The 55,892-nt window shown below is 68.6% G+C and carries 50 protein-coding genes (1 of these 50 only partly in view); 26 read left to right on the forward strand and 24 right to left on the reverse strand.

Translation table 11 applies throughout. The features are described 5' to 3' along the window. Positions 1-60 precede the first annotated feature (60 nt). The 10 genes from DFR41_RS08735 to DFR41_RS08780 all read left to right on the forward strand — a co-directional run bounded on the left by DFR41_RS08735 (position 61) and on the right by DFR41_RS08780 (position 11,140). Positions 61-591, forward strand: coding sequence for a DNA-deoxyinosine glycosylase (locus DFR41_RS08735; protein WP_114802437.1), 531 nt, complete (start codon positions 61-63; stop codon positions 589-591). Continuing rightward, positions 588-1,352 carry a class I SAM-dependent methyltransferase gene (locus tag DFR41_RS08740; protein ID WP_114802438.1) on the forward strand — a complete coding sequence of 255 codons (765 nt, stop codon included), beginning with the start codon at positions 588-590 and terminating at the stop codon, positions 1,350-1,352. Before DFR41_RS08735 ends, DFR41_RS08740 begins: the two co-directional genes overlap by 4 nt. Further along, the gene (gene tfpB, locus DFR41_RS08745) at positions 1,349-3,190 is read left to right on the forward strand and encodes a type IV pilus assembly ATPase TfpB (protein WP_114802439.1); all 1,842 of its coding nucleotides are present in this window, start codon (positions 1,349-1,351) and stop codon (positions 3,188-3,190) included. Before DFR41_RS08740 ends, tfpB begins: the two co-directional genes overlap by 4 nt. A gap of 115 nt (positions 3,191-3,305) precedes the next feature. Then, positions 3,306-3,794 (forward strand): tripartite tricarboxylate transporter TctB family protein, encoded by a 489-nt coding sequence (locus tag DFR41_RS08750; protein ID WP_114802440.1) that lies wholly within the window; start codon positions 3,306-3,308, stop codon positions 3,792-3,794. Positions 3,795-3,807: 13 nt separating this feature from the next. After that, on the forward strand, positions 3,808-5,319 hold the full coding sequence (locus DFR41_RS08755) for a tripartite tricarboxylate transporter permease (protein WP_114802441.1): 1,512 nt from the start codon (positions 3,808-3,810) through the stop codon (positions 5,317-5,319). A gap of 224 nt (positions 5,320-5,543) precedes the next feature. Next, on the forward strand, positions 5,544-6,509 hold the full coding sequence (locus tag DFR41_RS08760) for a Bug family tripartite tricarboxylate transporter substrate binding protein (protein WP_017761841.1): 966 nt from the start codon (positions 5,544-5,546) through the stop codon (positions 6,507-6,509). A 41-nt stretch (positions 6,510-6,550) separates the two neighbouring features. After that, positions 6,551-8,167: a gamma-glutamyltransferase family protein gene (locus DFR41_RS08765; protein WP_114802442.1), complete on the forward strand. Its 1,617-nt coding sequence runs from the start codon at positions 6,551-6,553 to the stop codon at positions 8,165-8,167. 1 nt (position 8,168) lies between these two features. Continuing rightward, complete coding sequence (locus DFR41_RS08770) at positions 8,169-9,092, forward strand: DMT family transporter (RefSeq protein WP_043113652.1); 924 nt, start codon at positions 8,169-8,171, stop codon at positions 9,090-9,092. Positions 9,093-9,263: 171 nt separating this feature from the next. Beyond that, on the forward strand, positions 9,264-10,061 hold the full coding sequence (locus DFR41_RS08775) for an SDR family oxidoreductase (RefSeq protein ID WP_114802443.1): 798 nt from the start codon (positions 9,264-9,266) through the stop codon (positions 10,059-10,061). 83 nt (positions 10,062-10,144) lie between these two features. Then, positions 10,145-11,140 carry a quinone oxidoreductase family protein gene (locus tag DFR41_RS08780; protein WP_114802444.1) on the forward strand — a complete coding sequence of 332 codons (996 nt, stop codon included), beginning with the start codon at positions 10,145-10,147 and terminating at the stop codon, positions 11,138-11,140. A 30-nt stretch (positions 11,141-11,170) separates the two neighbouring features. Here DFR41_RS08780 and DFR41_RS08785 read toward each other — a convergent pair whose 3' ends face one another. Further along, complete coding sequence (locus tag DFR41_RS08785) at positions 11,171-12,088, reverse strand: LysR family transcriptional regulator (protein ID WP_114802445.1); 918 nt, start codon at positions 12,086-12,088, stop codon at positions 11,171-11,173. Positions 12,089-12,157: 69 nt separating this feature from the next. Between DFR41_RS08785 and DFR41_RS08790 the strand changes: the two genes are divergently transcribed. Both DFR41_RS08790 and DFR41_RS08795 read left to right on the forward strand, forming a co-directional pair. Continuing rightward, positions 12,158-13,171 carry a bile acid:sodium symporter family protein gene (locus DFR41_RS08790; RefSeq protein ID WP_017759665.1) on the forward strand — a complete coding sequence of 338 codons (1,014 nt, stop codon included), beginning with the start codon at positions 12,158-12,160 and terminating at the stop codon, positions 13,169-13,171. 127 nt (positions 13,172-13,298) lie between these two features. Further along, positions 13,299-13,856, forward strand: coding sequence for a DUF924 family protein (locus DFR41_RS08795; RefSeq protein WP_017759664.1), 558 nt, complete (start codon positions 13,299-13,301; stop codon positions 13,854-13,856). Between the two features lie 88 nt (positions 13,857-13,944). On the opposite strand, the gene DFR41_RS08800 is transcribed toward DFR41_RS08795, so the two are convergent. The 11 genes from DFR41_RS08800 to DFR41_RS08855 form a co-directional block, all read right to left on the reverse strand. Continuing rightward, a complete protein-coding gene (locus DFR41_RS08800; RefSeq protein ID WP_017759663.1) occupies positions 13,945-14,613 on the reverse strand; it encodes an NAD(P)H-dependent oxidoreductase in 669 nt (222 codons plus the stop codon). 1,317 nt (positions 14,614-15,930) lie between these two features. After that, positions 15,931-17,598 (reverse strand): Na/Pi cotransporter family protein, encoded by a 1,668-nt coding sequence (locus DFR41_RS08810; protein ID WP_017759662.1) that lies wholly within the window; start codon positions 17,596-17,598, stop codon positions 15,931-15,933. A gap of 171 nt (positions 17,599-17,769) precedes the next feature. Continuing rightward, the gene (locus DFR41_RS08815; RefSeq protein WP_114802446.1) at positions 17,770-18,600 is read right to left on the reverse strand and encodes a phosphodiesterase; all 831 of its coding nucleotides are present in this window, start codon (positions 18,598-18,600) and stop codon (positions 17,770-17,772) included. Then, on the reverse strand, positions 18,600-19,658 hold the full coding sequence (locus tag DFR41_RS08820) for an ABC transporter ATP-binding protein (protein ID WP_114802447.1): 1,059 nt from the start codon (positions 19,656-19,658) through the stop codon (positions 18,600-18,602). The genes DFR41_RS08815 and DFR41_RS08820 overlap by 1 nt, the downstream gene beginning before the upstream one ends. After that, on the reverse strand, positions 19,648-20,370 hold the full coding sequence (locus tag DFR41_RS08825) for an ABC transporter permease (RefSeq protein ID WP_425326695.1): 723 nt from the start codon (positions 20,368-20,370) through the stop codon (positions 19,648-19,650). Before DFR41_RS08825 ends, DFR41_RS08820 begins: the two co-directional genes overlap by 11 nt. Before the next feature lie 80 nt (positions 20,371-20,450). After that, complete coding sequence (locus tag DFR41_RS08830) at positions 20,451-21,254, reverse strand: ABC transporter permease (protein ID WP_017758400.1); 804 nt, start codon at positions 21,252-21,254, stop codon at positions 20,451-20,453. A gap of 4 nt (positions 21,255-21,258) precedes the next feature. After that, complete coding sequence (locus tag DFR41_RS08835) at positions 21,259-22,269, reverse strand: ABC transporter substrate-binding protein (protein ID WP_114802449.1); 1,011 nt, start codon at positions 22,267-22,269, stop codon at positions 21,259-21,261. A gap of 47 nt (positions 22,270-22,316) precedes the next feature. Then, on the reverse strand, positions 22,317-23,375 hold the full coding sequence (locus DFR41_RS08840) for a LacI family DNA-binding transcriptional regulator (protein WP_114802450.1): 1,059 nt from the start codon (positions 23,373-23,375) through the stop codon (positions 22,317-22,319). Between the two features lie 420 nt (positions 23,376-23,795). Beyond that, positions 23,796-24,305: a signal peptidase II gene (gene lspA / locus DFR41_RS08845; protein ID WP_114802544.1), complete on the reverse strand. Its 510-nt coding sequence runs from the start codon at positions 24,303-24,305 to the stop codon at positions 23,796-23,798. A gap of 2 nt (positions 24,306-24,307) precedes the next feature. Then, positions 24,308-27,199, reverse strand: coding sequence for an isoleucine--tRNA ligase (gene ileS / locus DFR41_RS08850; RefSeq protein ID WP_114802451.1), 2,892 nt, complete (start codon positions 27,197-27,199; stop codon positions 24,308-24,310). Between the two features lie 126 nt (positions 27,200-27,325). Continuing rightward, a complete protein-coding gene (locus tag DFR41_RS08855) occupies positions 27,326-28,423 on the reverse strand; it encodes a bifunctional riboflavin kinase/FAD synthetase (RefSeq protein ID WP_114802452.1) in 1,098 nt (365 codons plus the stop codon). A 198-nt stretch (positions 28,424-28,621) separates the two neighbouring features. Here DFR41_RS08855 and DFR41_RS08860 point away from each other — a divergent pair, with 198 nt between their 5' ends. Next, entirely contained in the window at positions 28,622-29,179 is a 558-nt protein-coding gene (locus tag DFR41_RS08860; RefSeq protein ID WP_043118462.1) for an HNH endonuclease, read from the forward strand. Between the two features lie 21 nt (positions 29,180-29,200). On the opposite strand, the gene DFR41_RS08865 is transcribed toward DFR41_RS08860, so the two are convergent. The 4 genes from DFR41_RS08865 to DFR41_RS08880 form a co-directional block, all read right to left on the reverse strand. Continuing rightward, positions 29,201-29,989 (reverse strand): enoyl-CoA hydratase, encoded by a 789-nt coding sequence (locus DFR41_RS08865; RefSeq protein WP_114802453.1) that lies wholly within the window; start codon positions 29,987-29,989, stop codon positions 29,201-29,203. A gap of 81 nt (positions 29,990-30,070) precedes the next feature. After that, positions 30,071-31,453 (reverse strand): alpha/beta fold hydrolase, encoded by a 1,383-nt coding sequence (locus DFR41_RS08870; RefSeq protein WP_114802454.1) that lies wholly within the window; start codon positions 31,451-31,453, stop codon positions 30,071-30,073. A gap of 123 nt (positions 31,454-31,576) precedes the next feature. Continuing rightward, positions 31,577-32,692: an acyl-CoA dehydrogenase family protein gene (locus tag DFR41_RS08875; protein WP_114802455.1), complete on the reverse strand. Its 1,116-nt coding sequence runs from the start codon at positions 32,690-32,692 to the stop codon at positions 31,577-31,579. A 12-nt stretch (positions 32,693-32,704) separates the two neighbouring features. Then, complete coding sequence (locus DFR41_RS08880) at positions 32,705-33,886, reverse strand: acyl-CoA dehydrogenase family protein (protein WP_114802456.1); 1,182 nt, start codon at positions 33,884-33,886, stop codon at positions 32,705-32,707. 202 nt (positions 33,887-34,088) lie between these two features. On the opposite strand from DFR41_RS08880, the gene purN reads away from it, so the two are divergent. The 3 genes from purN to DFR41_RS08895 all read left to right on the forward strand — a co-directional run bounded on the left by purN (position 34,089) and on the right by DFR41_RS08895 (position 37,329). Then, positions 34,089-34,673 carry a phosphoribosylglycinamide formyltransferase gene (gene purN, locus DFR41_RS08885; RefSeq protein WP_114802457.1) on the forward strand — a complete coding sequence of 195 codons (585 nt, stop codon included), beginning with the start codon at positions 34,089-34,091 and terminating at the stop codon, positions 34,671-34,673. A 36-nt stretch (positions 34,674-34,709) separates the two neighbouring features. Continuing rightward, on the forward strand, positions 34,710-35,984 hold the full coding sequence (locus tag DFR41_RS08890; RefSeq protein WP_114802458.1) for an RsmB/NOP family class I SAM-dependent RNA methyltransferase: 1,275 nt from the start codon (positions 34,710-34,712) through the stop codon (positions 35,982-35,984). Positions 35,985-36,117: 133 nt separating this feature from the next. Continuing rightward, positions 36,118-37,329 (forward strand): DesA family fatty acid desaturase, encoded by a 1,212-nt coding sequence (locus DFR41_RS08895; RefSeq protein ID WP_017757248.1) that lies wholly within the window; start codon positions 36,118-36,120, stop codon positions 37,327-37,329. A gap of 215 nt (positions 37,330-37,544) precedes the next feature. Here the strand turns inward: DFR41_RS08895 and rpmG are convergent, their stop codons facing one another. From rpmG to trxB, 3 genes are all read right to left on the reverse strand, one after another. Beyond that, positions 37,545-37,718, reverse strand: coding sequence for a 50S ribosomal protein L33 (rpmG, locus tag DFR41_RS08900; RefSeq protein ID WP_017757249.1), 174 nt, complete (start codon positions 37,716-37,718; stop codon positions 37,545-37,547). 17 nt (positions 37,719-37,735) lie between these two features. Further along, positions 37,736-37,969: a 50S ribosomal protein L28 gene (gene rpmB / locus DFR41_RS08905; protein WP_043118471.1), complete on the reverse strand. Its 234-nt coding sequence runs from the start codon at positions 37,967-37,969 to the stop codon at positions 37,736-37,738. A 296-nt stretch (positions 37,970-38,265) separates the two neighbouring features. Then, complete coding sequence (gene trxB / locus DFR41_RS08910) at positions 38,266-39,228, reverse strand: thioredoxin-disulfide reductase (RefSeq protein WP_114802459.1); 963 nt, start codon at positions 39,226-39,228, stop codon at positions 38,266-38,268. 166 nt (positions 39,229-39,394) lie between these two features. Between trxB and DFR41_RS08915 the strand changes: the two genes are divergently transcribed. From DFR41_RS08915 to DFR41_RS08950, 8 genes are all read left to right on the forward strand, one after another. Beyond that, on the forward strand, positions 39,395-40,069 hold the full coding sequence (locus DFR41_RS08915) for a Crp/Fnr family transcriptional regulator (protein ID WP_017757252.1): 675 nt from the start codon (positions 39,395-39,397) through the stop codon (positions 40,067-40,069). 127 nt (positions 40,070-40,196) lie between these two features. Continuing rightward, entirely contained in the window at positions 40,197-42,587 is a 2,391-nt protein-coding gene (locus tag DFR41_RS08920; protein ID WP_114802460.1) for a DNA translocase FtsK, read from the forward strand. A gap of 10 nt (positions 42,588-42,597) precedes the next feature. Continuing rightward, on the forward strand, positions 42,598-43,230 hold the full coding sequence (lolA, locus tag DFR41_RS08925) for an outer membrane lipoprotein periplasmic chaperone LolA (RefSeq protein WP_043118475.1): 633 nt from the start codon (positions 42,598-42,600) through the stop codon (positions 43,228-43,230). A gap of 29 nt (positions 43,231-43,259) precedes the next feature. After that, the gene (locus DFR41_RS08930) at positions 43,260-44,567 is read left to right on the forward strand and encodes a replication-associated recombination protein A (protein WP_114802461.1); all 1,308 of its coding nucleotides are present in this window, start codon (positions 43,260-43,262) and stop codon (positions 44,565-44,567) included. A gap of 233 nt (positions 44,568-44,800) precedes the next feature. Continuing rightward, positions 44,801-45,730, forward strand: a complete 930-nt coding sequence (locus DFR41_RS08935; RefSeq protein WP_043118477.1) for a branched-chain amino acid ABC transporter permease — start codon at positions 44,801-44,803, stop codon at positions 45,728-45,730. Positions 45,731-45,746: 16 nt separating this feature from the next. Then, positions 45,747-46,937 (forward strand): branched-chain amino acid ABC transporter permease, encoded by a 1,191-nt coding sequence (locus DFR41_RS08940; RefSeq protein WP_114802462.1) that lies wholly within the window; start codon positions 45,747-45,749, stop codon positions 46,935-46,937. A gap of 21 nt (positions 46,938-46,958) precedes the next feature. Beyond that, a complete protein-coding gene (locus DFR41_RS08945; protein ID WP_017757258.1) occupies positions 46,959-47,729 on the forward strand; it encodes an ABC transporter ATP-binding protein in 771 nt (256 codons plus the stop codon). Between the two features lie 10 nt (positions 47,730-47,739). After that, the gene (locus tag DFR41_RS08950) at positions 47,740-48,456 is read left to right on the forward strand and encodes an ABC transporter ATP-binding protein (protein ID WP_017757259.1); all 717 of its coding nucleotides are present in this window, start codon (positions 47,740-47,742) and stop codon (positions 48,454-48,456) included. Between the two features lie 106 nt (positions 48,457-48,562). Here DFR41_RS08950 and DFR41_RS08955 read toward each other — a convergent pair whose 3' ends face one another. Together DFR41_RS08955 and DFR41_RS08960 are read right to left on the reverse strand one after the other, a co-directional pair. Next, positions 48,563-49,543 carry a Bug family tripartite tricarboxylate transporter substrate binding protein gene (locus DFR41_RS08955; protein ID WP_114802463.1) on the reverse strand — a complete coding sequence of 327 codons (981 nt, stop codon included), beginning with the start codon at positions 49,541-49,543 and terminating at the stop codon, positions 48,563-48,565. 79 nt (positions 49,544-49,622) lie between these two features. After that, positions 49,623-50,672, reverse strand: coding sequence for a CDP-6-deoxy-delta-3,4-glucoseen reductase (locus tag DFR41_RS08960; protein WP_017757261.1), 1,050 nt, complete (start codon positions 50,670-50,672; stop codon positions 49,623-49,625). Positions 50,673-50,757: 85 nt separating this feature from the next. Here DFR41_RS08960 and DFR41_RS08965 point away from each other — a divergent pair, with 85 nt between their 5' ends. Further along, on the forward strand, positions 50,758-51,699 hold the full coding sequence (locus DFR41_RS08965; RefSeq protein WP_114802464.1) for an SDR family oxidoreductase: 942 nt from the start codon (positions 50,758-50,760) through the stop codon (positions 51,697-51,699). Between the two features lie 57 nt (positions 51,700-51,756). Here the strand turns inward: DFR41_RS08965 and DFR41_RS08970 are convergent, their stop codons facing one another. Continuing rightward, a complete protein-coding gene (locus DFR41_RS08970) occupies positions 51,757-52,230 on the reverse strand; it encodes an Lrp/AsnC family transcriptional regulator (protein ID WP_017758822.1) in 474 nt (157 codons plus the stop codon). A gap of 113 nt (positions 52,231-52,343) precedes the next feature. On the opposite strand from DFR41_RS08970, the gene DFR41_RS08975 reads away from it, so the two are divergent. Then, a complete protein-coding gene (locus DFR41_RS08975) occupies positions 52,344-52,964 on the forward strand; it encodes a LysE family translocator (RefSeq protein ID WP_114802465.1) in 621 nt (206 codons plus the stop codon). A 58-nt stretch (positions 52,965-53,022) separates the two neighbouring features. On the opposite strand, the gene DFR41_RS08980 is transcribed toward DFR41_RS08975, so the two are convergent. Then, positions 53,023-54,741 (reverse strand): SulP family inorganic anion transporter, encoded by a 1,719-nt coding sequence (locus DFR41_RS08980; protein ID WP_114802466.1) that lies wholly within the window; start codon positions 54,739-54,741, stop codon positions 53,023-53,025. 107 nt (positions 54,742-54,848) lie between these two features. Continuing rightward, positions 54,849-55,892, reverse strand: the 3' portion of a protein-coding gene (locus DFR41_RS08985; protein ID WP_114802467.1) for a patatin-like phospholipase family protein. The gene runs 48 nt beyond the window's last position; 1,044 of the gene's 1,092 nt are visible here — the last part of the coding sequence; the start codon falls outside the window, past its right edge — the gene reads right to left on this strand; it ends in the stop codon at positions 54,849-54,851.

Genomic DNA, 55,892 nt, shown 5'->3' on the forward strand with positions numbered 1-55,892 from the left:
CGGCGGGCTCTTTCGCATGGCGGCCCTGGAAGCCGCAGCCGACCGCGCGATGATGGCGCCATGCCGGTGTCGTCTTCTTCGTCCCAACCCGAGTCGCCGCTCCTGGAAGGGCTTGCGCCCGTGGTCGCCGCCCACACCCGGCTGCTGATCCTGGGCAGCTTCCCGAGCCGCATCTCGCTCGAGAGGCGGCAGTATTATGCGAACCCCCGCAACCAGCTCTGGACACTCTTGCAAGCCCTCTGGCCCGAGCAGCCGCTTCCGCCTTCTCACGACTATGCCGGGCGCTGCCGGTGGATCCTCGACCGAGGCCTGGGGCTGTGGGACGTGTACGCACGCTGTTGGCGCACAGGCAGCCTGGATTCCGCCATCCGCGACGCCGAGCCGAACGACCTGCGCCAGCTCGATCTTCCCCGCCTAGAAGGCGTCGCCCACAACGGCGCCGCCAGCCATGCCCAGGCCATGCGGCTGGGCATGAGGGGCGTGGTCGTCCATCGCCTGCCCTCCACCAGCCCGGCCCATGCTGCCTGGAGCCTGGCACGCAAGACCGAGGCCTGGCGCGAGGTCTTCGCACGACACGGGCTTTGCGCATGAAGGCCCGCCGCAGCAAGCCACAGGAATTGCCCGAGGTCAACTTCTCGGACTGGGGCGACATCCGCTACCTGCATCTGGGCACGGAGTGGGTGCAGGGCTCCATGCGCATCGACGCGCCCTTCGAGATCGAGCTGGAGTACGTGCAGCGCATGATGGCCTGGCTGCTCTTCGTCGAGCCGTCCGAGGTGGCCAAGCGCCATGCCATGCAACTGGGGCTGGGCGCGGCCTCGCTGACCAAGTTCTGCCGCAAGCAGCTGCGCATGCGTACCACGGCCATCGAGCTGAATCCGGCCGTGGTGGCCGCCTGCCGCGGCTGGTTCAAGCTGCCGCAGGACGACGCCAAGCTCCAGGTCGTGATCGCCGATGCCGCCGAAGAGGTTCGCCAGCCTCAGTGGCAGGGCAGCGTGCATGCGCTGCAGGTCGACCTGTACGACCACGAGGCGGCCGCGCCGGTGCTCGACAGCGCCGAGTTCTATGCCGACTGTCGCGGCGTGCTGGCCGAGGATGGCTGCATGACGGTCAACCTCTTCGGCCGCTCTTCCAGCTACGACCGCAGCGTCGAGAAGATCGCCGGCGCCTTCGGCGCCGATGCGCTGTGGGCCTTCAAGCCCACGCGCGAGGGCAACACCATCGTGCTGGCCCAGCGGACGCCATCCCGCCCCAAGCGCGAACGGCTGGCCCAGCAGGCCGAGGCGGTCTCGGCGCGCTGGGGCCTGCCGGCGCCCAAGTGGCTGCGCGTGTTCAAACCCCTGCAGCCATGACGCGATCCGCACACGCCGGCATGCCGAACGTCCATCAAGGCCCGGTGGTGTTGCGCACCCTGGTGGAGTGGCTGGCGCAGGACGGCGTCATCAGCCGCGAAGAGGCCGACCGCACCATCGCCCGCTGCGCCCAGGCCGAGAGCCGCCAGCATCCGCTGGTGCGACTGGCCAACGTGGCCATCACCGGTGCCGCGGACGGGCGGCCGCTCGACCTGGAGCGGCTCACCGAGTGGCTGGCCGGCCGCGCGGGCCTGCCCTACCTGCGCATCGATCCGCTCAAGGTGGACGTGGGCAAGGTGGCCGACGTGATGAGCGCGGCCTATGCCGAGCGCCACAAGGTGCTGCCGGTGCAGGTCGGGCCCACCGAGGTCATCGTGGCGACGGCCGAGCCTTTCATCGCCGACTGGGTGGCCGAGGTCGAGCGCCAGTCGCGTCGGCAGGTGAGGCGCGTGGTCGCCAATCCGATCGAGATCCATCGCTACACGGCCGAGTTCTTCGCCCTCGCGCGCTCGGTGCGGGCCGCGCAGAAGGCCGGCGGGCAGGCGGCGGCCACGAGCTTCGAGCAGCTGGTCGAGTTGGGTCGCAGCAACCGCCAGCTCGACGCCAACGACCAGAGCGTGGTGCAGGTGGTGGACTGGCTGTGGCAGTACGCATTCGACCAGCGCGCCTCCGACATCCACCTGGAGCCGCGGCGCGAGCAGGGCGTGATCCGCTTCCGCATCGATGGGGTGCTGCATCCGGCCTACCAGATGCCGCTGACGGTGATGAGCGCCATGATCGCCCGCATCAAGCTGCTGGGCCGTATGGACGTGGTCGAGAAGCGCCGCCCGCTGGATGGCCGCATCAAGACCCGCCGCCTGCGTCCGGCGTTGCCCGGTGCAGAGGCCGCCGGCACCGGCACCGCGGCGCACGAGGAGGTGGAGATGCGCCTGTCGACGCTGCCCACCGCCTTCGGCGAGAAGATGGTGATGCGCATCTTCGACCCCGACACGGTGGTCAAGGACCTGGACGCTCTGGGCTTCTCGACCCATGACGCGGCGCGCTGGAAGTCGCTCGTCGCGCATCCGCACGGCATCATTCTCGTGACCGGGCCGACTGGCTCGGGCAAGACCACCACGCTGTATTCGACGCTGCGCCGCGTGGCCACCGAGGAGGTCAACGTCAGCACCATCGAGGACCCGATCGAGATGATCGAGCCCTCGTTCAACCAGACCCAGGTGCAGCACCAACTGGACTTTGGCTTCACCGAAGGGCTGCGCGCCCTCATGCGCCAGGACCCGGACATCATCATGGTGGGCGAGATCCGCGACCTGGACACCGCCGAGATGGCGGTGCAGGCCGCGCTCACCGGCCACCTGGTGTTCAGCACGCTGCACACCAACGATGCGCCCAGCGCCATCTCGCGCCTGATGGAGCTGGGCGTGCCGGCCTACCTGGTCAACGCCACGCTGCTGGGCGTGATGGCCCAGCGCCTGGTGCGCACGTTGTGCCCGCACTGCAAGCAGCCCGACGACACGGTCACGCGCGAGACGCTCGACGAACTCGCCGCGCCCTGGCGCGTGAGCGGCGGCACCGTGCGGGCCTACAAGCCCGTGGGCTGCATCGAATGCCGCATGACCGGCTATCGCGGCCGCACCGGCCTGTACGAGCTGATGACGGTGAGCGAGAGCTTCCGTGGCCTGCTGGGCCAGGCGCCCGACCTCGGCGCGCTGCGCCGGCAGGCGGTGGCCGACGGCATGCGGCCGCTGCGCCTGGCGGGCCTGCTGCGCGTGGCCGAGGGCCTCACGACCGTGGCCGAAGTGCTCGCGGCCACGCCGCCCCTGCAGGAAAAAAGCTGATCGCGACCGGGGCAACCCCGGGCTAACCCTGAACTCAGGTTAGGTGGAATCCACATCAAAGCTGACTGGTGGCTGACCAAAAATCCGCCCACTCATTTTTGTGTGGAGACCGTTCGTGAAGATCAAAAGTCAGAAGGACTTTTTCGCGGGCCTCATGTTCACGCTGGTCGGGGCCGGGTTCGCCTGGGGCGCCACGACCTACACCGTGGGCAGTGGGGCGCGCATGGGTCCGGGGTATTTCCCCCTCATGCTGGGCATCGTCCTGGCCGTCCTCGGCCTCGTCGTCATCTTCGGTTCGCTGACCGTGGAAACGGTGGACGGCGAGCCCATCGGCAAGATCGCCTGGAAGCCGCTGGTGTTCATCATTGCGGCCAACCTGGTGTTCGGCGTACTGCTGGGTGGCCTGCCCAGCATCGGCCTGCCGGCCATGGGGCTGATCATCGGCATCTACGCGCTGGTGATCATTGCCGCCCTGGCTGGCGCCGAGTTCTCGCTCAAGCTGGCGCTGATCCTCGGCACCATCCTGGCGGTGGGCAGCTATCTCGCATTCATCGTCGGCCTGAAGCTGCAGTTCCAGGTCTGGCCCACGTTCATCACCGGCTGATCGGCGCAACCCCATGGATCTGATTACCAACCTCTCGATCGGCTTCGGCGCGGCCTTCACGCTGCAGAACCTGATCTACGCCTTCGTCGGCTGCCTGCTGGGCACGCTGATCGGTGTGCTGCCCGGCATCGGCCCGGTGGCCACCATCGCCATGCTGCTGCCGGCGACCTACGCACTGCCGCCGGTGGCGGCGCTGATCATGCTGGCCGGCATCTATTACGGCTCGCAGTACGGCGGGTCGACCACCGCCATCCTGGTGAACCTGCCAGGGGAATCGGCCTCGGTGGTGACCGTGATCGACGGGCATGCCATGGCCAAGGCGGGGCGCGGAGGGCCAGCCCTCGCGGCCGCCGGCCTGGGCTCCTTCTTCGCCGGCTGCGTGGGCACGCTCATCCTGGCGGCCTTCGCGCCGCCGCTGACCGAGCTGGCCTTCAAGTTCGGCCCGGCCGAATACTTCAGCCTGATGGTGCTGGGCCTGATCGGCGCCGTGGTGCTGGCCTCCGGCTCGCTGCTCAAGGCCATCTGCATGATCGTGCTGGGTCTGCTGCTGGGCCTGGTGGGCACCGACGTGAATTCGGGCGTGGCCCGCTACAGCTTCGACATTCCGGAGCTGACCGACGGCATCGGTTTCATCGCCATCGCCATGGGCGTGTTCGGCTATGGCGAGATCATCTCCAACCTGGCCAAGCCCGAGGAAGACCGCGAGATCTTCACCGCCAAGCTGCAGGGCCTGTGGCCCACCAAGGAAGACTTCAAGCGCATGACGCCGGCCGTGCTGCGCGGCACCGCGCTGGGCTCGGCCCTGGGCATCCTGCCGGGCGGTGGCGCACTGCTGTCCTCCTTCGCGTCGTACACGCTGGAGAAGAAGCTCAAGCCGCGTCCGGGCGAAGTCCCGTTCGGCAAGGGCAACATCCGCGGCGTGGCCGGTCCCGAGTCGGCCAACAACGCCGGTGCGCAGACCTCCTTCATTCCGCTTCTGACGCTGGGCATTCCGCCCAACCCGGTGATGGCGCTGATGGTCGGTGCCATGACCATCCACAACATCCAGCCCGGCCCGCAGGTGATGACCAGCAACCCCGAGCTGTTCTGGGGCCTGATCGCCTCGATGTGGATCGGCAACCTGATGCTGATCATCCTGAACCTGCCGCTGATCGGCATGTGGATCAAGCTGCTGTCGATCCCCTACAAGTGGCTGTTCCCGGCGATCGTGCTGTTCTGCGCCATCGGCGTGTACTCGACCAACAACAACACCTTCGACGTCTGGATGGTGGCGATCTTCGGCATCGTGGGCTATGCCTTCATCAAGATGGGTTGCGAGCCGGCGCCGCTGCTGCTGGGCTTCATCCTGGGGCCGATGATGGAAGAGAACCTGCGCCGCGCGCTGCTGCTGTCGCGCGGCGAATGGAGCGTGCTGGTCACGCGGCCCATTTCGGCCGGCCTGCTGCTGATGGCGGTGCTGCTCCTGGTGATCGTGCTGCTGCCCTCGGTCAAGTCCAAGCGCGAGGAAGCCTTCGTCGAAGAATGACGTGGGCGGCGGCGTGCGGCCAGCGGCACGCCCCTTGCACCAACGAACGGCACCTTCGGGTGCCGTTTTTCTTTGGGCGGGCCAGTGCAGCGCGATTCATAGATGGGCTGCATGAATTCATCAACCAAATCCATTTCCTCATCAGTGCGGAAAGCGTTCCAATCGGCGCCGCGCGGTCGCCGGGCCGACCGCCACCCACCGTTCCCTCTTCTTCGTGCTTGACGATGCAACGCAGACATTTCCTGCAGGCCGCCTCGGCCTCGCTGCTTCCCGCCGGCGCCGCGCTGGCGCAGAGCTATCCGTCCAAGCCCATCCGGCTGATCGTGCCCTTTCCGGCGGGCGGCGCCACCGACCTGTTCGCCCGCACCCTGTCGCAGAAGATGGGCGAGAAGCTCGGCAATGCCCTGGTGGTGGACAACAAGCCCGGCGCGGGCGGCGCCATCGGCTCCGACCTGGCGGCCAAGGCCCCGGCCGACGGCTACACGCTGCTGCTGGCCACCACCAGCACGCATTCGGTGGGCCCATCCATCAACCCCAAGCTGCCCTACGACACGGTGCGCGACTTCACGCCCATCGCCCATGTCGGCAATGCGCCCAGCATCATGCTGGTGCCCAACAGCTCGCCCGCGCGCAGCGTGAAGGAATGGATCGAGCTGGCGCGCAAGAACCCCGGCAAGTTCAATTACGCCTCCAGCGGCAACGGCACCGTGGTGCAGCTGACGGCGGAGCTGTTCAAGTCGATGGCCGGCGTGTTCGTCACGCACATCCCCTACAAGGGCACGGCCCTGGCCATGCCCGACCTGATGAGCGGCAAGGTGGACCTGCTGTTCGATTCGCTGCCCACCGGTCTGCCCTTCGTGCGCGACGGGCGTCTGCGCGCGCTGGCCGTGACTTCACTCAAGCGCAGCCCACTGGTGCCCGATCTTCCGCCGGTGGCCGATACGCTGCCGGGCTTCGAATCGGTGACCTGGTTCGGTCTCTATGGTCCCAAGGGCCTGCCGGCCGACCTGGTGGCGCGCGTCAACACCGCCGCGGCGCAGGCCATCACCGATCCCGAGGTGCGCGAAAAGCTCGACAAGCTGGGCATCGAGCCCATGACCAGCACGCCGGCCCAGTTCTCGGCCATGGTGGCGCAGGACGCCGCCAAGTGGAAGAAGATCATCGTCGAGCGCAAGATCACCAACGACTGATCGCCTTCGACCCACAACAACCGTCTTTGCAGGAGATCACCATGAAGCGCTTCGACTACGGCAACCCCTATCCCTCCACCCGCATCCCGGTCTTCGCCCGCAACGTGGTGTCGACCTCCCATCCGCTGGCCGCGCAGGCCGGCCTGCGCATGCTGCACCAGGGCGGCAATGCGGTGGACGCGGCCATCGCCACCGCGGCTGTCATGACGCTGGTGGAGCCGGTGAGCAACGGCCTGGGCAGCGATACCTTCTGCATCCTGTGGGACGGCCAGCAACTGCATGGCCTGAACAGTTCCGGCTGCGCGCCTTCGGCCTGGACGCCCGAATATTTCCGCCGCAAGCATGGCGCCGATGGCACCACACCACCCATGCGCGGCATGGATTCGGTGACCGTGCCAGGTGCCGTGGGCGCCTGGGCGGCGCTGTCGGAGCGCTTCGGCAAGCTGCCCTTCGCCGACCTGATGGTGCCGGCCATCGAGGTCGCCGAGCGCGGCTACCTGATCCCGCCCGTGGTGCAGCAGAAGTGGGCCGCGGCCACGCCGATCCTGCACGACCAGCCCGGCTTCGCGCAGACCTTCATGCCCTGGGGCCGCGCGCCCGAGGTGGGCGAGTTGTTCCGCTTTCCGGCCGCGGCACGCGCGCTGCGCGCCATCGGCCAGACCCGTGGCGAGGCCTTCTACCGCGGCGAGATCGCCGAGGCGCTGGCCCGCTTCTCGGCGGCCAACGGCGGCAGCCTGACGACGGCCGATCTGGCCAACTGGAAGCCCGAGTGGGTCAAGCCGGTGAGCAAGGACTACCGCGGCTACACGCTGCACGAGATCCCGCCCAACGGCCAGGGCATCGCGGCGCTGATCGCGCTGGGCATCCTGTCTAACTTCGACATCGCCGACATGGCGATCGACTCGGCCCAGGCCCAGCATCTGCAGATCGAGGCCATGAAGCTGGCCTTCGCCGACGTCTACCGCTACGTGTCGGAGCCATCGTCGATGACGGTGACCCCCGAGCAAATGCTCGATGACGCCTACCTGGCGAGCCGTGCCAAACTGATCGACATGCACCGCGCACAGGACTTCCAGGCCGGCAATCCGGTCAAGGGCGGCACCATCTACCTCACCGCCGCCGACGAGAACGGCATGATGGTCAGCTTCATCCAGAGCAACTACATGGGCTTCGGCTCCGGCTGCGTGGAGCCGGAATTCGGCATCAGCCTGCAGAACCGCGGCCACGGCTTCAGCCTGAAGGACGGCAGCCCCAACCAGGTGGCGCCGGGCAAGCGGCCCTTCCACACCATCATCCCGGGCTTCCTCACGCAAGGCGGCCAGCCGGTGATGAGCTTCGGCGTGATGGGCGGCAATATGCAGCCGCAGGGCCACATGCAGACGCTGGTGCGCATGATCGACCATCACCAGAATCCGCAGGCCGCTTGCGATGCGCCGCGCTGGCGCTTCAACGCCGGGCTGAACATCAACGTGGAGTCGGCCATGCGCCCGGCCGTGGTCGACGGCCTGCGCGGCATGGGCCACGAGATCGATGTCATCAACGACTCGTACCAGGACTTCGGCGCCGGCCAGTTCATCTGGCGCATGGGCGATCCGAAGACCGAGGGCTACGTGATCGCGAGCGATCCGCGACGCGACGGCCTCGCCGCCGGTTGGTGAGATGAGCAGCGGCGCGGCGTCTTCCTCCGTTTCCCCCAAAGCCCGCGCCGGCATGGGCACCGGCCTGCTGCTGGCGGTGTTCGGTGCCATCGCCTTCAGTGGCAAGGCGATCATCGTCAAGCTGGCCTATCGCTACGGCGTGGACGCGGTGACGCTGATCATGCTGCGCATGCTGTTCGCGTTGCCGCTGTTCGCGGTGATGGCGTGGTGGGCGGGGCGGGGCAAACCGCCGCTCTCGCGCCGCGACTGGCTGGGCGTGTTCGGGCTGGGGCTCACGGGCTACTACCTGGCGAGCTTCCTCGACTTCGCCGGGCTGGCCTACATCTCGGCCAGCCTGGAGCGGCTGATCCTCTACCTCAACCCCACGCTGGTGATGGTGTTCGGCTGGGCGGTGTACCGCCGGAAGGTGCGCGGCAAACAGCTGTTGGGCGCGGCCATCAGCTATGCGGGCGTCATGTTGGTCTTCGGCCACGAACTGGGCCTGGGGCAGGGTGGTGCGACGGCCTGGGGGGCCTTCCTCGTCTTCCTGAGCGCCATCAGCTACGCGATCTACCTCGTGTGGAGCGGCGAGTTCGTCAAGCGGCTGGGCTCGCTGCGGCTGGTGGGTCTGGCCACGACGGTGGCCTGCCTGCTGTGCATCGGCCAGTACCTGGTGCTGCGGCCCGTCGGCACGGTGCTGGAGGTGGCGCCTCAGGTCGTGTGGCTTTCGGTGCTCAACGCCACGCTGTGCACGGCCGTGCCGGTGCTGGCGGTGATGATGGCCATCGAGCGCATCGGGCCGGCCGTGGCGGCCCAGACCGGCATGATCGGCCCCATGTCCACGCTGCTGATGGGTGTGGTGCTGCTGGGCGAGCCCTTCACCGTGTGGATCGCGGCCGGCACCGCGCTGGTTCTGGCGGGCATCTTCGTCTTCACCCGCCCCTGAGCGGGCAGGTCGTTGCGTGCGGGGCGCAGGCGCGTGCCGCGACGCCTGTCGGTCCCGCGGGCCGTACAGGCACTCCCCTCCGCCGAGCACGGATCGCCCGGCTCCGCTACCCTTGCGCCCCATGGCCGTCCGGCCGGTCCGGCGCGGCATTCAATTAGGAGTCTTCTTCACATGGATCTGGGAATCGCAGGCAAGACGGCGCTGGTGTGCGGCGCGAGCAAGGGTTTGGGCTTCGGCTGCGCGCAGGCGCTGCGGCGCGAGGGCGTCAACGTGGTGATCGTGGCGCGCGGTGCCGAGGCGCTGCAGGCCGCAGCCGCCAGGCTGGAGGCCGAGCGTCCGGCCAGTGGCGAGGCGCCCTTCGTCAAATGGGTGGCGGCCGACATCACCACCGCCGAGGGCCGTGCCCAGGCCTTCGCCGCCCATGCCGACTACGACATCGTCGTCACCAACGCCGGCGGCCCGCCGCCCGGCGACTTCCGCGACTGGGACCGCGAAGCGTGGATCAAGGCAGTGGACGCCAACATGCTCACGCCCATCGAGCTGATCAAGGCGACCGTGGACGGCATGGCCGCCCGCGGCTTCGGCCGCATCGTCAACATCACCTCCAGCTCGGTGAAGGCGCCCATCGACATCCTGGGCCTGTCCAACGGCGCGCGCAGCGGCCTGACGGGCTTCGTGGCCGGCGTGGCGCGCACCGGCCTCGCGGCCAAGGGTGTGACGATCAACAACCTGCTGCCCGGCAGCTTCGACACCGACCGGCTGCAGGGCACCGCCGCCGCCGCGGCCAAGAAGACCGGCCAGAGCGTGGACGCCATCCACGAGGCACGCAAGAAGACCATTCCCGCGCGCCGCTTCGGCACGCCCGAGGAATTCGGCGCCATCTGCGCCTTCCTCTGCAGCATGCATGCCGCCTATGTCACGGGCCAGAACTGGCTGGCCGATGGCGGCGCCTACCCCGGCACCTACTGACCCGCAGAGGCCGGCGCCTTCTTGCAGCCGAGCACGGCCTCGCACCGGCTTCGATCCCGCACGGCAATCCAGGAGATGAACCCATGAGCCAGAAGAGCAAAGCCATCCGCATCGACCGCCAGGGCGGTCCCGAGGAACTGAAGCTGGTGGAGGTCGAGGTCGGTGACCCCGGCGCCGGCGAGATCCGCGTCCGCCACCACGCCGTCGGCCTGAACTTCATCGACGTCTACCAGCGCAATGGCCTCTATCCCTTTCCTATGCCGCTGCAGCTGGGCATGGAGGCGGCCGGCGTGGTCGAGGCGGTGGGCGAGGGCGTGACGCACCTCGCCGTGGGCGACCGTGTGGCCTACGCCAGCCAGCCGCCCGGCGCTTACTGCGAGCGCCGCGTGATGCCGGCGCGCTGCGTGTGCCGGCTGCCCGACGCCATCTCCTTCGAGACCGGCGCGGCCATGATGCTCAAGGGCCTGACGGCGCAGTACCTGCTCAAGAAGACGCTGCCCGCCGAAGGCCTGCAGCCGGGCGACTTCGTGGTCTTCCACGCGGCGGCCGGCGGCGTCGGCCTGATCGCGTGCCAGTGGGCCAAGGCGCTGGGCCTGCAGCTGATCGGCACCGCCGGCAGTGACGCCAAGTGCGAGCTGGCGCTGGCCCATGGCGCGGCCCACTGCATCAACTACAGCCGCGAGAACTTCGCCGAGCGGGTCAAGCAGATCACCGGCGGCAAGGGCGTGAAGGTGGTCTACGACTCGGTGGGCAAGGACACCTTCGAGGGCTCGTTGAACAGCCTGCGGCCCTTTGGCCTGCTGGCGAGCTTCGGCAATGGTTCGGGCCCGGTGCCGCCGGTCAACATCGGCCAGCTGGGCGCCAAGGGCTCGCTCTACATCACGCGGCCGACGCTGTTCACCCACATCGCCACGCGCGAGAGCACGCAGGCCATGGCCGACGACCTGTTCGCCGTGGTGCAGAGCGGCGCGGTCAAGATCCCGGTGGATCAGCGCTACCGCCTGGAGGACGTGCAGCAGGCGCACCGCGACCTGGAGGCGCGCAAGACCACCGGCTGTACCGTGCTCACGCTGGACTGACCGCCGCTGCCTCGTCTTGCGCGGGGCACTTCAGGCGGAGGGAACGGCGCCCTGCGCTTCGCGCTCGCGCGCGGTGGCGCGCACCAGTTCCCACACGCGCAACGCCAGCGGCGAAGGCTGGCGGTTGCGCCGGTGGACCAGCACGATGGCCCGTTCGACCTTGGGCGTCAGCGGCCGCACCTGCAGGCCGTTCAGCCCGCCCGGCGGCAGGCCCAGGGCCGGCATCACGCTGATGCCCAGGCCGGCCACCACCATCTGGAAGACGGTGGTCGGGTGGCCGAGCTCCTGCGCCACCGGGCACTGCGCGCCGTGCCGCGCGAGCGCCTCGTCGATCAACCGCCGGCTGCCCGAGGCATGGTCCAGCAGCACCAGCGGCTCGCCGTCCAGTGCGGACCAGGGCACCGCCGGCTTTCGCGCCAGCCGGTGCCCCTGGGGCAGCACCAGCACGAAGGGGTCACGCATGATCGCCTCGGAGTGCAGGTCCTCGTCGGCCGAGGGCTCGATCACCACGCCGAAGTCGACCTCGCCGGCCCGCACGCTGGTGAGCACGTCCTGCTGGATGCGGTCGAGCAGCAGCAACTGGATGTCCGGCTCCTCGCGCACGCAGGCCGCGATGCAGGCCGGCATCAGGTAGGCCGATAGCGTCGGGCTGCTGGCCACACGGACCTTGCCGCGGCGCAGTCGGCCCAGGTCGCGCACCTCGGCCAGGGACTGGTCCAGCTCGTCCAGCACGCGCGCCAGCTTGAACGCGAGCGCCCGGCCCGCTTCGGTCAGGGCGACCTCGCGCGTCGTGCGGTCCAGCAGCTTCAGGCCCAGCTGCGACTCCAGCTCATGGATGGCGCGGCTGACGGCCGGCTGGGTCAGCCCCACTTCCTGCCCGGCGCGGCTGAAGTTGCGCAGCTGTGCGACGGCGAGGAAGACGCGGAGCTGGCGCAGGGACACATTCATGCGGCTGGATCATAAAACCATCAGATAAATCCATTTCCCTTTGATGGCGGCGAGGCGTCCAATCGCGGCATGAAATCGCTCGCCCGCTTCCTGCCCGACCGCTTCACGCTGATGCTGATCGGCACCGTGACCCTGGCCAGCCTGCTGCCCGCGCAGGGGCGCGTCGCTGCCGGCATGGAGACCCTCACCACGGCCGCCATCGCGGCGCTGTTCTTCCTGCACGGCGCGCGCCTGTCACGCGAGGCCGTGCTGGCCGGTGTGGGCCACTGGCGGCTGCACCTGCTGGTGCTGGCCAGCACCTTCGTGCTGTTCCCGCTGCTGGGGCTGGCGCTCAAGCCGCTGCTGCAGCCGCTGGTGACGCCCACGCTCTACACCGGCGTGCTGTACCTGTGCGTGCTGCCTTCGACGGTGCAGTCGTCCATCGCACTCACCGCGATGGCGCGCGGCAATGTGCCGGCGGCGGTCTGCAGTGCCTCGGCCTCGACGCTGCTCGGCGTGCTCCTGACGCCGGTGCTGGTCAACCTGCTGGTGGTGCCTGGCCACCATGCCGATGCCTCGCTGGATGCCATCGGGCGCATCCTGCTGCAGTTGATGGTGCCCTTCGTCGCGGGCCACCTGCTGCGCCCCTGGGTGGGCGGCTTCGTGCAGCGCAATGCCAAGATGCTGAAGTGGGTGGACCAGGGCTCGATCCTGCTGGTGGTCTACACGGCCTTCAGCGCCGCGGTGGTGAAGGGCCTGTGGCACCAGCTGCCGCTGTCGGCTCTGATCGCCGTGGCGGTGGTGAGCGCGCTGCTGCTCGCCCTGGCGCTGGGCGTGACCAACACCATTGCGAAGCGCCTGGGCTTCTCCATCGAGGACCGCATCGCCATCGTGTTCTGCGGCTCCAAGAAGAGCGTGGCCAGCGGCGTGCCCATGGCCAACGTGCTGTTTCCTGCCTCGGCGGTGGGGCCGATCGTGCTGCCGGTGATGCTCTACCACCAGATCCAGCTGATGGTGTGCGCGGTGCTGGCGCAGCGCTATGCACGGCGGGCCGAGCCAGCTTTGGCGGATGGCGCGGCGGCTGCGGCGCCGCGGACGGCCTGAGGGGTCGTTTCCTGTAGAGCCGTCGCTGCGAGTCGGGCCCTTTCGGGGGTTCGACGGCCTGGGCGGACCGTGGCTGGCATCATGCCGGCCATCTTTCCTGCCGCAGCCTGCATGGCCGCCACCGCCGATGAAGTCGACCTCCGCCTCCGTGCCGCCCGAAGCCGCTGCCCTCGTGGATTTCTGGCGTGCCTCGCAGCCGAACTGGTTCCGCAAGAGCGATGCCTTCGATGCGGCGCTGTTCGACCGCTACCTTCAGCCGCACTTGGCGGCGGCGCGCGGTGAACGGGATGACTGGGCTGCAACGCCGACGGGCGCCCTGGCGCTGCTGATCCTGCTGGACCAGTTCCCGCGCAATGCCTTCCGTGGCACGGCCCACATGTATGCGACCGATCCGCGCGCGCGGGCCGTTGCCAGCCGGGCGCTGGATCAAGGACATGAGATGGGGGTGGAGCCGCCGCTGCGGCTCTTCTTCTGCCTGCCCTTCGCGCATTCGGAAGAACTGGCCGACCAGCAGCGCTCGGTCGATCTTTATCGTCGCCTTGCGCCGGAAGCCTTGCGCCATGGCGAAGAGCATCGCGACATCGTCCAGCGCTTCGGGCGCTTCCCGCACCGCAACGCGATCCTCCTGCGGCAGAGCACGCCGGAGGAGGAGGCCTTCCTGGCCGAGGGCGGCTTCGCGGGTTGAGCGGCCGCCGTCTCCGTTGAACAGCCGAAAAGGCTGAACACAGGCCCCGCAGCGCTGCGTCGAAGCGCGCTGCGGGCCTTGTGCGCGATCAGCGCACTTCGGTGATGAACTGCTCGCGCGGGCGGCGCACCTTCTTCAGGTTCACGAGCCAGTCGCCGTCGGCCTGGCGGTAGCCCAGTGGCAGGATGGCGACGCTGCGCAGGCCGCGCGCACGCAGTTGCAGGATGTCGTCCAGCGCGGCCGGATCGAAGCCTTCCATCGGCGTGCTGTCGACCTGCTCGAAGGCGGCGGCGATGACGGCCGCGCCCAGACCGATGTAGGCCTGGCGGGCGGCGTGCTCGAAATTCTGTTCGGCGGGCCGGCCCGGGTAGGCGGCCAGCAGCTTCTGGCGATAAGCCTCCCAGCCTTCATTGCGGAAGCCGCGCTCTTCGTTCACCAGGTCGAACATGTGGTTGATGCGCTCGGCCGTGTAATGGTCCCAGGCGGCGAAGACCAGCAGGTGCGAGCCTTCGGTGACCTGGGCCTGGTTCCAGGCGATGGCCTGGATGCGCTGGCGCACTTCGGGGTTGGTCACCACGATCACTTCGAAGGGCTGCAGGCCGCTGGAGGTGGGCGCGAGGCGGATCGCTTCGAGGATGCGTTCGACCTTGTCGGCGGGCACGGACTGGGCCGGGTCCATCTTCTTGGTGGCGTAGCGCCACTGGAGCTTGTCCAGCAGGCCGGTGGCGTCTTGGTGGTGCTTCGTCAGGTCGTTCATCGGGCCTTCTCCCAGGCGTGGTTTCAGAGGGCGCTGATCATCGTGCGGGTGCGTGGATGTCAGCCTTGGGTCAGCTCAATATCCCGAGCGTGGCCGGTGGTCTGTGTGACGGCGAGCAGCGGTGCGGCGAATGGTGTAAGTGCGTCGGGGCTCGGCGGATCAGGCTCGGGGTGGCCGCGGACTTGGCGTGCTTGTGCCGGTTGGCTGAGGCGCTGCTGGGTGGGGTGTGGATCGACCGTTTGAGTTGGGCGGATTTGGTGGGATGCTTGGGGAGCCAGCCTGGTTGAGGGCAGGGCGGGCGCGCGAGGAACAGCCCGGCGTGGGCTCATGGCAGCGGAGTCGGCACTGCGTGCCGACTCCGCTGCGATGCTCGCGAACCCGGCCCGCGGCAGAACTCGCTGCGCTGCCTGCGGCAGCTCCGCTCAAACAACTGCCGCGAGTCAGATCACGAAGCGGGCCTGTCCTTCGGCAGGCCCGCGGCCGGGTCCGCTGCGCTTCTCGCCGCCCCGCAAATCGCCCGCGCCGGGCCATTCCTCGCGCGCGGACACCGGGCGCTCGATCGGCCGGTATGAAGGCTGTGGGCTCTCGGTTGCGGTTCGAGGTCATAGCCAGTCGGAGTGATGCCGTGCCACAACGATGCTGGAGCGTGCCTTGCTTTTTCAGGGCTGCGCAGGGCTTCGACAAGCTCAGCCCGAACGGTTGGGGGCGGTGACACGGACGCGTCTTAGCCTCTTCGCCTCGCGCCCTCGCGCCCTCGCGCCCTCGCGCCCTCGCGCCCTCGCGTTTTCGCGTCACTGCGTCACTGCGTCACTGCGTCACTGCGTCACTGCGGAAGTGCGGAAGTGCGGAAGTGCGGAAGTGCGGAAGTGCGGAAGTGCGGAAGTGCGGCACCGGCGTTCAATTCCGGTCCGGGCGGGGGCGGGCACCGTGGCGTGCGCCTGTGAGGCGCCGAGAAGCGCAGTGCACCCGGCCGCAGGCCTGCCGAAGGACAGGCCTGCTTCGTGATCTGACTCGCGGCGTTTGTTTGAGCGGAGCTGCCGTCAGGCAGCGCAGCGAGTTATGCCGCGGGCCGGGTGCGCGAGCATCGCAGGGAAGTCGGCGCGAAGCGCCGACCGCTTCACTGAAGCACGCCGCGGTGCCCGCCCCCGCCCGGACCGGCGCACCCGCTCCGCTCGAACCCGCGCACCCGCACCCGTACCCGCAACGACAAGACCAAGCGCGCGAGCATTCGACGAGACACGGCGCCCCATCCTGCGAAATACCGGCGTCATCCATGCCGGCAAGGATCGACGGCCCAACGCATCGGGCCCGAGACCCTCAGTGCGGGTCTTCCGCCCCGACCAGCGACGACCGCAGCCGGCTCGGCGCCAGCGCCCCCGCGGAATCGAGAATCGGGTACGCGATCGAGCAGATGTGCGAGTTGATGCGCTTCAGGTCGCTGATCAGGTCGATGTGCAGCGAGCTCGTCTCCATGCTCGGCGCGGTGCGGTCCATCAGCCGCGTGAGGTGCGTGTTGGCGTACGCCCGCTCCAGGTCTCGGAAGCGCACCTTCTCCTCCAGCAGCTTCTGCGCGTCGCGCACATTGCCGTTGAGGAACACGCTCATGCCCAGCCGCAGGTTGGCCACCAGCCGCTCGTGCATCTCCACGATCTCGGCCATGCCCGCCTCGGAGAAGTTGCGGTGGGGGCGGATCTTCTTGTCCTCGATGTCGGAGATCACCCGCTCGATGATGTCGCCGATCTGCTCCATGTTGATGGTGAAGCTGATGATGTCCGTCCAGCGCCGGCTCTCCTCCTCGCCCAGCGCCTCACGCGAGATCTTGGTGAGGTAATACTTGATGTCCGAATAGAGCCGGTCGACCTGGTCGTCCATCTTGCGCAGCTCCTCGGCCAGTCGCAGGTCGTTGCTGCGGATGACCGTGAGCACGCCGATCAGCATGCTCTCCACCACGTCGGCCTGGTGCAGCGCTTCGCGCGCGGCATTCGAGATGGCCAAGGTGGGCGTCGACAGCGCGGAAGGATCGAGATGCCGCGGCCGCGTGCCGGTCGCGGGCGTACGCGGCACCGGCACCAGCTTCATCGACAGCTTGGCCACCGCCGTCGTCAGACCGATGAAGGCCACGCTCGCGATCACGTTGAAGGCGAGATGGAACATCACCACCAGCTGCGCCGGCGAATCCACGAGCGAGGTCGGCGCTTGCCGCAGCACCAGCCCCACGAAGGGCGCCGCGATCACCACGCCCAGCAGCTTGAACAGGAAGTTGCCCACGGTCACCTGCCGCACCGCGGGCGGCGACTTGGCCGTCGTCAGCACGGCCAGCAGCCCGCTGCCGAGGTTGGCACCGAGCACCAGGCCCAGCGCCACGTCCAACGGCACCACCGCGCCCGTGGCCATCGCCGCCACCAGCAGCACCACGGCCAGGCTGGAGTAGGCGACCACGGCCAGCGCAGCGCCGACGGTGATCTCCAGCATCAGGTCGCTGGTGATCGAGGCGATCACGGCGCGCATGGCCTCGCTCTCGAACAGCGGGCCGGTGGCCTGCACCACGAGTTGCAATGCCAGCAGCATCAGCCCCAGGCCAATCAGGATGCGGCCGAAGCGACCCGCCGGGCTGGCCGGGCGCGTGATCGACAGCACCACGCCCGTGAAGATGAAGAGCGGCGACAGCCAGGAAAGATCGGTGGAGAACAGCACCGACATCAGCGCCGTGCCGATGTCCGCCCCGCGCATCACCGCCAATGCCGAAGGCAGTGTGATCAGGCCCTGCCCGACGAAGGACGAGGTCATCAGCGACGTGGCCGTGCTCGACTGCACCAGCGCCGTCACCCCGATGCCCGCCAGTGCCGCCGAGAAACGGTTGCCCAGGCTGCGCTGCAACAACCTGCGCAGGTCGCCCCCGAACACGCGCAGCACCCCCGTGCGCACGAGATGGGTGCCCCACACGAGCAGGGCGACGGCGGCGAGCAGGTTCAGCAGATGCTTCATGGAGGGGGTGCGGCTCCTTCGTGAGGGGGATGAATGAAAAACGGGGCAACCATTCTGCATGCCCCGTGCCAGCGCCGCCGTAGGCTGAGGACCAGTTCTCCACCACGGCTGCCCGCAGGCGCGCTCCAGGGGCACGACCCACGCGGTACGCAGTCCGTCATGGATGTCCCATCAGTCGATCAACGCGCCGTTGTCATGAAAGGGATACGGCCCCTCGAAAACGCCGCTGGCCGCAAGGTGCGTCACCAGCCGCTGACCGTCCCAGGCATGCACGCGGAAGCCCGGCGGCTCCAGGGTCCAGGCCGAGGGCGCGTCCGGCGCCAGGTCCAGGCAGACCTGGTGCGCCGGCGCCGGTGCGGTGCTGGCCACAGTCCCGCCGAAGCGCACGTCGATGGCGCGGTGCAGGTGGCCGCAGATGACGCGCTCCACGTTGGGGTGCTGCCGCACCAGCGCTTCCAGCTCGGCCGCGCCTTCGAGCAGGCCGATGTCGTCCATGTGGCCGATCAGCGTGCGAAAGGGCGGATGGTGCATGGCGATCACCACCGGCTGGCCGCGGCTCGCCTCCAGCTCGCGGGCCAGCCAATCGAGCCGGCGGCTGCACAGCGAGCCATGCGAGGCACCCGGTGTGACGGTGTCGAGCGCGATCAGCCGCAGCGGCCCGACGGCCACGTTGAACTGCACGAACTCGCCATCGCCCAGGTAGGTGTGCATGGGAAAGCTGCGGCGCAGCTGCACCCGCTCGTCATGGTTGCCCGGCAGCAGGTAGAGGGGCGTGGCGCCCAGCGGCGCCAGCAGTTCGGCCAGGTGCGCGTACTCGGCCTCGCGGCCGAAGTCGCTCAAGTCGCCGGTGATCACGATGGCATCGGGCGCCTGGCGCAGCCGCAGCACACTGGCGACGGCCTCGCGCAGGTAGGGCGCGGTGTCGATGCGGCCATAGGCCAGGCGGCCGGGTTCGCGGATGTGCAGGTCGGTGAGCTGCACGAGGAAGGTGGGTCGGGTCATCAGGCAATCTCCGTGGCGGGCATCAGGCGGTCGGCGGTGGTGCGGATGCCCACCTGCTGGTCCTGCTGCCAGGGGCAGTCGCGGCCAGCCTCGGCCAGCAGCGGCGGCTGGTCGCCGGTGTCCAGCCGCAACTGCACGCGCTCGCCCAGGAAGGTGCGTTGCACGACGCGGGCCACGCCCCAGCCGGCCTGCGGCGGGCCGAGTTCGATGTCCTCGGGGCGCACCAGCAGCGCGGGTTGCGCGGCCAGGCCATCGGGGCAGGTCAGCGCCAGGCCGCCCAGCATCACCACGCCCTGCTGGCGCGCGGGCTCGGCGCGGTCCAGCCGGTTCACCCGGCCCAGGAACTCGGCCACGAAGGGATGGGCCGGCGTGCGGTACAGGTCCTCGCCGTGACCCACCTGCACGATGCGGCCGCCGCGCATCACGGCCAGGCGGTCGGCGATGGCCAGCGCTTCCTGCTGGTCGTGCGTGACGTGCACGGCCGTGATGTGCAGCCGGCGCAGCAGTTCGGCCAGCTCGTCGCGCAGCGACTCCTTGAGCTTGGCGTCCAGCGCGGCCAGCGGCTCGTCGAGCAGCAGCACGCGCGGGCGCACCGCCACGGCGCGGGCCAGGGCCACGCGCTGGCGCTGGCCGCCTGAGAGTTCGGAGGGGCGCTTGTGTTCGAGGCCGGTCAGGCGCGTCAGCTCCACCAGTTCGCCCACCGTACGCTCGACCTCGGCCGCGGGCGTGCCACGAATGCGCAGTCCGTAGCCGATGTTGGCCGCCACGCTCATCTGCGGAAAGAGGGCATAGCTCTGGAACACCATGCCCACGTTGCGCCGCTCCACCGGACGGTCGCTCACGTCCTGGCCGCCGAAGAGGATGCGGCCGCCCGCGTCCATGCCCTCCAGGCCGGCGATCAGCCGCAGCAGCGTAGTCTTGCCGCAGCCCGAGGGGCCGAGCAGGGCCAGCACCTCGCCGGGCTCCACATGCAGGTCGGTGGGCTGCAGGCCGCGCGTGCCGTCGGCGTACGTCTTGGCGCAGCGCTCGATGTCGATGGCCGTTCGTTCAAGTTCCATGGTGTTTGCGAATGAAGTCCGCGGCGGCCTGCAGGGCCCAGAGCACGGGCAGGATGACGAGGAAGAAGACGAGGGTGTAGGCCGAGCCGATCTCGATGCGGGCCGAGGCGTAGCTGTCGGCCAGGCCCACGGGCAGCGTGCGGGTGAGCGGCGTGTGAAGCATCCAGGTGAGGTTGAACTCGCCCACCGACAGCGTGAACACCATCAGGCAGCCCGCCACGATGGCCGGGAACACGGCTGGCACCAGCACGCCCAGGAAGCGCTGCACGAAGCTTGCGCCCAGCGTGCGCGCGGCCTCGTCCAGCGCCACCAGTTCGCGCCGCTGGAAGGCCGAGGCCACGGTGCGCACCATGAACGGCAGGGTGAAGACGACATGGCCCACCAGGATGAAGGCATAGCTCTGGCGGAAGCCCTGTACCTGGCCGTAGGCCAGAATCAGCGCCAGCGCCGTGGCCAGGCCGGGCACGGCCACGGGCAGCGTCAGCAGTTCCTCGAAGAGCCGCGCCGCGCGCGTGCGGCTGCGTGCCAGCGCCCAGGCGCAGGGCACGCCCAGCAGTACGGTGCACAGCACACAGGTCGCGGCCAGCAGCAGCGAGCCGGTGACGGTGCTGCCGTAGCTGTCCCAGACTTCCAACAGCCAGCGCAGCGTGAAGCCGCTGCGCCAGCCGCGGCCGTAGTTGGTCACCAGGCCGGCCAGCACGGACAGCACCATGGGCGCCAGCGTGAAGAAGGCCACCAGGCCGGTGAGCGTCGCCAGCACAGGCGAGCGCGATGTCCCACTGCGTGCCGTGCTCATGCGCCGGCCTCCCCGCTGAAGCGCCGCGCAATGAAGAGCACGGCCCAGGTCACCAGCCCCAGCGCGATCGACAGCGAGGCCGCGAGCGCGAAGTTGGCGTAGTTGGTGAACTCGTCATAGATGGTGATCGGGATCACCTCGAATTTGCTCGCCAGCGTGAAGGCCGTGCCGAAGGCGCCCATGGCGGTGGCGAAGACGATGGCCCCGCAGGCCAGCGTGGTGGGCGCCAGCTCGGGCACCCACACGTCGCGGGCGATGGCGATGCGCGAGGCGCCGAGCGAGCGGGCCGCCTCTTCCAGCGCCGGGTCCATGGCCTCGGCCGCCGCCGTGTAGGCCGCGATGGCCCGCGGCAGCGAGAAGTACAGGTAGGCGAGGAACAGCCCCAGCAGTCCGTAGGCGAAGGTCAGCCGCTCGCCGCCCAGGCTGGACGAGATGTCGGCGACCAGCCCCTGCCTGCCACCGAGCAGGATCACGAAGAAGCCCACGATCACGCCCGGAAAGGACAGCGGCAGCGTCAGCACCGCCAGCAGCAGCCGGCGGCCGGCGAAGCGCTGGCGCGCCAGGTACAGGCCCACGGCCGCGCCCAGCACCAGCGTGGCCAGCGTGACCACCACCGACAAGGTCAGCGTCTGCAGCATGCTGGTGAGGTAGCGCGGCTGCGTCAGCACCGCGAAGTAGGCCGAAGCCCCTTCGCGCGCCGGCAGGGCCAGCAGCTGCAGCGCGGGCAGCAGCCAGAAGGCCAGGAAGAAGATGCCGGCCGGCAGTGCGCAGGCCAGCAGGATCAGCTGCGGTCGACGCATCGGCTCAGCGCGCTTCCTTCAGGTAGCGCTCGGAGAAGGCCTTCTGCACGGCAGCCATCTTGGCGTAGTCCACCGGCTTGGCGCGGGCGTACTCGCTGGCAGGCAGGAACTGCGCTTCCACGTCCTTGGGCATGGCGCTGGCGCGCACCGGCCGCAGGTAGGCCTTGGCCCAAACCGCCTGGCCCTCGTCGGAGAGCACGAAGTCCAGCGCCTTCTTGGCGTCGGCCGCATGCGGCGCCTTGGCCACCAGGCTCATCACGTAGGGGACCACCACCGTGCCTTCGCTGGGGATCACGAAGGCCACGTTGGCGCCGTCCTTGTACTTGGCGCGGTAGGCGTTGAAGTCGTAGTCCAGCAGGATGCCGATCTCGCCCGAGAGCACGCGGGCATAGGCGGTCTGCTTGGGCACGATGGGCTCGTTCTTCTGCAGGGCCTTGAAGTAGTCGATGGCGGGCTTGAAGTCGTCCATGCTGCCGCCGCGCGCCTGGTTCACGGCCACCGCGCCCACGTAGCCGACGAAGGCCGAGGCCGGGTCGAGGTAGCCCACCAGACCCTTGTATTCGGGCTTGAGCAGGTCGGCCCACGACTTCGGGATCGGCTTGCCCTTGAGGGCATCCACGTTGACCATGAAGCCCAGGGTGCCCGAATGGATGGTGAACCAGTTCCCCTGCGGGTCCTTGAGGCCGTCGGGGATGTCCTTCCAGTTGGCGGGCTGGTAGGGCTGCACCACGCCGTCCTTCTGCGCCTGGATGGCGAAGGTCACACCCAGGTAGGTCATGTCGGCCACCGGGCTGCCCTTTTCGGCCACCAGCTGCGCCAGGGCCTGGCCGGAGTTCTTGTTGTCCGGCGGCACCGTAACGCCGGTCTTGGCCTTGATGGCCTTGATCTGGCTGCCCCAGTCGGCCCATTCGGGCGGGCAGTTGTAGCAGATGGCGGTCTGCGCGAAGGCCGCGGTGGCGGCGAAGCCGGCAGCGGCGACCGCGAGGCGGGTGGCGGCGAGGAGCTTGGAGGTCATGGAAGCGTTCCTTTGGATGGGAGAGGGACGGACAGAGGCAGGCCGGTTCAGCGCGCGGGGCGGCGTCGGCTCTTGGTGGTTGTGGGTTGGGTGGGCTCGTCGGCGCGCATGTCCGGCGGTGGCGCGCACGATTCGCCGGTGCGCAGGCGGTGCGGCAGCAGCAGGCTGTCCGCGGGCACCGGCGCGCGCTGCTCGTCCAGCGCCGCCATCAGCAGCTGCGCGGCCCGGCGGCCAATGTCGGCGGCGGGCTGTTCGATGGTGCCCAGGCGCGGCGTGAGTTCGTCGCCCAGCGCGATGCCGTCGAAGCCCATCACCGACAGGTCCTGCGGCACGCGCAGGCCGGCCAGGTGCGCGGCACGCACGGCGCGGATGGCGAGCAGGTCGTTGGAGCAGAAGAGGGCGGTGGGCCGGCCGGGCGCGGCCAGACGTTCGCGCAGCGCGTCTACGGCCACTTCGACGAAGGGCACCTCGATCAGCGGCGGCGCATCGAGTCCGGCGGCGTCCATGCCGGCCAGGAAGCCGCGGTGCCGCTGCTGCGAGCGGTCGGACTGGGCGAGCGTGCCGCTGACCATGGCGATGCGCCGATGGCCCAGCGCCGCCAGATGCGCCACGGCCTCGGCCGAGGCCGCCTCGTTGTCCACCGCCACACAGCAATGCGCCGGATGCCGGTTGTAGGCCAGCACATAGGGCCGCTGGCGCGCCTGCAGCCGGGCCAGCGCGGCGGAGGTCTGCGGATTGGAGATGACCAGCACCATGCCCTCGACCTCGCGGGCGAGCAGCTGATCGACGGCGCGCTGCTCGGCGTCGAGGTCATAGCCGGTGGTCAGCGGCACGATGGCATGGCCGGCCTCGGCCGCCGCCTGGGCCAGGCCCTGGAGGCATTCGGCGAAGGTGGGGTTCAGCAGCGTGGGCAGCACGACGCCCAGCACCCGGCTGCGCTGGGTGCGCAGCGTGCGCGCGCTTGCGCTGGGCAGATAGCCCAGCTCACGCGCGACCGACTCCACCAGCGCGCGCGTGGCGGGCAGCACCTTGTCCGGCGCGTTGAACACGCGCGAGACGGTGGCGATGGAGACGCCGGCCTTGTCGGCAACGGCCTGAATGCTCATGCGAGAAAACCTTCAATGGAAAACATCATGTAAACGTTTTCATTTGAAGGTGCGCATGTGACACCGTCATGACGGGATCTGGAACCGGGATTACCCGGGGCTGGTGGTGCGCCGGGCGTCAGAGAAAGGCACGGCGCTCTGCGCGGCGTGCCCGCAGGCGCGAGATGCGCGTGCAGCTGGGCGTGCCTGCAGCGGGGTGTGCCGCACGCAGCCCTTGGCGCCGTTCGGGCTGGGCTTGTCGAAGCCCGGAGCTGCCAGGGCGGGCCTTCGACAGGCTCAGGCCGAACGGGTTGGGGTGGCCGGCAGCTAGGCGAAAAAAAACGCCAGACCGAAGTCCCGCGTCGTTGTGCCCCCGCTGTAGTGTCTTCGTGCAGGACGCGTTGAGCTCGCGAATCGGCGGCTTTGACGCCGCCGTCCGCGTCAGCGTTTGCGCCGCATGCGCCGGACTTCGTCCAGCACCAGGCAGATGGCGCCCAGCGTGATCGCGCTGTCGGCCAGGTTGAAGGCCGGGAAGTGCGAGCCGGCCCAGTGGAAGTCCAGGAAGTCCACCACATAGCCGTGCATCAGGCGGTCCACCACGTTGCCGATGGCGCCGCCCAGGATGCAGGCCATGGCGAAGCAGAACAGCTTCTGCCCCGCATGCGAGCGCAGCATCCAGATGATGAACACGGCGGCGGCGACACCGATGCCGGTGAAGAACCATCGCTGCCAGCCCGAGGCGCCGGCCAGGAAGGAGAAGGCCGCCCCGGTGTTGTGGGCCCGCACGATGTTGAAGAAGTCGGTGATGCGCGTGGCGTCGCCGAGCTGGTAGTGGCCCAGGATCAGCGTCTTGGTGTACTGGTCGGCGATGAAGATCAGCACCGCCAGCGCCAGCCAGCCCCAGATGCCCAGGCCCGGCCGGGTGGACTCGAATCCGCTGTGCGCCTTCATGGTCATGCCACGCTCCGCGCTTCGCCGGCGCCGTACAGGTTGCTGGTGCAGCGGCCGCACAGCGTGGGATGCGCGCTGTCGTGGCCCACGTCGTCGCGCCAGTGCCAGCAGCGCTCGCACTTGGTGGCGGTGCTGGGGGTGGCCACAACATTTATGCCTTCAGTGTCTTCACCCTCAGGACACGACAGAGCTTCATCAGGAACCAGCGTCGCTTTCGATGTGATCAGTACGAAACGCAGGTCGTCGCCGATGTCTGCCAACTGCTTATACGTAGAAGGCCCAACTCTCACCTCGACATCCGCTTGTAGTGATGAGCCGATCCGCCCTTCCGTGCGCAAAGCCTCCAGTGCCGTGAGCACATCCTTTCTGATGGCAAGCAAGTTGTGCCAGCGGCTCCACAGGTTCACTTGATCGTTGATCGCTGGAAACTCCCAATAGGTCTCCATGAAGATCGATTCCGACTGGCCCGCGAACTTCCACGCCTCCTCGGCCGTGAAGCTCAGGAAGGGCGCCATCCAGCGCAGCATGGCCTGGGTGATGTGCCACAGCGCCGTCTGCGCGCTGCGGCGCGCCAGCGAGCCGGGCTGCGTGGTGTAGAGCCGGTCCTTCAGCACGTCCAGGTAGAAGGCGCCCAGGTCTTCCGAACAGAAGACCTGCAGCTTGGCCACCACCGGATGGAATTCGTAGACCTTGTAGTGGCCCAGCACCTCGGCCTGGAACTGCGCTGCCCGCGACAGCGCCCAGCGGTCGATCTCGAACAGATCGGCCAGCGGCACCGCGTCCTTGGCCGGGTCGAAGTCGCTGGTGTTGGCCAGCAGGAAGCGCAGCGTGTTGCGGATGCGGCGGTAGGCGTCGACCACGCGGGCCAGGATCTTGTCGTCGCCCGCGATGTCGCCCGAATAGTCGGAGGCGGCCACCCACAGGCGGATGATCTCGGCGCCCAGCTTCTTGGTGATCTCCTGCGGATCGATGCCGTTGCCCAGCGACTTGCTCATCTTGCGGCCTTGACTGTCCACGGTGAAGCCATGGGTCAGCAGGCCGCGGTAGGGCGCGCGGCCTTCCAGCGCGCAGGCCAGCAGCAGCGAACTGTGGAACCAGCCGCGGTGCTGGTCATGGCCTTCGAGGTACAGGTCGGCCTCGGGGCCCTGGTCGTGGTGCACCGTGGGGTGCGTGCCGCGCAGCACATGGAAGAAGGTGGAGCCGGAGTCGAACCACACCTCCAGGATGTCGCTGCTCTTGGTGTAATGCGGCGCGTCCTCCGCACCCAGGATCTCTTCGGTGGTCACGCGGCTCCAGGCCTCGATGCCGCCGCGCTCCACGATCTCCGCCGCCTGGTCCAGGATCTCCATGGTGCGCGGATGCAGCTCGCCCGTGAGCTTGTGCAGGAAGAAGGGGATCGGCACGCCCCAGCTGCGCTGGCGCGAGATGCACCAGTCGGGCCGGTGCGCGATCATGTCGTGCAGCCGGGCCTTGCCGTTCTCGGGATAGAAGCTGGTGTCCTCGATGGCCTCCAGCGCGATCTGCCGCAGCGTCTTGGCCGGCTTGGCGCCGGGCAGGGTGAACACACCCTCTCCCTCGTCCATGCGGATGAACCACTGGGCGGCAGCGCGGTAGATCACCGGCGTCTTGTGGCGCCAGCAGTGCGGGTAGCTGTGGGTGATGGTCTCGGTGGCCATCAGCCGGCCGGCTTCGCGCAGCGCCTCGATGATGTGCGGCACCGCTTTCCAGATGTGCTGGCCGCCGAAGAGGGGGAAGTCCGCTTCGTACACGCCGTTGCCCTGCACCGGATTGAGGATGTCGTCGTAGGCCATGCCGTGCGCGATGCAGGACTGGAAGTCGTCCAGGCCGTAGGCGGGCGAGGAGTGGACAAGGCCCGTGCCGTCCGTAGCGGTGGCGTAGTCGGCCAGGTACACCGGCGAGACGCGGCGGTAGCCCTCGTGCACGTCGTACAGCGGATGCTCGAACTCCAGGCCGCCCAGCGCGCGGCCGGGGGCGATGGCGACGACCTTGCCGTCCAGGGCGTAGCGGTTCAAGCAGCTCTCGACCAGCGTGTCGGCCACGATCAGCAGGCCGCGGTCGGTGTCGACCAGCGCGTAGGTCAGCTCGGGATTGAGGTTGAGCGCCTGGTTGGCCGGGATGGTCCAGGCCGTGGTGGTCCAGATGACGGCGAAGGCATCCTTGTCGATGGCCGGCAGGCCGAAGGCGGCGGCCAGCTTTGCGCGGTCATGGGCCTTGAAGGCGACGTCCAGCGTCTGGCTCTTCTTGTCGGCGTACTCGATCTCGAACTCGGCCAGCGACGAGCCGCAGTCGAAGCACCAGTACACGGGCTTCAGGCCGCGGTAGACGAAGCCGCGCTCGATGACCTTCTTGAAGGCACGGATCTCGCCTGCTTCGTTGGCGAAGTCCATCGTCTTGTAGGGATGGTCCCATTCGCCCAGCACGCCCAGGCGCTGGAAGTCGCTCATCTGCTGCGCGATCTGCTCGGTGGCGTAGGCGCGGCTCTTGGCCTGCATCTCGTCGCGGCTGAGGTTGCGGCCGTGCTTCTTCTCGATGGCGTTCTCGATCGGCAGGCCGTGGCAGTCCCAGCCGGGCACGTAGAGCGCGTCATAGCCTTCGAGTTGGCGCGCCTTGGTGATCATGTCCTTGAGGATCTTGTTCACCGCGTGGCCCATGTGGATCTGGCCGTTGGCGTAGGGCGGGCCATCGTGCAGGATGAACTTGGGGCGTCCGGCGCGGGCCACGCGCAGGCGCTTGTACAGGCCCTCGTCGTTCCAGGCCTTGACCCAGCCCGGCTCGCGCTTGGGCAGGTCGCCGCGCATGGGGAAGGGCGTGTCGGGCAGGTTCAGGGTGGCGCGGTAGTCGGGGGTCGCGGAGGAATCGGCAGCGTCGGACATGGGGGCGGAGGGGGAAGGCTTCGACAGGCTCGGCCCGCTGGCGGCGTAGGCCCGCGCGGGAGGGGAGGAGGTCAGGCCGCTCGCCCCGAGCTTGTCGGTGGGGCGCCGGCACGGCGGGCGTGCCGGTTAAATTCGGTCGCGCGTGGTCTGGCGCCGCGTTTCCGCGTGGCTGCTGCCCGCCGCGCCGGCGCTGCCGGCGGCGAAATACGCGCGTGCGTCGGCCAGGTCCTGGGCGATGCCCGCGGTCAGGGCTTCCAGGCTGGTGTAGCGCAGCTCGTCGTGCAGTTTGTGCAACAGTTCCACGCGCACGATTTTACCGTAGGCCCCCTCCGGGCCCAGGCTGGCCGGCCATTCGAGGCAATGCGTCTCCAGCAGCACGCGGCCGCCGTTGACGTCGTTCGGGTCGAGTGACGGCCGTACGCCCAGGTTGGCCACGCCCGGCAGGGGCCGGCCGCCCAGACCATGCACCCGCACCACGAAGATGCCGCTGGCGGCGGGCTTCCAGTGCTTGAAGCGCAGGTTGAGGGTGCGGAAGCCGTCCGTGCCGCCCGGTGCGCTGGCGCCCAGCGCCCGGCCCAGCTTGCGGCCGTGCACCACGTGGCCCGAGATGGCATAGGGCCGGCCGAGCAGCGCGGCGGCGTCGTCCATGCGACCGGCGGTCAGCGCCTCGCGCACGGCCGAGCTGGAGACGCGCAGCGCCCGCGGCCCTTCGCCACTGCCGGGCGCAGCCGGGTAGGAGACCTCGTAGCTGTTCATCCGTGCGACGTCGAAGCCGCGCGCAGCGCCCGCCGCGTGCAGCATGGCGAAGTCGCCCGCGCGCTTGGCGCCGAACCGGAAGTCGTCGCCCACCAGCACATAGCGCGCGCCCAGGCCGCGCACCAGCACCTCGTCGATGAACTGCGCGGGCGACTGGCTGGCGAGTTGGGCATCGAAGGGCAGCACCACAGTCTGGGCCACGCCGCAAGCCTGCAGCTCGCTCAGCTTGTCGCGCAAGGTGGCGATGCGTGCGGGCGCCAGTTCCGGACGCTTGGCGACGCCAGCGAAGTAGTCGCGCGGGTGCGGCTCGAAGGTGAGCACGCAGCTCGGCAGCCCGCGGTGGCGGGCCTCGGTCTGCAGCAGACCCAACATGGCCTGGTGACCGCGGTGCACGCCATCGAAGTTGCCGATGGTCACGGCGCTGGCAGGCGCTACGCCCGGATGGCGGAATCCGCGGAAGATCTGCATGGTCCTGTTATGGTTTTGATAGCTGGCCGCGTGCGCTCGGGAATCCTCCGGGCGTGAACGGGCTGTCATGAATGCCGGTTATATTGTGTCGCTTTCCGGCACTGCCGGGCCGCCCTGGCGGTCTTGGCCGGCGGTGCGGACGGTTCTGCGTGGCGTACGTTCCCTGTGTTTTCTTCGTTCGACGAGGAGGCGTTTGTGGTGAAGGTATTGAAGCTGTCGGCCCAAGGGCTGCCCCAGTCGTGGATCTCGCTCGAGCAGGCGGTGATCCATTACGCGGCCGGCGAGGTTCGCTGGGAGGCCGGCGAACAGGTGGCCCTGTTCCGCGGCGGCCACAACGCGATGACGGGCGAGCAGTCGCAGATCGCCGTCAGCAGCATCATCGGCACCCGCGGCGTGCCGCGCATCAGCCCCTTCAGCCTGCGGCCGGGCCTTACCAACAGCAAGCTCTTCGCCCGGGACCGCAATGTCTGCGCCTACTGCGGCGATCATTTCCACGAGGACGACCTGACGCGCGAGCACATCGTGCCCTTTGCGCAGAACGGCGTGGACCACTGGATGAACGTGGTGACGGCCTGCCGGGCCTGCAACCACCGCAAGGGCAACCGCACGCCGGAGCAGGCGCACATGCCGCTGCTCTACACGCCCTACGTGCCCAGCCTGTGGGAGGACTTCATCCTGCGCAACCGTCGCATCCTGGCGGACCAGATGGAGTTCCTGTCTGCGCACCTGCCGTCGAGCTCGCGGTTGCACGGCTAGCGGCGCGGGTCGACAGAAGCTTCACGGGCGCCAGGACGGCGCCCGTTTTTCGATGAAGGCCTGCACGCCCTCCTGCGCGGTCGCATCGGCCATGTTGCAGGCCATGGTGCGCGCGGCGTCGTGCAGCGCGGCTTCCAGCCCCGTCTCCAGCTGGCGGTAGAAGAGGGCCTTGCCCATTTCCAGCGCAATGCGGGGCTTGGCGACGATGCTGGCCACGAGCGCCTCCACCTCGTCGTCCAGCGCCGGGTCCGGCACCACGCGGTTGACCAGGCCCTGGGCCAGGGCGGTCCGCGCATCGATGAAGTCGCCCGTCACCAGCAGCTCGAAAGCCTTCTTGCGCGGCAGATTGCGCGACAGCGTCACGCTGGGCGTTGCGCAGAACAGGCCGACATTGATGCCGCTGGTGGCGAAGCTGGCGCTGTCGGCGGCCACGGCCAGATCGCACAGCGCGACGAGCTGGCAGCCGGCGGCCGTCGCCAGGCCATGGACGCGCGCAATGACCGGCACCGGCAGGCGATGCAGCGCGAGCATCATGGCGCCGCAACGGTCGAACAGCGCCTGGTAAGCCGGCTGCGAGGGCGGTGTCTGCATCTCGCGCAGGTCGTGGCCGGCGCAGAACGCCCGGCCGTTGGCAGCGATGACGACGGCGCGCAGCTCGGCGTCCAGCGCCAGCCGCTCGCAGGCCGCATGCAGCGCATCGATCAGCGCGACGGACAGCGCGTTGAAGGCGGCCGGCCGGTTGAGGGTGAGCGTGACCACGCCGCGGGCGTCACGCGATTCCAGCAGGATGGGCTCGTCGGTGTTCGTCACGTTTCCGTCCTCCGTCGGTGGGGGTCGCCCGGGACCGGGCCGGGCCTTCAATGAGGGTTCTGCCAGGCCGTCGGCGGGTGGTCAGTAGGTCAGCTCCAGCAGGCTCAGGTGCCCCTCGGCCACCGGCCAGCTTCGCCCGACGATTCGCTCGTCATTGAATTCGCCTTCCACCGCGCGTGCCGGCCCGGCTGCGAGGCGCAGCCGCGAACTCGCCACGCCCGCGCCGCGCGGCGGAACGCCGGGCAGCTGCGTCTGGCCATCGAAGCGCATGCGGTCGCGCTGGGCGTCGAAATAGCCGCGTGGCCGGCTGAACACGACCACCGCACCTGCCTGCCGGTCAGCTGCAGCCAAACGCTCGGGCCGCAGGTGGATCACGTCGCTGGAGCGCGGGAAGGGGCTGCGGTAGATGTGCGTGGTGGCGTAGCCGGGCGCCACGATCTCGAATTCGTAGCTGGCGCCAGTGCGTGCCGGGAACGGCCCCCAGCGGCCGTCTGTGCCCACCGTCTTGCGCCAGGCCGGCGCGCCGCGGCGCTCGCCGCTGGCCGGATCGGTCTCATAGACGCTGACCTGCGCGCCGGCCAGCGGCAGGTTGTTGACGAAATCGCCGCTGGCCGGGTCGGCCGGATTCAGGCCCAGGCCGGTGACGCGGCCGTCGAGCACGATCCGCGGCTCGGGGGCGACAGCTGCGGCGCCCGGCGCATCGCCCGTCAGGAAGCGCCAGGTGGCGTCGAAGGCCGCTGGCGAGAACGACACCTCGCGGTGGTCCGCGCCCGGCAGCACGATGTTGGTGGCGCCGCGCAGGGCCGGCCCGTCGGCCGTGATGTTCGTAGGCTTGCCCGGCGCGCCGATCCACAGGCCGTCCGGCTGGGCGTACTTGTCGTTGCCGTCGGAGCGCAGCGTGAGCCAGCGCGGGCCGGGCGTCACCTCGTCGCCGCCCGGGCCCTTGGGCGCGTTCAGCTGGCGCATGAAGGGCGACAGGCCGGAGAACTCGCTGCCCTCGCGCCAGCCGGGAATGGCCCAGATGCCGTGGGCCGGATTGCCGCCCAGCGCGACATGGCTGACCTTGGCCGCGCCACCGCCGTTTTGCACGTAGTTGCGGATCGTGTTGCCACCGCGCGAATTGCCGATCAGCACGACCTTGGGTGCGCCTGTCTGGCGCAGCACACGGTCGACCTCCGCACTCAGGAAGGCCATCGATTCGGCCGTGGAACTGCGGCCCCGCTGGGCCACGGCATCGTCGTCGCGGGCCAGGGGCATGGGCTGGTCGAGGGCGAACAGCTGCTCACGGGCCCAGCCGTTGGATTCGAAGCGCCAGAGGGTGGTCTGCCACAGCGCGGCCGAGTCGCCGTTGCCATGCATGAAGACGACAGGCGTGTCGCGGCGGGGGGCGGTGCCCGGCGTGGCGCAGGCGGCCAGCGCCAGGCTGGCGGGGGCGGTCATCAACAAGGTGCGGCGTCGGATCATCCCGAAGCTCCTGGCAAGAAGGAAGAAGGGCGGCGAGCCGCACGGCCAATCCGCCAGAAAGAACAAAGGCCCGCCAGCGTATGCCGGCAGGCCTGCGGTGTCATGACGTGGACGCGCCCACGCTCAGGCGAAAACCCCTGCGCTGTCTTCCATGCGCGCCGACACCTCGCCGAGGTGATGCAGCGTGTCGCCGAACACCATCTCCATCTGCGTCAGCTTGCGGAAGTAGTGGCTGCCCATGTACTCGTCCGTCACGCCGATGCCGCCGTGAAGCTGCACCGACGCCTGGCCGACGAAGCGCATCGACACGCCGAGCTGGTACTTGGCGCGGGCCAGGGCCTGGCGGCGTTCGGCGGCGGGCGCACCCAGCTTGAGCGTGGCGTAGTAGCTCATCGAGCGGGCCAGCTCCAGCTGCATCTTCATGTCGGCCACGCGGTGGCGCAGGGCCTGGAAGCTGCCGATGGTCACGCCGAACTGCTTGCGGGTGTTGAGGTAGTCCACCGTCAACGCCAGCGTCTTGTCCATCACGCCCACGCCTTCGGCGCAGGTTGTAGCGATGCCGATGTCCACCGCCTCTTCCAGCACCGGCAGGCCATCGGCCGCCAGGAGCTGCGCGGGGGCCTGGGTGAAGACGACTTCCGCTGCGCGGCTGCCGTCCTGCGTGGCATAGCCCGAGGCCTTGACGCTGCCCTCGGCACGCGGCACCAGGAAGAGGGCGATGCGCCCTTCCAGTTGTGCCGGCACCAGGTAGGCCGCGGCTTGGTCGCCGGCCGGCACCAGGCTCTTGGTGCCGCTGATGGTGTAGCCGTCGCCAGACTTCGTGGCCTGGGTCTCGCAGCGGTCCAGGCGATAGCGCGCGCCACGCTCCTGATAGGCCAGCACGACCAGCTTCTCGCCGCTGGCGACGGCCGGCAGCCATTCGCCACGCACCGCTTCGCCGGCATGGCGGGCCAGCACCGAGCCGCTGATGAAGGACTGCGCCAGCGGCTCCAGCACGATGCCGCGGCCCAGCTCTTCCATCACGACCATGGCCTCGACCGGGCCCATGCCCAGGCCGCCGTCGTCCTCGGGGATGTACAGGCCGCCCAGGCCCAGCTCGGACAACTCGGTCCAGGCGGCGCGGGAGAAGCCGCCGTCCTTCTCGATGCCGCGGCGGCGGTCGAAGTCGTAGGCTTTCTCGACCCAGCGGCCGACGGCGTCGCGCAGTTGCTGCTGGTCTTCAGTGAAATCGAAATCCATGTCTGCCTCCTGTCAGCCCAGCACCGTCTGGGCCACGATGTTGCGTTGCACTTCGTTCGAGCCGCCGTAGATCGTGGTCTTGCGGTAGTTGAAGTAGGTGGAGGCCAGCGGCGCCAGCGACGCATGGCCGCCAGGGAAGTCGCCCTGCCAGCCGGCCGCCATGGCTTCGCGGATCAGCGGCAGCGAGAAGGGGCCGCCCGCCAGCATCATCAGCTCGGAATAGCGCTGCTGGATCTCGCTGCCCTTGATCTTGAGCAGACCGGCGATGTCCAGCGAGTTCTTGCCGGACTTCTCGGCCGAGAGCACGCGCAGCACCAGCATTTCGAGCGCCACGATGTCGACCTCCAGCTTGGCGATCTCATCGCGGAAGCGCTGGTCGTCGTACACGCCCTCAGCCTTGGCGATGCGCTTGACGCGCTCCAGCTCGCGCTTGGCGCGGTTGACGTCGGCGATGTTGGTGCGCTCGTGGCTGAGCAGGTGCTTGGCATAGGTCCAGCCCTTGTTCTCCTCGCCGATGAGCTGATCGGCCGGCACTTCGACGTTGTCGAAGAACACGTCGTTGACCTCGTAGCCGCCGTCGAGCAGGCGGATCGGCCGCACGCTCACGCCGGGCGACTTCATGTCCAGCACGATGAAGCTGATGCCGGTCTGCGGCTTGCCCTCGGTGCTGGTGCGCACGAGGTTGAACATCCAGTCGCCATGCTGGCCCAGGGTGGTCCAGGTCTTCTGGCCGTTGATGATGTACTTGTCGCCGCGGCGCTCTGCGCGGGTGCGCAGCGAGGCCAGGTCGGAGCCGGAGCCGGGTTCGCTGTAGCCCTGGCTCCACCAGACTTCGCCGCTGGCAATGCCGGGCAGGAAGCGCTCCTGCTGCTCGCGCGAGCCGAAGGCCATGATGACCGGCGCCACCATCACCGGGCCGAAGGGAATCACGCGCGGCGCGCCGGCGCGGGCGGTCTCTTCCTCGAACAAGTGCTTCTGCACGGCCGTCCAGCCGGGGCCGCCGAACTGCTTGGGCCAGCCGTAGCCCAGCCAGCCCTTCTTGCCGAGGATCCTTGCCCAGCGCTGGTGGTCTTCCTTGGAAAGCTCCAGGCCTTCGTTGACCTTGTGGGCGATGTCTTGGGGCAGGTTGTCCGCCACCCAGGCGCGGACCTCTTCGCGGAACGCCTGTTCTTCAGGGGTGAATGCCAGATCCATGGGGGTTGTCTCCAGAGAAGCGGGATTTTTAGCACGCTCGTTCGCAAGGCCGAGTCCGCCGTGCGACACACGGATAATCCCGCGCCAGTATGCAGAGTTCCCTTCTACGCGGCGCCGGGGTTTTCAACCGGGTGCCAGTCTCCGCCGCAGCGTCCAGCCGTCGACGCCGCGCGGCCGCCGATGCCGGCGCGAAAGGTCGCCGATGAGCGGCAACATCGTCATCCTCGTCTCCGGCGGCGGCTCCAACATGGCGGCCATCGCGCGGGCGGCGCAGGCGCGCCGCTGGGCCGAGCGCTTCGGCGTGCGCGTGGCAGCCGTCGTCAGCAACAAGCCCGATGCGGGCGGCCTGGAACTGGGCCGCGAACTGGGCCTGGAGGCCGCCGTCGTCGACCACCGCGGCTTCGACAGCCGCGAGGCCTTCGACGCCGCGCTGGCCGACACCATCGACCGCTGGCAGCCCGTGCTGGTGGTGCTGGCCGGCTTCATGCGCATCCTCACACCGGGCTTCGTGGCGCGGTACGAAGGCCGGCTGGTCAATATCCATCCATCGCTGCTGCCGGCCTTCCCGGGCCTGCACACGCATCGGCGCGCCATCGAGGCCGGTTGCCAGGTCGCCGGTGCCACGGTGCACCTGGTGACGGCTGAACTCGACCATGGCCCGATCCTGGCCCAGGCCGTGGTGCCGGTGCTGGCCGGCGACGCGCCCGAGGCGCTGGCGGCCCGGGTGCTGAGCCAGGAGCACCGGCTCTATCCCGAGGCCATCGAGGGCTGGCTCGCGGCGCGCTGAGTCTCTGGGCGGAGTGGGCGGCGACAATCGCCCCCCATGCATCCCCAAGCCCTGTTGGAAGCCTGCGCCGAACTCACCGGCCGCGTGCTCCGATTCGATCATCCGGCCGACGCCATCGTCTCTCGCTATTTCCGTGAGCACCGGTCGCTCGGTCCCCGCGAGCGCGCGACGCTCGCCGAGACCGTCTACACCATCCTGCGCAAGAAGCTGCTGTTCGAGCACCTGGCCCGCTCCGGCAGCGGCGCGCGCGAGCGGCGCCTGGCCATCCTGGGCTTCCATGGCTCGCGCGACTTCCTCAAGACCGTGCTGAGCGACGCCGAAAAGCGCTGGCTGGACGCCTGCGACGCCGTCGCACCTTCCGAGCTGATGGCGCAGCACCGCCACAACCTGCCCGACTGGCTGGCCCAGCGGCTGCGCGTCCAACTGGGCGACACCGATTTCATGGCTCTGGCCGATGCGCTGCAGCAGCCGGCGCCGCTGGATCTGCGGGTCAACACCCTAAGCGCCAAGCGCGAGGAGGTGCAGCGCGAACTCAAAGCCGCCGGCATCGCCGCCAAGGCGACGCCGTTCTCTCCCTGGGGCCTGCGCATCGACGGCAAGCCGGCCGTCAACCGCCTGCCCGCCTTCGAGCGCGGCGCCATCGAGGTGCAGGACGAGGGCTCCCAACTGCTGACGCTCTTGGTCGAGGCGCGTCGCGGCGAGATGGTGGTCGATTTCTGCGCCGGTGCCGGCGGCAAGACCCTGGCGCTGGGAGCGGCCATGCGCAGCACCGGCCGGCTTTATGCCTTCGACACCTCCGCCCACCGGCTGGACGCGCTCAAGCCGCGGCTGGCGCGCAGCGGCCTGTCGAACGTGCATCCGGCTGCCATTGCCCACGAGCGGGACGACCGCATCAAGCGGCTGGCCGGCAAGATCGACCGCGTGCTGGTCGATGCCCCCTGCTCGGGGCTGGGCACACTGCGCCGCAATCCGGACCTGAAGTGGCGCCAGTCGCCCGAGGCAGTGCAGGAACTGGTAGCCAAGCAGACCACCATCCTTGCCAGCGCCGCACGGCTTGTGAAGCCGGGCGGGCGCCTCGTCTATGCCACCTGCAGTGTGCTGCCGGAGGAAAACGAAGCCATCGCCGAAGCCTTCGGCGCCGCGCATCCCGATTTCCTGCCGCTGGAGGCCGTCGACCTGCTGATCGCCCAGAAGGTGGAGGGCGCCGCCGCGCTGTGCGCCGGCGGCGAGAGCGGCACGCGCTACCTGCGCCTGTGGCCTCACCGCCACGCCACCGACGGTTTTTTCGCCGCCGCGTGGAACCGGCGCTAGAGCACGGCGTCCAATCCCCAGGGATTCAACGCCGTTACACGAAAAACGGGGTGGATTTCAAGCCCGGCACACTAAAATTGTCGGACTGTTCTGACAGGACGACCCCGTCCGTCCGTGTGGAGTACCCAACTTGATGATTTTCGATTCCGCCGTTCTGAGCTCGGCCCTCGACTGGCTTGCCCATGGCCTGTGGGATCTGTCCTGGTGGCAGATCGTGCTGTACACGCTCGCCACGACGCACATCACCATCCTCGCGGTGACCATCTTCCTGCACCGCACGCAGGCCCACCGCTCCATGGACCTGGGGCCCATTCCCTCCCATTTCTTCCGCTTTTGGCTGTGGGTCGGCACGGGCATGGTGACCAAGGAATGGGTCGCCATCCACCGCAAGCACCACGCCAAGTGCGAGACCGAGGAAGACCCGCACAGCCCGCAGACCCGCGGCATCGACACCGTCATGTGGCGCGGCGCCGAGCTATACCGCGCCGAGGCGAAGAACAACGAGACCATCACCAAGTTTGGCCACGGTACGCCCGATGACTGGATCGAGCGCAACCTGTACAGCCGCTTCGGCTGGCAGGGCGTTGGCCTCATGCTGATCCTCAACCTGGCGCTCTTCGGTGGCATCGGCGCCACCATCTGGGCCATCCAGATGTTGTGGATTCCCTTCTGGGCGGCCGGCGTCGTCAACGGCCTGGGCCACTACTGGGGTTATCGCAACTTCGAGGCGCAGGACGCCAGCACCAACCTGGTGCCCTGGGGCATCGTGATCGGCGGCGAAGAGCTGCACAACAACCACCACACCTATCCCACCGCCGCGAAGTTCTCGGTCAAGAAGTACGAGTTCGACATCGCCTGGGGCTACATCATGCTGATGCAGAAGCTGGGCTGGGCCAAGGTCAAGAAGGTGCCACCGAAGCTGCGCATGGGCGAGGTTCGCCCGGTGGCCGACGAGAAGACCCTCGAGGCCGTCATTGCCAACCGCTACGAAGTGATGGCCGGCTATGCCCGCGAGATGCGCCGTACCTGCAAGCAGGAGTTGTCGCAATTGCAGGCCCGTGGCGCCGACCTGTCGGTGCTCAAGGCGGCCCGCCGCTGGCTGCACCGCGATGACGACAAGGTGCCGGCCGCCGCCCGTCCCAAGCTCGCCGAGGCCCGCGCTGCCCATCCGGTGCTGGACAAGATGGTCACGATGCGCGAAGAACTGCGCCAGATGTGGATGAACACCTCCCAGTCGCGCGAGCAACTGGCAGCTGACCTGGCCGCTTGGTGTCACCGCGCCGAGGCCAGCGGCATCAAGGCCCTTCAGGATTTCTCGATCCGTCTGCGCGCGGCGCACGTGTGATCTGAGTCCCGCGCTTTGCTCGACGCCCTGGCGTCGGGTATCCCAAAAACCGGCTTTGTGCCGGTTTTTTGCTGTGTGGACGAAGGCTTGCGCACTGGGCGGAGGCGCAAGGGCCGGGGGCAAATCCTGCTGGTGCCCACCGCGCGCCGCTGCGACGCAGGCAACAAAAAACCCGCTGGATCACAGCGGGTTCTTTGAAGAAGGCGTGGGCTGAATTACTTCAGCTTCACTTCCTTGTATTCGACGTGCTTGCGCGCCTTGGGATCGAACTTCATGATCAACATCTTTTCAGGCGTCGTCTTCTTGTTCTTGCTGGTGGTGTAGAAGTGGCCGGTGCCCGCGGTGGACTCCAGCTTGATCTTTTCGCGTCCGCCTTTGCTCGTTGCCATGGTGTGCTCCTTTCAGCTCAGGCTTGGCCGCGTGCGCGCATGTCTGCGAGCACGGCGTCGATGCCGTTCTTGTCGATCAGGCGCAGGGCGGCGCTGGAGACGCGCAGACGCACCCAGCGGTTTTCGCTCTCAACCCAGAAACGACGGTATTGCAGGTTCGGCATGAACCGGCGCTTGGTTTTGTTGTTGGCGTGGGAAACGTTGTTCCCGACCATCGGGCCCTTGCCCGTGACTTCACATACGCGTGCCATGAGGACACTCTTTCATGAACAGCCGTCACCAGACGCTGCGGTCTGCGCGTGACGCACAGACCGTGGGGTGGATCGGCTTGACCTCGCCAGAAAACGGGTGGCGGTGGCCCGGATGCCGCTCGCACGCCGGGGCGCATAAGCGGCAAAGCCCGCGATTATAGGAAGGATGGGGGAGTGTTGTCCACGGTCCAGTGCCCGGGCTTTCGAGAGCGCACGAAGCATCGCGCGGTAGGGCTGCGCCGTAAGGGTCTGCGGCTTCAAGTTGTCTCAGCAGCCCCACCTCTTTTCACACTCCTTCAGGAGGTGGTTTCCTGCTGTTCCAGGAACCGTTGCGCATCCAGCGCAGCCATGCAGCCAGTGCCAGCGCTGGTGATGGCTTGCCTGTAGACATGGTCCTGCACGTCGCCTGCGGCGAAGACACCGGGCACGCTGGTCATGGTGGCAAAGCCATTCAGGCCGGAGCGGGTGACGATGTAGTTGTCCTTGAGCTCGATCTGGCCCTGGAACAGGTCGGTATTGGGATGGTGGCCGATGGCGATGAAGCAGCCCTTGAGGTCGAGCTGCTTCTTGTCGCCGGACTGCACGTTGCGCAGCCGGATGCCGGTGACGCCACTGTCGTCGCCCAGCACCTCGTCGAGTTCGCTGTGCAGTTCGAGCACGATCCTGCCCTCCTTGACCTTCTCGTGAACCTTGTCGATGAGGATGGGTTCTGCGCGGAACTTGTCGCGGCGGTGGACCAACGTCACCTGCCGGGCGATGTTGGACAGGTACAGGGCCTCTTCGACGGCTGTATTGCCGCCGCCGATCACGCAGACATCCTGCTCGCGGTAGAAGAAGCCATCGCACGTGGCGCAGGCCGAGACGCCGCGGCCCATGAACTTCTCTTCCGACGGCAGGCCCAGGTATTTGGCCGAAGCGCCGGTGGCGATGATCAGCGCATCGCAGGTGTAGGTCCCGCTGTCGCCCGTCAGCGTGAACGGGCGCTTGCTCAGGTCGACCTGGTTGATGTGGTCGAAAACGATTTGCGTGTTGAAGCGCTCGGCATGCTCCAGAAAGCGCTGCATTAACTCCGGACCTTGAACGCCGTGCACATCCGCGGGCCAGTTGTCGACTTCGGTGGTGGTCATCAGCTGCCCACCCTGGGCGAGGCCCGTAACGAGAAGCGGCTTGAGGTTGGCGCGGGCTGCGTAGATGGCGGCGGTGTAGCCGGCGGGGCCGGAGCCCAAAATGAGTACCTGTGTATGCAGGGGAGTGGTCATAAACTGCGAGCCTGAATGGTGAACGGGGGACCGCGTGTACATTGGGTCACCGGTGGGACGTCAGTATCCTGTTCAGGTTCAATGCATGCGGAGCGCTCTTCTTATGTGCGTGATTGTATTTATTGATGCTGCGTCCCTCGAAGGGCGCGGCACAGGGAGGAAATAGATGTCGATGCTTTCGAACCTGGAACTGCTTCGCCGGGTGCCGCTCTTTGCCGCGCTCACGCCTTCTCAGGCGGCCAACATCGCCGATGCGATCGTCAAGCGGCGCTTCAAGCGCGGCGAACTCATCGTGGAACAGGGCAAGAAGACGAATGCCCTGTACATCATCCTGGCCGGCCGTGCCCGGGTGCTCAGTGCGGACAGCCGCGGTCGAGAGGTGATCCTGGCAACCCTTCAGTCCGGCGACTACATCGGCGAGATGAGCCTCATCGACGACGAGCCGCATTCGGCCACGGTGCGCGCCGACGTCCAGACGGACGTGCTCGTCCTCGGCCGCGAGGCGTTCTCGCGTTGCCTGCCGGACAGTTCCTCGATGTCCTACAACATCATGCGCGGGTTGGTCCGGCGCCTACGCCATGCGGATCGGAAGATCGAGTCGCTGGCACTGATGGATGTCTACGGCCGCGTGGCGCGTGCGCTGATGGATTTCGTCACCGAGGACGGCGCCGGCAACTTCGTGGTGCGGGAGCGGATTTCGCGCCAGGACCTGGCCAAGATGGTCGGCGCGTCCCGCGAGATGGTCAGCCGCGTCATGAAGGACCTGGAGGAGCGCGGCTTCGTGCAGACGCAGCCCGATGGCTCGATGCTGGTCAAGGACCGCCTGTCTGCGCTGGGCTGAGTCCGCGGCATCCGGACGCGCGGCGATGCGCTTACGCGCCCGCCCCGCAGCCTGCCCGCGGTGTGGCCAGCCCAAGATGGTTTAGGCTTGCGCATTGCGCGCGGCATGGCCGTGCGTGTCTGCGTCCATGACCTATTCCTTGCACACACTTCACAACACGGCGGCGCCAGAAGTACCGCCCGTGCGCCAGCGCGCCTTGCGCTTCGCGCATGAAATCTCGCTCGTCGCGGCCTTTGCCCTCATGCTGTTCTGGCTGCTCGCGATGCTCAGTTACACGCCGTCCGATGCGGCGTGGTCCACGTCCGGCACAGGCGGCGTCGTCAAGAACTGGGGCGGCGCGGTGGGGGCGTGGCTGGCCGACGCGAGCTACTACCTGGCCGGTTATTCGATCTGGTGGGCATTCGCGGCGTCGGTGCGCGTCTGGCTGTCGTCCCTCGCGCAGTGGCTGCGCGGTGGCCGGCCGCAGGGCGAGCCCGAACTGCCGCGCCTGAACCGCAGCCGGCTCATGTCCTGGCTTGGATTGGTGCTGCTGCTGGTGGCCAGCGCCATGCTGGAATGGTCGCGGCTCTATCGCCTGGAGTTCCGGCTGCCCGGGCACGGCGGCGGTGTGCTGGGTTACCTCGTGGGGCCGGCCGGTGTGCGCTGGTTGGGGTTCACCGGCTCCGCGTTGGTGGCCATTGCGGCAGGTGTGATCGGCTCGGCCCTCGTCTTTCGCTTCTCCTGGGCCCAGGTGGCCGAGGCGATCGGCGCACGCCTCTATTCGCTCTTCGAGCGGGGTCGCGAAAAGCGCGAACTCGCGCAGGACCTGGCCATGGGCCGAAAGGCGCGCCGCGAACGTGAAGAGGTGGCGGCCCACGACCGCGATGCGCCGTTGCCCCCCGACGACAGGGAGCCTGCATTCGACGACGTGCCACCGCCCGCGCCGCGCCGGCGCGAGAAGGCCGCACCCGTGCAGATCGAGCCCGCCGTGGCCGATGTGCCCAAGAGCGAGCGCGTGGTCAAGGAGCGCCAGAAGCCGCTCTTCAAGGAACTGCCCGACAGCAAGCTGCCGCAGGTGGACCTGCTCGATGCGGCCGCCGGCCGTCAGGAGACGGTGTCGCCCGATACGCTGGAGATGACCTCGCGCCTGATCGAGAAGAAGCTCAAGGACTTCGGCGTCGAGGTGCGCGTGGTGCTGGCTTCGCCGGGCCCGGTCATCACGCGCTACGAGATCGAGCCCGCCACTGGCGTGAAGGGCTCGCAGATCGTCAACCTGGCCAAGGACCTGGCGCGCTCGCTGTCGCTGGTCTCCATCCGGGTGATAGAGACGATTCCGGGCAAGAACTACATGGCGCTGGAACTGCCCAACGCCAAGCGGCAGTCGATCCGGCTGTCGGAGATCCTGGGCTCGCAGGTCTATCACGAGGCCAAGTCCATGCTGACCATCGGCCTGGGCAAGGACATCATCGGCAACCCGGTGGTGGCCGACCTGGCCAAGATGCCGCACGTGCTGGTGGCCGGTACCACGGGCTCGGGCAAGTCGGTGGGCATCAACGCGATGATCCTGTCGCTGCTCTACAAAGCCGAAGCGAGCGATGTGCGCGTGCTCATGATCGACCCCAAGATGCTGGAGATGTCGGTCTACGAAGGCATCCCGCACCTGCTGGCGCCGGTGGTCACCGACATGAAGCAGGCGGCCCACGGCCTCAACTGGTGCGTGGCCGAGATGGAGCGGCGCTACAAGCTCATGTCCAAGCTGGGCGTGCGCAATCTCGCGGGCTACAACGCCAAGATCGATGAGGCCAAGGCGCGCGAGGAGTTCATCTACAACCCCTTCAGCCTGACGCCGGACGATCCGGAGCCGCTGCGCCGCGAGCCGCACATCGTCGTCGTCATCGACGAGCTGGCCGACCTGATGATGGTGGTCGGCAAGAAGATCGAAGAGCTGATCGCTCGTCTCGCGCAGAAGGCGCGGGCGGCCGGCATCCACCTGATCCTGGCCACGCAGCGCCCCAGCGTCGACGTGATCACCGGCCTCATCAAGGCCAACATTCCTACACGCATCGCGTTCCAGGTCAGCAGCAAGATCGACAGCCGGACCATCCTGGACCAGATGGGCGCCGAGGCGTTGCTGGGCATGGGCGACATGCTCTACATGCCGAGCGGCACCGGTCTGCCGATCCGCGTGCACGGTGCCTTCGTCAGCGACGACGAGGTGCACCGCGTGGTGGCCTACCTCAAGAGCCAGGGCGAGCCCGACTACATCGAGGGCGTGCTCGAAGGCGGAACTGTGGATGGCGAGGACGGTCCGATGGGTGAGGGCGGCGACGCCGGTGGCGAAAAGGATCCGATGTACGACCAGGCGGTCGAGGTCGTCCTCAAGCACCGCAAGGCCAGCATTTCGCTGGTGCAGCGCCACCTCAAGATTGGCTACAACCGCGCGGCGCGGCTGGTCGAGGACATGGAAAACGCCGGCTTGGTGAGCGCGATGAGCGGCGCCGGGCAGCGTGAGATCCTCGTGCCGGCGCGCAGCGAATGAAAGGACCGGAATGCGGAAGTTGATGGTGGGATGGGTGCTTGGGGTTGCGGTATGCGGCGCCTGGGCGGGTGGACTCGACAGCCTGGGCGCCTTTCTGAAGACAGCGCGTTCTGGAAAGGCTGACTTCACACAGACGGTCAGTGCGCCCCCCAAGGACGGTCAGCCCATGCGCGCGAAGACGTCCGCCGGCACCTTCGAATTCCAGCGCCCAGGCCAATTCCGCTTCGAGTACCGCAAGCCCTTTGCGCAGACCATCGTGGCCGACGGCAAGACGCTCTGGCTCTACGACGCCGACCTCAACCAGGTGACACAGCGCCCGCAGGCCCAGGCGCTGGGTTCCACGCCGGCGGCGCTGATCGCCTCGGCCGCCGACTTGCGGGCACTGGAGTCCGACTTCACCCTGGCCGATGCGCCAGCCCGTGACGGTCTGCAATGGGTCAAGGCCACGCCCAAGTCGCGCGACGCGCAACTGCAGAGTGTGGAGATCGGCTTTCAGGGCGATGCGCTGGCAGCCCTCGACATCCTGGACGCCTTCGGCCAGCGCTCGGTGCTGCGCTTCTCCAACGTGCAGGTCAATCCGTCGATGTCCGCGGGCACCTTCCAGTTCAAGCCTCCCGCGGGTGCCGACGTCGTCCGGCAGTGAGGCCGCGCTGACGGCCGGACAATCGGCGCATGGCCGACCTGTTTGATCCCCCTTCGCCTGCGGCGCCCCTTGCCGAGGCCCTGCGCCCGGCCAGCCTCGACGAGGTCATCGGCCAGAGCCACCTGATCGGTCCCGGCCGGCCGCTCAGGCTGGCCTTCGAATCGGGCAAGCCGCATTCCATGATCCTGTGGGGTCCGCCCGGCGTGGGCAAGACCACGCTGGCGCGCCTCACGGCCAAGGCTTTCGGCTACGAGTTCATTGCGCTGTCGGCCGTGTTCTCGGGCGTCAAGGACATCCGCGCCGCCATGGAGCGGGCCGAGCAGCACCTGGCGCTGGGCCGCAAGACCATCCTCTTCGTCGACGAGATCCACCGCTTCAACAAGAGCCAGCAGGACGGCCTGCTGCCCTTCGTCGAATCGGGGCTGGTCACCTTCGTCGGCGCCACCACCGAGAACCCGTCCTTCGAGGTCAACTCCGCGCTGCTGTCGCGGGCCCAGGTCTACACCCTGCAGTCCTTGAGCGAGGATGAGCTCTGTCAACTGGTGCGCCGTGCGCAGGAGAAGGTACTGACCCACCTGGCTTTGAGCGATGCCGCGGTCGACACGCTGGTGGGCTATGCCGACGGCGATGCGCGCCGCATGCTCAACCTGCTGGAGCAGACGGACACGGCGGCGCGTGCCGCGGACGTGCAGGAAGTGACGCCCGACTTCCTGCAGAGCGCGCTCACGCTCAACGCGCGCCGCTTCGACAAGGGCGGCGACAACTTCTACGACCAGATCTCCGCCCTGCACAAGTCGGTGCGCGGCTCCCATCCCGATGCGGCGCTGTACTGGCTCACGCGCATGCTCGATGGCGGTGCCGATGCACGCTACCTTTCGCGGCGTATCGTCCGCATGGCCTGGGAGGACATCGGCCTTGCGGACCCGCGCGCCATGCAGATCGCCAACGATGCCGCCACCACTTTCGAGCGGCTTGGTTCGCCCGAGGGTGATCTTGCGCTGGCTCAGGCAGTGATCTATCTCGCCGTCGCGCCCAAGAGCAACGCCGGCTACAACGCCTACAACCAGGCGCGGGCCTTCGTGCGACAGGACAAGTCGCGCGAAGTGCCCATTCATCTGCGCAACGCGCCCACCAAGCTGATGAAATCGCTGGGCCATGGCAAGGCCTACCGTTATGCGCACGACGAGCCCGAAGGCTATGCAGCCGGCGAGACCTACCTGCCTCAGGGCATGCCCGAACCGCGCTGGTATCAGCCGGTGCCCCGCGGCCTGGAAACCAAGATTGCCGAGAAGTTGGCGCATCTGCGCCGGCTCGACGCGCAGGCCGGCGAAGACTGAGCCCGTCTTTCAACGTATCCGCTAAAGCGCCGACCCCTTCACGCCGCTGCGGGAAACCCCCAGCTGCCGCGCACCAGAGTAGCGCGGCCGCGTGTCTAAAATCCCGCCCACTTAGACCCGCCTTCCACCCATGCTGGCGGGTTTTTTGCTACCTGAACCACGGCGCCAATCCGGTGCTCCGGCTTGGCAGAAGGCGTCCTCACCGGGACGCATAACAAAAGGGACCTCTCTTTATGGAAATATTGCTGCAGCAGATCATCAACGGTCTGGTTCTCGGCAGCATGTACGCCCTGATAGCCCTCGGCTACACCATGGTGTACGGCATCATCAACCTCATCAATTTCGCCCACGGCGAGGTCCTCATGGTCGGCGCATTGACCAGCTGGACCATCATCGGCTGGATGCAGTCGGCCATGCCGGGCACCCCCGGCTGGATCATCCTGATCCTGGCCACCCTGATCGCCTGCGTGGTGGCGGCCACCCTCAATTTCACCATCGAGAAAGTCGCCTACCGGCCGCTGCGCAACAGTCCCAAATTGGCCCCGCTGATCACGGCCATCGGCATGTCGATCCTGTTGCAGACGCTGGCCATGATCATCTGGCGCCCCACCAACAAGGCCTATCCGACGCTGCTGCCCAGCGACTCGGTGCACATCGCGGGTGCGGCCATCTCGCCGACGCAGATCATGATCCTGGTGGTCACCGCGATCTCGCTGGCGGTGCTGACCTGGCTGGTCAACTACACGCGGCTCGGCCGCGCCATGCGGGCCACCGCCGAGAACCCGCGCGTGGCTGCGCTTATGGGCATCCGGCCGGACACGGTCATCTCGGCCACCTTCATCATCGGCGCCGTGCTGGCGGCCATCGCGGGTGTCATGTATGCCTCCAACTACGGCATCGCGCAGCACGCCATGGGCTTCATCCCCGGCCTCAAGGCCTTCACCGCCGCCGTGTTCGGCGGCATCGGAAACCTGGCCGGTGCCGTGGTGGGCGGCCTGCTGCTCGGCGTGATCGAGGCCGTGGGCGCGGGTTACCTGTCCGACGTCACGGGCGGCGTGCTGGGCAGCCAGCACAGCGACATCTTCGCCTTCATCATTCTGATCATCACGCTGACCGTGCGGCCGTCCGGCCTGCTCGGCGAGCGCGTGGCGGACCGGGCCTGACGGCCAAGGAGGCTCCATGAAGAATTCCAAGAACCTCGTCGTCTTCCTGATCGCCGCCGTCGCGCTGCTGGCCTTCCCGCTGCTGCTGCAGACGCAGGGCAATGCCTGGGTGCGCATCGTCGACATCGCGCTGCTGTATGTGATGCTGGCGCTGGGCCTGAACATCGTGGTCGGCTACGCCGGCCTGCTGGACCTGGGCTACGTCGCCTTCTTCGCCATCGGCGCGTACCTGTATGCGCTGCTCGGCTCCACGCAGTTGACCGATTCCTTCCCGGCGCTGCAGGCCATGTTCCCGAACGGGTTCCACACCTCGCTGATCCTGGTCATACCGGCGGCGCTGGTGCTGGCCGGCATCTTCGGCGCATTGCTGGGTGCGCCCACGCTCAAACTGCGCGGCGACTACCTGGCCATCGTGACCCTGGGTTTCGGCGAAATCATTCGCGTGTTCATGAACACGCTGGACCATCCCTACAACATCACCAACGGTCCCAAGGGCATCAGCAGCATCGATCCCATCCGGATCTTCGGCCTGAACCTGGGCCGGCCGCTGAAGATCGGCGACTACACCATCTCTTCGGTGTCGCTGTACTACTACCTATTCCTGGTGCTGGTCATCTTCACCGTCATCCTGTCGCACCGCCTGCAGAACTCGCGCGTGGGCCGTGGCTGGATGGCGATCCGCGAGGACGAGATCGCCGCCAAGGCCATGGGCATCAACACCCGCAACATGAAGCTGCTGGCCTTCGGCATGGGGGCGAGCTTCGGCGGCGTCTCGGGCGCCATGTTCGCGGCCTTCCAGGGCTTCGTCTCGCCCGAGTCCTTCAGCCTGATGGAGTCGGTGATGATCGTCTCGATGGTGGTGCTCGGCGGCATCGGCCACCTGCCCGGCGTGATCCTGGGTGCAGTGCTGCTGGCGGCGCTGCCCGAGGTGCTGCGCTATGTGGCCGGTCCGCTGCAGGACATGACCGATGGCCGGCTGGATGCCTCCATCCTGCGCCAGCTCTTCATCGCGCTGGCCATGATCCTGATCATGTTGGTGCGTCCGCGCGGCCTGTGGCCGTCGCCGGAGCATGGCAAGTCGCTCAAGACCACGCCGCGTGCTCCCGATCCGATTGCTGGCTCGACCCAGGCCGTCACGCCCGGCATCGACACGCCGGCCGAAGAGGTGCCCGGCGGTGCCAACCGGCCCATGTCCATCAACCCCTGAGCCGAAGGAAGGAACACTCTCATGGCAGACACCATCCTTCACGTGAAGGGCATCTCCAAGCGTTTCGGCGGGCTTCAGGCCCTGTCGGACGTGGGCATCCGCATCGAGCGCGGCCAGGTCTATGGCCTGATCGGCCCCAACGGCGCGGGCAAGACCACCTTCTTCAACGTCATCACCGGGCTGTACACGCCGGACAGCGGCAGCTTCGAGCTGGCCGGCAAGCCCTACCAGCCCACGGCCGTGCACGAAGTGGCCAAGGCCGGCATCGCGCGCACCTTCCAGAACATCCGTCTCTTCGCCGAGATGACGGCGCTGGAGAACGTGATGGTCGGCCGCCACGTGCGCACGCATTCGGGCGTGTTCGGCGCCATCTTCCGCACCTCGGGCTTCAAGGCCGAAGAGCGGGCCATCGCCGATCGCGCACGCGAGCTGCTCGACTATGTGGGCGTGGGCAAGTACGCCGATTTCAAGGCCCGCACGCTGAGCTACGGCGACCAGCGTCGGCTCGAGATCGCCCGTGCCCTGGCTACCGACCCGCAGTTGATCGCACTGGACGAACCCGCCGCCGGCATGAACGCCACCGAGAAGGTGCAGTTGCGCGAGCTGATCGACCGCATCCGCAAGGACAACCGCACGGTGCTCATCATCGAGCACGACGTGAAGCTGATCATGGGCCTGTGCGACCGCGTCACGGTGCTCGACTACGGTAAGCAGATCGCCGAAGGCACGCCGGCCGAGGTGCAGAAGAACGAGAAGGTGATCGAGGCCTACCTCGGCACCGGTGGACACTGAAAGGTCGCGCATGGCACAGACTCTGTTGAAAGTGAGCGGCCTGAAGGTCGCGTACGGCGGCATCCAGGCCGTCAAGGGCGTGGACTTCGAGGTGCGCGAGGGCGAGCTGGTGTCGCTGATCGGCTCCAACGGCGCCGGCAAGACCACCACCATGAAGGCCATCACCGGCACGCTGCCGGCGCTGGCTGGCGAGATCGAGTTCATGGGCAAGTCCATCAAGGGCCGTGGCGCCTGGGACCTGGTCAAGGAAGGCCTGGTGATGGTGCCGGAAGGCCGCGGCGTGTTCACGCGCATGACGATCACCGAGAACCTGCAGATCGGCGCCTACACGCGCAACGACAAGGCCGGCATCGCGCAGGACATCGACCGCGTCTTCACCACCTTCCCACGGCTGAAGGAGCGCGCCACGCAACTGGCGGGCACCATGTCCGGCGGCGAGCAGCAGATGCTGGCCATGGGCCGTGCGCTGATGGCGCGTCCCAAGGTGCTGCTGCTGGACGAGCCCACCATGGGCCTGTCGCCCATCATGTGCGACAAGATCTTCGAGGTGGTCAAGCAGGTCTACGACCAGGGCGTCACGGTGCTGCTGGTGGAGCAGAACGCCAGCCGCGCGCTACAGATTGCCGACCGTGGCTACGTGATGGAGTCGGGCCTGATCACCATGAACGGCGATGCCAAGGTCATGCTGAACGATCCGAAGGTGCGCGCGGCCTACCTGGGCGAGTGACGTGGCAGGCGGCCCTGTGGGGCCGCCACAGCCAGGAAAAAGAAACGGGCCGCGCTTTCGCCGGCCCGTTCTGCTTTGGGGGCACCGCCGGGGCGGCGTCAGGCGCTCAGTCCACCTTCGCGCCCGTTGCCTTGACCACCTGTTCGTACTTGGCCAGCTCGCTCTTCATGAAGGCGCCGAACTGCTCGGGCGTCGTGGGCACCGGCTCGGCGAAGAGGGCAGCGAAGCGGGTTTTGGTCTCGGGCGCGTTGAGCGCGCCGACAAAGGCCTGGTTCAGCCGGTCGATTACGTCGCGCGGTGTGCCCGCCGGCGCCACCAGGCCCCACCAGGTGTCGATGGAAAAGCCCTTGAGCGTGTCCGCCACCGGTGGCACGTCCGGAAGGAAGGGACTGCGCTGCAGCGTGGTCACGGCCAGTGCCTTGAGTTTGCCGCCCCGGATGTTGGGTGCGGCCGTGGCCAGGTTGTCGAAGTTGAAGTCGACCTGGCCGCTGAGCAGCGCCAGCTGCGCGGGGTTGCCGCCGTTGTAGGGGATGTGCACGGCGAAGATGCCGGCCGCCTTCTTGAACATCTCGCCCGCCAGGTGGCCGGCGCTGCCGTTGCCGCCGCTGCCGTAGTTCAGCTTGGCCGGGTTGGCCTTGGCGTAGGCGATCAGGTCCTTGAGGCTGTTGATCTTCAGGCGCTGCGCCGTCTCGGCATTCATCACCAGCACGTTGGGCACCCGCACCATCTGGCTGATGGGCGCGAAGTCGGTGGCCGCGTTGTAGGGCATGCGGCTGTAGAGCCAGGGATTGACCGCGTTCGTCGCCGTGGCGGCGATGCCGATGGTCAGGCCGTCGGGCTGCGCCTTGGCCACCATGTCGGCGCCGATGTTGCCGCCCGCACCCGGCTTGTTGTCGATGATGATCGGGCCGCCGAATGCGTCCTTGGCACGTTCGGCCAGCGCGCGGGCCGTGACGTCGATGGGGCCGCCGGCGGCATAGGGCACGACCAGGCGGATCGGCCGGCTGTCGGCGCGCGCCACGAAGGGCAGGGCGGCGCTGGCGGCCAGCAGGGAGAGCACGGGGCGTCGGGTGATCGGGCGGGTCATGGTGTCTCTGGTTGTCTTGGGATCGGAAGGCCGCGCGCCGTCGGTCGACGGCAGGCGCGGCATGCGGCGGAGCAGGCGCTCAGGGCGCGGCCTTGTCGGCCTCGGAGGTGAAGGCGTCGGCGAAGAATTCCTCTTCGGGCAATCCGCCCTGGGCCACATAGTCGCGCTGCGCCGACTGCACGACCACCGGCGCGCCACAGGCATACACCTGGTGGCCGGAGAGGTCGGGCGTGTCCTCGAGCACCGCCTGGTGGACGAAGCCGGTGCGGCCGGTCCAGTTGTCCTCGGGCACGGCGTTGCTCACCACCGGCACGTAGCGCAGCTGGGGCATCTCGGCCAGCTGCTCGCGGATCCAGCCGTCCATGTACAGGTCCTGCGGCCGGCGGCCGCCCCAGTACAGCGTGGCGGGCCGCTCGATGCGCTTGAACTTCATGTGCTCGATCAGCGCCTTGATGGGCGCGAAGCCGGTGCCGGAAGCCAGCAGCACGATGGGCTTGGTGCTGTCCTCGCGCAGGAAGAAGCTGCCGTAGGGGCCTTCGACGCGCAGGATCTCCTTCTCCTTCATCGCGCCGAATACATGGTCGGTGAACTTGCCGCCGGGCATGTGGCGGATGTGCAGTTCGATGCCGGTGCCCGGCTCGGACAGCGTGTGCGGCGCATTGGCCATCGAGTAGCTGCGCCGCGCGCCGTCGCGCAGCAGGAACTCGACGTACTGGCCGGCATGGAACTTCATCGGCTCGCCGGCCGGCAGCTGCAGGCGCAGCTGCATCACGTCGTGCGACAGGCGCACCAGCGTCTGCACGCGCACAGGCATCTTGCGGATGGGGAAGGCGTCGGCATCGACCACCTGGCGCGATTCGAGCACCACGTCGCTGGTGGCATGGGCGCGGCAGGTCAGGATGTAGCCGGCAGCGGCCTCCTCGGCGCTGAGGGCCTTGGACTGGTAGGGCTCCATCGTCACTTCGCCGGAGAGCTTCTTGCACTTGCAGGAGCCGCAGGCGCCGTCCTTGCAGCCGTAGGGCAGGCCGATGCCCTGGCGGATGCCGGCGGACAGGATGGATTCGCCGGCCTCGGCGTCGAAGCGGCGGCCACTGGGCTCCACGCTCACGGAGAACACGGTGTCGGACATGGGTGGGTATTCTTCGGGGGTTGTGCCGGCGCTGGCGCCGCGTGGGGCGGGCGCGGCCGGTCAAGACTGCGGAAAGCGTTCGATTTTGCCTTCAAACCGTCTTCCCCTCGGTGCGCTGCCGGCGCGCTTCCGCCGCATGCGGCTGCTCGTCGTCGGTTGCGGCGATGTGGGCCAGCGGGTGCTGCGCCAGCTCGGCGGGCGGATGCGGGTTCTGGCGTTGACGTCATCGCCCGAACGGGTGCCCGCGCTGCGCGCGGCCGGCGCTGTTCCGCTGGTGGGCGACCTGGACCGGCCTGCCACGCTGCGCCGCCTGGCTGGGCTTGCGCCCCGCGTGCTCCATTTGGCCCCGCCGCCGCGCGAGTCGGGGGCGGGTGACGACCGCGACCCTCGCACCCGTGCGCTGCTGCAAGCGCTGGCCCGCGGCGGCGCGGTGGCCGCGCCGGACGTGCTGGTCTACGGCTCCACCACTGGTGTGTATGGCGATTGCGGCGGCGACTGGATCGACGAGACCCGCCCGGTCGCGCCGGCCACCGCGCGCGGCCGACGTCGCGTCGATGCGGAGCGTGCGGTGCGCGAGGCCGGCGCGCGCGGCCTGGGGGCCAGCATCCTGCGCATCCCGGGCATCTACGCGCCCGACCGGCCCGCGGGCACGCCGCGCGAGCGCCTGCTGCGCGGCACGCCGGCTCTGCGGGTGGAAGACGATGTCTACACGAACCACATCCATGCCGACGACCTGGCGCGCGCCTGCATCGCCGCGCTCTTCCGGGGCCGGCCGCAGCGTATCTACCACGCGAGCGACGACACGCAGCTGCGCATGGGCGAGTACTTCGACCTGGCGGCCGACCTCTTCGGCCTGCCGCGGCCGCCGAGGCTGTCGCGTGCCGAAGCGGCCGCGCAGCTGTCGCCCATGCAGATGAGCTTCATGAGCGAGTCGCGGCGACTGCGAAACCGGCGGCTCAAGCAGGAACTGCGGGTGCGGCTGGCTTGGCCCGACGTGGCCCGGGGTCTCCAGGGCGCCGTCTCGTAGCTTTCGCAGGCGGCCTCTCGGCAGGGACGCCGTCGTGGTTCGCGCGCCGCGGATCGGTCACGCGCGCCGGCTGCCCACCGGCACCAAGCCGCGGCGTTCGATGGGCGTGGAGAACACGATCGAGGTCCGCGTCTCGCCATAGCCGTTGATCGTGCCCAGGAAGCGTTCGAGCTCGGGCAGGCTGGGCGCGACCACCGTCATCAGGTAGGAGTCGGCGCCCGCCACGTGATGGCATTCCAGGACTTCGGCGGCGGTGCGCAGCCGCTCCAGGAAGGCCTTCTTGCCCGGCTGATGGACCGTGATGCCCACCATCGCCTTGACCGGGTAGCCGGCGAGCGCCGGCTCCAGCTCGGCGCCGATGCGGCGCACCACGCCGGATTCCTGCAGACGTCTTAGCCGTTCCGCCGTGGCGGCGACGGAAAGGCCCGCCTGCTCGGCCAGGCTCTTCAGCGGCGCGCGGCCCTCCTGTTGCAGGGCGCCGAGCAGCCGCCAGGCGGTGTCGTCGAGCGGTTCGGTGGGTGTTCTGGCCATCGGTAAATTGGGCCGGAAAAAGAGCCGGAAATCAAATCTGTCGCCGTAAATATTGGCTGGGAAAGCGGCTGCCGGCCTCGGATGATCCTTGTCGTCCCAACGCGGAGATTCCCATGGCCGACATCCAGAACTACGGCAGCTTCCTCATCGCCATCCTGATCTTCCAGGCCGTTCCCGGTGCGGGCACCGTCGCCATCCTCGACGCCACGGCGCGCGGCGGCGTGCGGGCCGGCATGGCCTGCGTGGGCGGCACGCTGGCGGGCGACGCGCTGTTCATGGCCGCCGCCGCGCTGGGGCTCGCGGCGCTGTTGCAGGCCAGCCCGGCGCTCTTCGGGGCGCTGCAGTGGCTGGGCGCCGGCTATCTGCTGTGGATGGGCTGGGGCATGCTGCGGTCCACCGCTTCCGCGGCGACCGCCGCGCCCGACGCGCCCCGCAGCCCGCGCGCCTATGCATGGCGCGCCTTCGCGATCAGCCTGGCCAATCCCAAGGTGATGCTCTTCTTCGTGGCCTTCTTCCCGCTCTTCATCGCGCCCGGCGCTTCGGCGGTCACGCTGCCCCTCATGATGCTGCACGTGACGCTGCTGAGCCTGCTCTGGCAGGGCCTGCTGGTGGTCATGGGCCGCGAGGTGGCGCGGCGTTTCGCCAGGCGTCCTGCCGCCCGCACCGTCGCGACCCGGCTGGGGGGCATGGCGCTGGTCGGGCTGGGGCTGAAGCTGGTCGCAGGACTTCGGTGACCCGCTGCTGTGCGGGAGAGCGGCAGTCAGTGCCTGCCGCGAGGGCGTGGCATGGAGGTCATGGACGGGCCAGTGCCGCCAGCGCCTCGCCGTCCGTCCGGTACTGCGCGAACAGCGGCCCCGGCGCCAGCAGCCCTGCACGGTCCAGCACCTGCTGCGCGGGGAGCTTCAGGCCCGACAGGTGCAGCATCACGCCGCGCCCCTCCAGCAGCCGCCGGATGTTGCCGAACACCTCGGCGCCGGTCAGGTCCACGCGGTTGACGGGCTGCGCGAACAGGCACACGTGGCGCAGGTCCGGATGCCTGGCCAGTGCCTCGGTGATGTGGCGCTCCAGCGTGCTGGCTGAGGCGAAATCCAGTTCCGCGTCCATGCGCAGCGCGTAGAGGTCCGGCGCCAGCGGCGGCAGGTGCCACAGGTGGCGGTCGCGCAGGCTGCCGTCCGCGTGCAGCCCCACCTCGATGATGCGCGGATGCAGATGCCGGTACATGTAGTGCGACAGCGCCGCCAGCAGCCCGCCCAGCACGCCCCAGTAGATCGAGGGCGCCGTCGCGACGGTCAGCACGAAGGTGCCGAAGGCGATGCCGGCCTCGATGCGCGAGATGCGCCACAGCTGCAAGAAGGAACGCGGCTTGAGCAGCCCGATGGTTGCTGTGGCGACGATGGCCGCCAGCACCGCCTGCGGCACGTGGTAGAGCAGCGGCATGGCCCACAGCAGCGCCACGGCCACCACCGCCACGTTGAACAGCGTGGCCCACTGCGTCTGCGCGCCCGCATACAGCGTGATGGCCGAGCGCGAGAAGGACGAGCTGGTCGGAAAGCTGCCGGTGAGGCCCGAGGCCACCTTGGCCAGGCCCTGGCCGATCAGGTCCTGGTTCTCGTTCCAGAGCCTGCCGGCGCGGGCGTTGTCCACTTTGGCGCTGGAGGCCGTCTCCAGAAAGCTCACCAGCGTGATCAGGAAGGCCGGCAGCAGCAGCGTGCCCAGCGTGTGCCAGCCCAGCGCCTGCGGCAGGTAGAAGTCGGGCAGACCGCCTGGCAACTGGCCGACCACGGCGCCGCCGCCCAGCGCATAGCCCAGCAGCGCACTGATCAGGGCGGTGCCGGCCACCAGCAGCATGGTGGTCGGCATGCGCGGCGACAAGCGCTTGCCGAAGAACAGCAGCGCCATGCTGCCCAGGCCGAAACCGATGGCGATGAAGTCCGGCGGCGGGCCCTGAATGACCTGTAGCGGCGTGCGGCCGGTGTAGCCCAGCAGCGCCGGCAGTTGCGACAGCGTGATCAGCACCGCCGCACCCTGGGTGAAGCCCATCAGCACCGGGGAATTGACGAGCCGCAGCAGCCAGCCGAAACGCGCCGCGCCCAGCAGGATCTGCATCGCGCCCGACAGCAGGGTGAGCCACACCGCCAGCGACACCCATTCGGCGCTGCCCGGCACGGCCATGGGCGCCAGCGTCGCGCCCACCAGGAGGCTGGTCAGGGCGGTGGGCCCCACCGACAGCCGCGCCGACGAGCTGAACAGCACCGCGATCAGCGCCGGCAGCAGGGCCGCATAGATGCCCGTGACCAGCGGCATGCCCGCCAGCGCCGCATAGGCCACGCCCTGCGGGATCACCATCAGCGCCACGGTAAGGCCGGCCAGCGCCTCGCTGACCAGCAGGCCGCGCGTGGGCCGGGGCCAGTCCAGGAAAGGCAGCCAGTGCTTCAGGGCCCGGGCCCGGCCCACGGGTGGGGACGCTGGCGACGGGGAGTGGGGGAGGTCGGGATCGGCAGGGGCAGTCATGAAGCGGGCACCGTGCTCAGGCGACGGTGGCGCGCGATTGTCCGCCCACTGGCCTGCCGATCGGCGTCATGCCGGTGTCGGGCGCGCCGCTTGCTCGGCGCGGGCGCTCAGGGCGCCGCGCAGCTGTCGTCGAGCCCGGCCGCGCTGGCCAGCTTGCGCCAGCTGGAGCGCTGTTCCAGGCAGCTCTTCTGCCGGGCCTGCGCCGCCTGGGCCTGTGCCTGCTGGGCGGCCTGGGCGCGCTGCGCCTGCAGCTGCGCCACGCGCTCCTTGATGCGGGGCATGGCGGCCAGGGCCGCCTTCTCGCCTTCGAGGATGGCATTGGCCCGCTGGGTGAAGTCGGCGGCGCCGATGTCCAGCACGGCCGGCCGGATGGTCACGTCCGCCCGGGCCAGCTCGGCGTGACCCAGCTTCTGGCCCATGATGGCGATGGACTGGCCCACGGTGCCCAGCAGGTCGCCCGGCGTGCGGCCACGGGCCTTGCTGGAGATGTCGACGGCGATCACGACGTCGGCCCCCAACTGCCGGGCCGCGTCCACGGGCACCGGGCTGACCACGCCGCCGTCGACATAGTGGTATTTGCCGATGGCCACGGGCTGGAATACGCCCGGCACGCTGCTGGACGCGCGCACCGCCTGCCCGGTGTTGCCGCGCGCGAACACGGTGCGCTCGCCGTCCTCCAGCCGCGTGGCCACGGCCACGAAGGGTTTGGCCAACTGCTCCAGGGGCTTGTTGTGAACCTGGGCGTTAACGTAGTCCTCCAGCTTCTGGCCCAGCACCAGGCCGCCGGACGAAAACTGCAGGTCGCGGATGCTGGCCTCGTCGAGCGCGACGGCCTTCTGCTGCAGTTCGAAGGCGTTCATGCCGCTGGCGTACAGGGCGCCGACCACGCTGCCTGCGCTGGTGCCGGCCACCACGGCGGGTGCGAGGCCGTTGGCCTCCAGCATCTTGATCACGCCGATGTGCGCGAAGCCCTTGGCCGCCCCGCCGCCGAGGGCGATGCCGATGCGGATCGGGGCGGGGACGCCGCTGGCGGCGGGTGCGGGGGAGACCGTGGCACTGGGCGCGGCGCTCGCCGTGCTTGCGGGCGTGCGAGGCACGCTACCGCAGCCGGCCAGTGCGGCCAGACCGAGGGCCGCGATGGGCCGCCACCC

The sequence above is a fragment of the Pseudacidovorax intermedius genome, from assembly GCF_003350475.1.
Taxonomy (GTDB): domain Bacteria; phylum Pseudomonadota; class Gammaproteobacteria; order Burkholderiales; family Burkholderiaceae_C; genus Xenophilus; species Xenophilus intermedius.

What these genes read in the sequence shown, in the direction of transcription:
- DFR41_RS08765 (WP_114802442.1), top strand. Translation starts at nt 6,551, where the DNA reads ATGAAGCGCTTCGACTACGGCAACCCCTATCCCTCCACCCGCATCCCG.
- DFR41_RS08890 (WP_114802458.1), top strand. Translation starts at nt 34,710, where the DNA reads ATGCATCCCCAAGCCCTGTTGGAAGCCTGCGCCGAACTCACCGGCCGC.
- trxB (WP_114802459.1), bottom strand. Translation starts at nt 39,228, where the DNA reads ATGACCACTCCCCTGCATACACAGGTACTCATTTTGGGCTCCGGCCCC.
- DFR41_RS08950 (WP_017757259.1), top strand. Translation starts at nt 47,740, where the DNA reads ATGGCACAGACTCTGTTGAAAGTGAGCGGCCTGAAGGTCGCGTACGGC.
- DFR41_RS08795 (WP_017759664.1), top strand. Translation starts at nt 13,299, where the DNA reads ATGAAGTCGACCTCCGCCTCCGTGCCGCCCGAAGCCGCTGCCCTCGTG.
- DFR41_RS08780 (WP_114802444.1), top strand. Translation starts at nt 10,145, where the DNA reads ATGAGCCAGAAGAGCAAAGCCATCCGCATCGACCGCCAGGGCGGTCCC.
- DFR41_RS08870 (WP_114802454.1), bottom strand. Translation starts at nt 31,453, where the DNA reads ATGATCCGACGCCGCACCTTGTTGATGACCGCCCCCGCCAGCCTGGCG.
- lolA (WP_043118475.1), top strand. Translation starts at nt 42,598, where the DNA reads ATGCGGAAGTTGATGGTGGGATGGGTGCTTGGGGTTGCGGTATGCGGC.
- DFR41_RS08975 (WP_114802465.1), top strand. Translation starts at nt 52,344, where the DNA reads ATGGCCGACATCCAGAACTACGGCAGCTTCCTCATCGCCATCCTGATC.
- DFR41_RS08880 (WP_114802456.1), bottom strand. Translation starts at nt 33,886, where the DNA reads ATGGATCTGGCATTCACCCCTGAAGAACAGGCGTTCCGCGAAGAGGTC.
- DFR41_RS08755 (WP_114802441.1), top strand. Translation starts at nt 3,808, where the DNA reads ATGGATCTGATTACCAACCTCTCGATCGGCTTCGGCGCGGCCTTCACG.
- purN (WP_114802457.1), top strand. Translation starts at nt 34,089, where the DNA reads ATGAGCGGCAACATCGTCATCCTCGTCTCCGGCGGCGGCTCCAACATG.
- DFR41_RS08790 (WP_017759665.1), top strand. Translation starts at nt 12,158, where the DNA reads ATGAAATCGCTCGCCCGCTTCCTGCCCGACCGCTTCACGCTGATGCTG.
- DFR41_RS08935 (WP_043118477.1), top strand. Translation starts at nt 44,801, where the DNA reads ATGGAAATATTGCTGCAGCAGATCATCAACGGTCTGGTTCTCGGCAGC.
- DFR41_RS08775 (WP_114802443.1), top strand. Translation starts at nt 9,264, where the DNA reads ATGGATCTGGGAATCGCAGGCAAGACGGCGCTGGTGTGCGGCGCGAGC.
- DFR41_RS08955 (WP_114802463.1), bottom strand. Translation starts at nt 49,543, where the DNA reads ATGACCCGCCCGATCACCCGACGCCCCGTGCTCTCCCTGCTGGCCGCC.
- DFR41_RS08760 (WP_017761841.1), top strand. Translation starts at nt 5,544, where the DNA reads ATGCAACGCAGACATTTCCTGCAGGCCGCCTCGGCCTCGCTGCTTCCC.
- DFR41_RS08930 (WP_114802461.1), top strand. Translation starts at nt 43,260, where the DNA reads ATGGCCGACCTGTTTGATCCCCCTTCGCCTGCGGCGCCCCTTGCCGAG.
- DFR41_RS08835 (WP_114802449.1), bottom strand. Translation starts at nt 22,269, where the DNA reads ATGACCTCCAAGCTCCTCGCCGCCACCCGCCTCGCGGTCGCCGCTGCC.
- ileS (WP_114802451.1), bottom strand. Translation starts at nt 27,199, where the DNA reads ATGTCCGACGCTGCCGATTCCTCCGCGACCCCCGACTACCGCGCCACC.
- tfpB (WP_114802439.1), top strand. Translation starts at nt 1,349, where the DNA reads ATGACGCGATCCGCACACGCCGGCATGCCGAACGTCCATCAAGGCCCG.
- DFR41_RS08940 (WP_114802462.1), top strand. Translation starts at nt 45,747, where the DNA reads ATGAAGAATTCCAAGAACCTCGTCGTCTTCCTGATCGCCGCCGTCGCG.
- rpmG (WP_017757249.1), bottom strand. Translation starts at nt 37,718, where the DNA reads ATGGCAACGAGCAAAGGCGGACGCGAAAAGATCAAGCTGGAGTCCACC.
- DFR41_RS08915 (WP_017757252.1), top strand. Translation starts at nt 39,395, where the DNA reads ATGTCGATGCTTTCGAACCTGGAACTGCTTCGCCGGGTGCCGCTCTTT.
- rpmB (WP_043118471.1), bottom strand. Translation starts at nt 37,969, where the DNA reads ATGGCACGCGTATGTGAAGTCACGGGCAAGGGCCCGATGGTCGGGAAC.
- lspA (WP_114802544.1), bottom strand. Translation starts at nt 24,305, where the DNA reads ATGAAGGCGCACAGCGGATTCGAGTCCACCCGGCCGGGCCTGGGCATC.
- DFR41_RS08895 (WP_017757248.1), top strand. Translation starts at nt 36,118, where the DNA reads ATGATTTTCGATTCCGCCGTTCTGAGCTCGGCCCTCGACTGGCTTGCC.
- DFR41_RS08810 (WP_017759662.1), bottom strand. Translation starts at nt 17,598, where the DNA reads ATGAAGCATCTGCTGAACCTGCTCGCCGCCGTCGCCCTGCTCGTGTGG.
- DFR41_RS08875 (WP_114802455.1), bottom strand. Translation starts at nt 32,692, where the DNA reads ATGGATTTCGATTTCACTGAAGACCAGCAGCAACTGCGCGACGCCGTC.
- DFR41_RS08945 (WP_017757258.1), top strand. Translation starts at nt 46,959, where the DNA reads ATGGCAGACACCATCCTTCACGTGAAGGGCATCTCCAAGCGTTTCGGC.
- DFR41_RS08830 (WP_017758400.1), bottom strand. Translation starts at nt 21,254, where the DNA reads ATGCGTCGACCGCAGCTGATCCTGCTGGCCTGCGCACTGCCGGCCGGC.
- DFR41_RS08815 (WP_114802446.1), bottom strand. Translation starts at nt 18,600, where the DNA reads ATGACCCGACCCACCTTCCTCGTGCAGCTCACCGACCTGCACATCCGC.
- DFR41_RS08960 (WP_017757261.1), bottom strand. Translation starts at nt 50,672, where the DNA reads ATGTCCGACACCGTGTTCTCCGTGAGCGTGGAGCCCAGTGGCCGCCGC.
- DFR41_RS08980 (WP_114802466.1), bottom strand. Translation starts at nt 54,741, where the DNA reads ATGACTGCCCCTGCCGATCCCGACCTCCCCCACTCCCCGTCGCCAGCG.
- DFR41_RS08800 (WP_017759663.1), bottom strand. Translation starts at nt 14,613, where the DNA reads ATGAACGACCTGACGAAGCACCACCAAGACGCCACCGGCCTGCTGGAC.
- DFR41_RS08970 (WP_017758822.1), bottom strand. Translation starts at nt 52,230, where the DNA reads ATGGCCAGAACACCCACCGAACCGCTCGACGACACCGCCTGGCGGCTG.
- DFR41_RS08735 (WP_114802437.1), top strand. Translation starts at nt 61, where the DNA reads ATGCCGGTGTCGTCTTCTTCGTCCCAACCCGAGTCGCCGCTCCTGGAA.
- DFR41_RS08740 (WP_114802438.1), top strand. Translation starts at nt 588, where the DNA reads ATGAAGGCCCGCCGCAGCAAGCCACAGGAATTGCCCGAGGTCAACTTC.
- DFR41_RS08920 (WP_114802460.1), top strand. Translation starts at nt 40,197, where the DNA reads ATGACCTATTCCTTGCACACACTTCACAACACGGCGGCGCCAGAAGTA.
- DFR41_RS08825 (WP_425326695.1), bottom strand. Translation starts at nt 20,370, where the DNA reads ATGGTGCTGTCCGTGCTGGCCGGCCTGGTGACCAACTACGGCCGCGGC.
- DFR41_RS08785 (WP_114802445.1), bottom strand. Translation starts at nt 12,088, where the DNA reads ATGAATGTGTCCCTGCGCCAGCTCCGCGTCTTCCTCGCCGTCGCACAG.
- DFR41_RS08855 (WP_114802452.1), bottom strand. Translation starts at nt 28,423, where the DNA reads ATGCAGATCTTCCGCGGATTCCGCCATCCGGGCGTAGCGCCTGCCAGC.
- DFR41_RS08820 (WP_114802447.1), bottom strand. Translation starts at nt 19,658, where the DNA reads ATGGAACTTGAACGAACGGCCATCGACATCGAGCGCTGCGCCAAGACG.
- DFR41_RS08770 (WP_043113652.1), top strand. Translation starts at nt 8,169, where the DNA reads ATGAGCAGCGGCGCGGCGTCTTCCTCCGTTTCCCCCAAAGCCCGCGCC.
- DFR41_RS08840 (WP_114802450.1), bottom strand. Translation starts at nt 23,375, where the DNA reads ATGAGCATTCAGGCCGTTGCCGACAAGGCCGGCGTCTCCATCGCCACC.